The following is a 55,784-nucleotide window of genomic DNA, read 5'->3' on the forward strand; positions in this document are numbered from 1 at the left end:
TCCGGAGGTGGACGTTACGGATCGAAGTGCGTGGTCACGGCTCCGTCGCTGACCCGGCCGATGACTCCCGCTGCAAGGTCCCGCAGCTTCTGGTTCCGGTGGCTGGACGCCTTGGTGAGCAGCGCCATGGCTTCATCCTGGCTGCACCGGTTCTGGGCCATGATCACCCCGCACGCCAGGTCGATCGTGGTGCGGTTGGCCATTGCGGCCCTCAGGTCGTCCGCCAGGTTCTGGGCGTCGGCGATCCGCAGTGCCAGCCTCAATGCGCGGCCCGCGAGGTCAGCAAACCCCTCAGCCCTGCGAACGACTTCGTCAGCGAACACGTCCGGTTCCGAAGCGAAAAAATTCAACGCGGCGGACTGGTGCCCGTCCAGGGCAAGCGGGACGCCCAGGACGCTGCGGCAGCCGTTCTCGGCCAGCAGCTTCTGGTACTTGGGCCAGCGGGTATCGGTCTCCACATTGGAAAGGATGACGGGCTTCATGGCCTCCAGCGCCGCAATGCACGGACCCTCACCCAGGACCTGCTCCAGCTTGTCCAGGACAACGGCGCGTTCACTGCTGCCCGCAATGGTGGCACTGCGTTTGCGGCGCTGGAGGGTCACGCCGCACTCGACGAACACGCCCGCGTCCTCGCTGACGGCGGAGGCTGCAACAGAGGACAGCTCAGTCAGGAAATCAGCAACATTGCCGCTGCCCATGATGATGTCATGCAACTGGACGAACTGGTCGTCACTATTGGAGGAGCCCATCCCTCAATATAGGCGCTATGGAGTGCCGCGTGCGCGCCACAAAACGTCATTTGCGGGGCGCCGGTTACTCCGTACGACGAAAAGAGAAGGACTAAGGCGGGAATCTGTGGCGGCCTGCCGAATCTGTGTAGCCTCGTGACGATCCAAGGCACGGCAACTGAATGGAGGAGGCCGCAGATGAGCCTGAGCGAACTGCGGGTGTTCGGACGGTCGGGAACCCCCATCAGTCCCCTCACCCTGGGCACCATGAACTTCGGCGAGGGGAACGGCAGCTCCCAGGGCGCCCCCACCGGCGCGGACGAGAGCATCCGGATCATCCATGAAGCCCTGGACGCCGGCATCACCGCAATCGACACCGCTGACGTCTACTCCCAGGGTGAGTCCGAACAGGTGGTGGGCCGGGCCCTCCGCGGCCGCCGGGACGATGTCTTCCTGGCCACCAAGTTCCACGGCCAGATGAGCCCCAACCCGGCGCACTCCGGGAACTCGCGGCGCTGGATCACCCAGGCCGTGGAGGGCAGCCTCCGGCGCCTGCAGACGGACCGCATCGACCTGTACCAGGCGCACCGGCCGGACTACAACACCGACGTCCTGGAGACCATCACCACCCTCAACGACCTGATCCGCCAGGGCAAGATCCTGTATTACGGGACCTCGGTGTTCACGCCGGCCCAGCTGGTGGAGGCCCAGTGGCTGGCCACCACAAACCATCTGATCCCGCCGCTGGGCAACCAGGTTCCGTACTCCATGCTGGTCCGCGGCAACGAGCGGGACGTCCTGCCCATCGCCCAGCAGTATGGCCTGGGCGTGCTTGCCTACGGCCCACTCGCGGGCGGTTGGCTGTCCGGCAGCTTCGTCCTCGAATCGGGCAAGCCGCCCACCCGGGTCCACACACTGCCCGGCCGGTACGACATCTCCGGGCCATCCAGCGAGCGGAAGCTGCTGGCCGCGGACTCGCTGGCCCGGCTGGCGGACAAGCTGGAAATGTCCCTGGTGGACCTGGCCGTGGGGTTTGCCCTGACCCATCCCGCCATCAGCAGCGTGATCATCGGGCCGCGCAGCGAGGAACACCTCCGGGCGTACCTGCGCGCGGCGGATGTCCAGCTGGGCGAGACCGTACTGGATGCCATCGACGACCTGGTGCCGCCGGGAATCAACTTTGTGGAGCGGGACGCGGGCGCAATCGTGCCGTCCATCGAGTTCGCGGAATTACGACGCCGGTAGGCGGCTTCCAGCCCGGACCCCGGACTATTGACTAACCGGTAGAAGGCTCCTACGGTCGATACCGATACCGCCGCCCAAGGAAGCCGGGGCCTGCCATGCCAATGTCCGATGAGGAGCGACGCCTGCTCAAGGAGCTGGAACTGGGGCTGATCGCGGACGATCCCCACCTGGCCATGGAACTGCTGTCCGGCTATCCGGCACGCCGTCTCCCCGCAGGCCTGTTCCCGGGCATGGCGGCGGCACTGATTGGTGTGGTGCTCATTATCGCGGGGGCCGGGCTGCCGGCTCCCGGTGCGGTGGTGCTAGGGATTCTGTTGCTGGGGCTGGGCGCCTGCCTGCTGCTCGGTCCCACGGTGCTGGCCCGGAGCGGCGGCCGGCAGACCACCGGCTGATGGCCGTGGTGGTGCACCTGCGCGGCCCCCGGGTGCCGCAGCAGTTTGCCGCCGCGGCGCCAGGATGAACATGCTTGCCAGGACGACGGCGGCGCCAAGCCAGGCAAGTGCTGGGAGCCGTTCTCCCACCACGAGCACGGCCAGGACGGCGGCCACCACGGTTTCGAGCAGCGAGATGCCGGTGGCCGTGCTCGCCCCTACCCGGGCCAGGCCCCACCCGAACAGCAGGTACCCGGCAAACATGGGGACCGCCGCCATGTAGGCGCCGACGCTGACGCTGGTCCAGGACTCCAGCAGCGGGCGTCCCGTTGCGGCAAGGACAGGCACCAGGAGGAGCCCGCCGAGTCCGAACACGGCGCCCATGGCCGCCCGTGAAGAGACCCCGTCACCGGTCAGCCGGTGTGCCGCCCAGGAGTACAGAGCATAAGTAGTTCCGGCCAGCAGCCCCAGCAGGATTCCCGCCGTCGGCGCCAAGGAAGTCAAAGTCAAGGAAGTCGAGTTCCAGGAATCAGCCCCGGCGCCAGCAGCCCCGTGTGCGGGTGCTGCCGGCGAGTGCCCGGCAAGGGACAGCAGGGCTGCCCCGCCAATTCCCAGCAGCGCCCCGAGAATCCAGCGTCGGCTCAGCGGCTTCCCGTCCGCGAAACGTTCGATCAGGGCGGCCGCTACCGGCGCTGAACCGATGGAAACCACCGTACCCACGGCCACTCCGGAGAGGCGCATGGAACTGTAGAAGGCCAGGGGGTAGACAGCAACCGCCACGGCACCGAGAGATACCAGGCGCCATCGCGCAAGCAGGCTGCCCGACTGAACGGCAATGTGCCGTGCGGCGTACAGTGCCTGCATCAGTCCGCCCAGCCCCATTGCCACCGCGCCGATGGCCAGTGGGCTCACGGCGGGCGCGAAGGTGGCCGCTGTTCCGGTGGTTCCCCAGAGGATGGATGCCGCCACTATGGAGAGCGCTCCCCAGGGCTGGGCCTGCTGATGGTTTGGCTTGTTGTTCACAGGTCGTCCAGCAGTTGCCCGGCGATGGCCCGGGCTTGCCGCAGCGGCACGTCGCCGCCCTCCAGGCCTGCCCTGGCCATGGCACCTTCGAGGAGGAAGGCCAAGTGGGCGGCAACGGCAGGCGCCTGCCCCTCCCTCCCGGGCAACAGTGCCGTGACGTGCCGGGCCAGGAGTTCCTGCACTTCCTCCTTGTGGAGCCGCACTGCAGTCCGCCCGGGGTCCCCTGCGGGCAGTTCAGCCGCCGCGTTGAGCAGCCCGCAGCCGCGGAATCCGTGCTGGTAGGCGGCATTTGCGTGGTCGAGGTAGGCGTCGAAGACCGCCAGTGCCTGCTCCGACGGGGTCCCGGCCTTTTCCAGCCGCGTCCGGTAAAGGCCGAGCCACTCCTCATGCCGTGCTTCCAGGTAGGCGGCCACGAGGTCCGCTTTGGACGTGAAGTTGTTGTAGAGGCTTTTTTTGGCAACGCCCGCCTCGGCAGTGATGGTGTCGATTCCCGTGGCGGCCACCCCCTGGGCATAGAAAAGGCGCGCTGCCGCTTCAAGCAGCAGCACCCGGGCGGGGCGGCGGCTGGTCGCCGAAGCGCGTGACACAGGCATGGGGCTCCTTGCGGTGGTAGTAGGTAGGCCAGTCTACCTACTACCACCACAAGGGCGGAACACCCGTTTGTGAATCAGGCGGTGCGGACCGCCTTAGCGGACACGGCCTGGAGCTCCGTGGCCAGTCGTTCCACCAGGAGTTCCGGGGGCTCGGTGATATCGGCCAGGAGGTGGGCCTCGTCCTCGTCCAGTTCCTCCAAGGCTGCGAACTGGGATTCCAGCAGGGTCCGCGGCATGAACTCGTGGGCGCGGGCTTCCATCCGCGCGCCAATGGTGCCCGCGCTTCCGGTCAGGTGGATGAAGACAACATCCGGCGCTGCGCTGCGCAGCAGGTCCCGGTAGCGGCGCTTCAACGCTGAGCAGGCGACGATAGGCGGGACTGTTGTGACGCCGTCGGCCTTTCCTGCGAGCAGCTCCCCCAGCGTGCCAAGCCAGGGCTCCCTGTCAACGTCCGTGAGCGGTTTGCCGGCGCCCATTTTCTGCTTGTTGGCGGCCGGATGGAAATCGTCGCCATCGAAGAATGGCATGTCCAGGCGCAGGCCCAGCAGGGAGCCCATGGTGGATTTCCCCGAGCCGGACACGCCCATCACCACCAGGGGCGGCAACGGGGCGTTCACCGTTCCTCCCCGTTCCCGTCGAAGCTGAGGAGGACTTTGCCGGAACTGGTGGAGTCCTTGGCCACCTCGAAGGCGTGCAGGGCGTCCTCCACGGGGTATTGGTGGGTGATGACGGGGTCGATGTGCAGTGACCCGTCGGCAAGCGCCGCGATGACCTCGTCGATTTCGTCGTTGAAGCGGAAGGAGCCCTTGAGGTCCAGTTCGCGGGTGATGGCCAGCGAGATGGGTAGCGGCTGCATGCCGGTGGGCAGCAGCCCCACCATCACCACGGTCCCGCCCCGCACCGCGCCGCGGATGGCGGAGGCCAGTCCGTGGTGGTTGCCGGAGGATTCGATCACCACGTCCGCCTCCACGGCGGCGATCGCTTCCGTGTCTGCGGCGTTGATGACCTGGTCCGCGCCGACGGCCTTGGCGATCTCCAGCGGCTTGGGATGGAGGTCCACAGCGGTGATGTGCGCTGCACCGGCGCGTTTGAGGACCGCGACAGCGAGGGCACCGATGGGGCCGGACCCGATCACCAGCGCGGTCTTCCCGGCCACGTCCCCGGCGCGGGAGACCGCGTGCCAGGCCACGGACGCGGGTTCGACCAGGGCGGCCGTGCGCAGGTCGATGCCCTCGGGCAGGGCCCGCAGCATCCGGACGGGCAGGTTCACGTACCGGCTGAAGGCGCCGTCGGTGTGCGGGTAGCGGGCGGCGCTGCCCAGGTAGGTGCAGCCGGGTGAGAGGTTGGGCCGGTCCGCGGGGTACCTGGCCGCGCCAGGTCCCGGGGTGGCGGGGTGGACGGCGACGGCGGTTCCGGGCTGCGGTCCCTGGCCGTTGGCGGCGGCGCGGACCACCACGCCGGAGATTTCGTGGCCCAGGACCAGGGGTGCCTTCAGGATGGATTCCCCGGCCGCGCCGTGCAGCCAGTAATGCAGGTCCGAGCCGCAGATGCCGCCGTACAAGACCTCGACGACGGCCTGGTCATCCGCCGGCAGGGCCAGCGGGACCTCATCGATCCGGAGGTCCCCGGCGGCGTGGGCCACCACGGCCGGCCCGGAGGCGGGCAGCGTGTTGGGGCCTGGCTGGACGGGTGTGTTCGCGGGCATCAGACCACCACCGTCATTCCGCCGTCGATGAAAATGGTCTGGCCGTTCACGAAGTCCGACCCGTCCGAGGCCAGCCAGACCACGGGCCCGGCCAGGTCCTTCGGCGTGCCCCAGCGGTGGGCCGGGGTGCGGCCCAGGATCCAGGTATTGAACTGTTCGTCGTCCACCAGGTTCTGCGTCATCTCGGTGTGGATATACCCCGGCGCGATCCCGTTGACCTGCAGGCCGGAAGCGGCCCACTCGGCCGTCATGGCCCGGGTGAGGTTCCGCAGCCCGCCCTTGGCGGCAACATACGGGGCGATAGTGGGGCGGGCCAGGTCCGTCTGCACCGAGCAGATGTTGATGATCTTGCCCCGGCCGCGCGGAATCATGTGCCGGGCCGCCTCCCGCCCCACGAGGAACGCACTGGTCAGGTCCGTGGAAATGACCCGCTCCCAATCCGCCACCTCAAGGTCCAGCATCGGCACCCGGTGCTGGATCCCGGCGTTGTTCACCAGAATCTCCAACGGACCCACGTGCTCTTCGATCCACGCGATGCTGCGGGCTGCCGCCTCGCCGTCGGTGACGTCAAACGCGATGCTGGCGATGCGGCCGGCCGGGAAGTCGGCGGCGAGCGCGGCTTCGGCTTCCTTGAGCCGCTCCGGGTTGATGCCATTCAGCACAACCGTGGCACCGGCGTCGGCCAGTGCCCGGGCGAGTGACGAGCCGATGCCGCGGCTGGAGCCGGTGACCAATGCGACGCGGCCGGTGAGGTCAAACAGTGAGCTCATGCGAACGGTCCCTGCTGCACCAGGTTGACCGGGGTTTCGCTGGCGGCGAGGGCCTCAAGCTGCCGTTTCAGGAGTTTCAGGATCCGTGGTTCGAACGCTGAGGCGTTGCCGCCAACGTGGGGGGTGATGAGGGCGTTCTCCGACGACCAGAGCGGGTGGCCGGCGGGCAGCGGTTCGGGGTCGACGACGTCGATGGCGCAGTGCAGGCGGCCGGACACCACTTCAGCCGTTAGGGCGTCGGTGTCGATCACGGCGCCGCGGCCGACGTTGACCACCAGGGCGCCGTCCGGCAGGGCGGCCAGGACCTTGGCTCCCACCAGGTGGTGGGTCGCCTCGGTGAGGGGAAGGACGGAGACCAGGATGTCGTGGCCGGCGGCGAGCGCCACGAGTTCATCCGGACCGTGGACCTGGCCGTCCGCATCGGTCCGTGCGGCGCTTCCCACCCGGGTCAGTGTGACTTCGAAGGGCTCCAGGCGGCGGGCCAGCTCCTTCCCGATTCCGCCGATGCCCAGCAGCAGGACCTTCCGGTCGGCCAGCGACTGGCGGCGTTGCGGGTTCCAGCGTTCGGCCTGTTGATCGCGGGCGGCCTGGTCGATGCCGCGGAGCTTGGCGAGGATGAGGCCAACGGCCAGCTCCGCGGTGGCAGCTGCATGGACGCCCGAGGCGTTTGCCACGGCGGCGGCCGGACCCGCTGCCTCGCGGACGCCGTCGAACCCTGTTGACTGAGTTTGCACGAACTTCAGGTCCGGGACCTTGCCAAGGTTCGCCAGGACCGCACCGGCATTGAGGTACGGCAGGATGACCCCGTCGATGCTTCCGTGGGCCTCGTCAGGGGCCCCCTGCATGTCCCACACCACTCCCGTCAGTCCCTCCGGGAGCGGGGACAAATCGGCCAGGAGCTGGGGTTCGGGGAAACTGACGGTTTGCACGTGCTGCATCGTTGAAGGCCTATCGGTTGGTGGGAAGGTGCTGCGGGCGGATCGTTATGCGTCGCGGCGGTCGAAGGTCAGTCCGCCGGGGACCTGGAAGGTGGGCATGAGCTCGAGCATGCCCACATTCACGTGGCGCGGGGTTTCAATGGCGTAATCAAGGGCATTGACGATGTCGTCCGTGGTGAGCGACTCGTAGCCCTCGTAGTAGGTCTGCCAGGCTTCTTCCATGGCCTCGGGGCTGCCGCCCAGGTTGCGGCCGAAGATTTCGGTCTCCACCCGGCCGGGGCAGATTTCGGTGACGCGGATGCGCTTGCCGACCGTGTCGTTGCGCAACTGCCGGGAGATCTGGTGCACGGCGGCCTTGGTGGCGTGGTACGCGGTGTGGCCGTAGAAGTTGTAGAGCCCGGCGATCGAACTGATGTTGACCACGTGGCCCAGGTCCCGCTCCACCATGCCGGGCAGCACCAGCCGGGTGAGCTGCAGCAGGCCGCGGAGGTTGACGTCGATGAGTTCGTCGATGTCCTGCTCGGAGGAGTCCAGGATGTTGCCGGTCCGGGAGACCCCGGCGCAGTTCACCAGGACGTCCACCTTGAGGTCGCGGACGACGCCGGCCAGGCCGGCGGTGTCGGTCAGGTCCACCACATGCGGGACTGCTCCCGTGCGGTCGGCCAGTTCGGCGAGGCGTTCCTCGTTGCGGGCCACCGCGTGCACGGTCAATCCGCGCTTGGCGAGACGTTCGGCGATGGCCGCGCCCATGCCGGTGGACGCTCCGGTGACGAGGGCTGTGGTGTAGTCGGAAAAAGGCACAGGGACTCCAATAAGTGGTAAATGGCGGGGCTCTTAGGTCCGGCAATGGGCTGGGCGTAGTGGTTGGCAGGGGGTTAGGGATCGCGTAGCGGTTTGTGGGTGCGGTCCCGGGCGGTGGGACGGGCATTCATGATGTTCAGGCTCCTGACGCCGGGCTGAGTTCGTGCCAGCGCTGGCCGGCGCCGACCCCCAGGAGTCCAAAGACTGTGTTCACGGTGTTCCGGAGTCTGTCCAGCTCCAGGCAGGCTGTGCGGTGCATGGCTGTTGCTTCAGCCACGGTTGTCTTTCTGAAGGTGACGGTGTGTCCGGGCCTGGACTGTGCCAGGACATCCAGGGAGCGGCTTGTGACGACCCCCAGGACCGGATAGCCCGCCGTAACGCCGCGTCCCCGGTGCAGGACCAGCAGTTCGTCCCGGGACGGAACCTCGATGGCCCCCACCGGGACACCGCGGGAGAGGACCTCGGAGGTGAGTTGGCGTTCGGGAAGTGCGCCGCCGAGCCGGAGTCCGATGTGGTTGCTTCGGGGGCTCACGGTGTACTGCGTGGTGAAAAGCAGGTCTGCGGTGTCGCCGAATTCGGCTAAGTCCGGCCCGTCGGTGACGTCGATGACCGGGTGGGTGGTGAATTCCGGCTTTGCCAGCCCCAGCCGGAACAGGGGCAAGCCGAAGTATGGCTGAGTGAGGGGCGCGGTGGTCTTTTGCGTTGCAAGCCGGGTGCCCTCAACAAGTTTCAGTCCGAAGCCCACCACCGTGTCCGGTGCGCAACTGCCCAGCAGCGTGGGGACAGCGAAGGATCCGCGGACGGCGATGTAGGCCCGGAGACCGGTGCGGATTCCGCGGACCGCCACTGTTTCGCCGGCCCGGACGGAGACGGGCTCCCACTGGGGGCAATCGCGGCCGCCCACCAAGAGGTCAAGCGGCGCGCCGGTCACGGCGATCAGCAGGTCCGTGGTGGCGCGCATCCTGAAGTCCAGGGCGGTTAGTTCCAGCAGCGGATCGTTGTCCCCGTTGCCGGCCAGGATGTTCGCGGCCTTGGCCGAAAACTGGTCCAGGGCGCCGTTGACGGGAAGTCCGAATGCAGGACCCTTCGTCCGGCCAAGGTCGGTGACGACGGAGTGTCCGGGCTGAAGGACGACAAGTGACCCGGTCATGGCCGGGCCTCCAGGAACTGCCCCTCATACTTTCCGAAGTCCTCCGCGGGAATGCGGTAGAAGCGCAGTTCATCGCCGGGGACGTAGGGCACCAGGGGTTCGCGTGCTGCGTCCAGGACCGTCAGGGGGGTCTGGCCGATGACGCACCATCCTCCTGGTGCGACGGCGGGCGCGATCACGGCTTGGCGCCCGGCCACGGATACTGCACCGGCGGGTACGGACAGCCGCGGGTCTTTGAGCCTGGGGACGGGGACCGGGAAGTCTGGTCCGTCCATCATGGGCGAGCCTGCCGGCGCTCCGAGGCAGCGGATGACGTAGGTCTTGGCCATGTGCCGGGCGATAACGTCCTGGACATCCAGGCCCTGGTGCTCTGCCACGCTTTCCAGGTCCGGCCCGTAGCTGCCCCCGTACACGACCGGCACCTCGAAGCGGCGCGGCTCGCGCAGGGTGGTGCCAACAAAGTCCAGCTGGCGCATCCCCAGGAGGATGAACGCCCTGACCTGGCGGGCGGAGGTGAGGTAGGGGTCGAATTCGACCAGGACGGAGTCGTAGGTGGGAACGGCCCCATGGATGCCTTCGACGCCGGCGGTCGCCAGCCAGCCGGCCAGGGAGTGGACCGTGGCCCAGTTGGCTTCTGCGTCACCGGCCTGTGCCACCACACGCAGGGCGGCGTCGCCTGACTCGTAGATGTCCAGCATTGTCCGGCTGGTTGTCGTTGGGGCGGCCATGGTCAGGAAACCTTTTGCTTTGCGGCGAGCACTTGTGCCAACGGGGCAATGGTGACGCCTGCGGCGATCAGTTCGCTGCGAACCAGGCGGGCAAGTTCGACGGCGCCCGGATTGTCGCCGTGGAGCAGCACCGTGTCGGCATGGATGGCGATGTCGCTGCCGGAGACTGTTTCGATGAGTCCTTCGGTCACCATCCGCACAGTGCGCCGGACAATGACGGAGGGGTCGTGGATCACGGCGCCGGGCCGGCTGCGCGGCACCAGAGTACCGTCATCCTGGTAGGCGCGGTCCGCGATGCCAACGATGGCCACCCGCAGGCCGCGCTCCGCCGCCGCAGTGGCGAGTTCACCGTCCTGCGCCAGGATGATCAGCTTCGGGTCCACCCGGGCGGCGGCATCTGCTACGGCTCGGGCGTAGTCCGCGCGGGTGGCCACCAGGTTGCCCAGGCGGCCGTGGGGAGCCAGGTGGGAGACGGTACCGCCGTGGTAGGCGGCAAACGCCGACAGGGCACCCAGCTGGTAGATCACATCGTTGCGGACTTCGTCAGCCGTGAGGTCCATGGCCCGGCGGCCGAAGCCGCGAAGATCCGGGAAGCTCGGGTGGGCGCCGATGCCGACTCCCGTCCTGACACATTCAGCCACGGTGGCGTCCATGATGTCAGGGTCCCCTGCGTGGAAGCCGCAGGCGATGTTGGCGCTGGAGACGATTTCCAGGAGGGCGTTGTCGTCGCCGATCGAGTAGGCGCCAAAACCTTCACCAAGATCCGCTACGAGATCAACTGTGGGCATTGCGGGCCTTCCTCTGCTGGTGCTGCGGGTGTAAATCAGTGTGGCATCGGGATTGGAGCCACACAAAGACGAATGCGGTATCACGCTATAGGGAATAGTTATGACCTTTAGGGGCGCTATTGGCGACCCCGAAAAATTCAAGCGGCCCTTATTTCGTAACAACAAGACTGGCTATTCCAACAAATTTTTTCCTGCTTATGCACAAAACATATGCCGGCATCAAAACCGGCGATGGCTTGGGCCGGGATAGAATGATCTGGTCATTGGAAAAGTCATCTGCAATTAACCTATGCCCGAGACTCGGATCACACAAAGACGTATTGCCTGTCCCGCCATAACGCCAACGTATGACCCCGCAGGCTGTGCCGTCCCCGGCTGGAAAAGAGGAGCGCTATGGACACCCGGAAGCTGGCGTACTTCGTGAAGATCGTCGACTCAGGAAGCATCACCAAGGCGGCCGCCGCCCTCCACGTCGCCCAGCCGGCGCTGAGCCAGCAGGTGTCGGCCCTGGAAACGGAGCTGAAGCAGCGGCTCCTGATCCGGAGCAAGCAGGGCGTGGAGCCCACGGCGGCCGGCCATACCCTCTACCGGCACGCCCAAACCATCCTGCGCCAAGTGGAGCAGGCAAGGATCGATGTGGCAGCTTCAGGAGCGGCACCTTCCGGGCGCGTCTCCATAGCAATCGCTCCCTACAGCATGGCCTCAAGCCTTACCCCGCGGATTATCCGCGAAGTAGGGCGGCGCTACCCCGACATCGTGCTGCACCTGACCGAGATATACGGCGGCGTACTCAGCGAGGCCATCAAGAACGGGCGGCTGGACATGGCCCTCATCTATGAACCGGGGCCCATCCGGGGTGTGCAATTCACCACCCTCATCGTCGAGGACCTGTACCTGGTGGTCAACGCCGCGCGGGAGCTTCCGGTGGATCCCGGGGCCGGCACCATCGCCCTGGAAGCGGCGGCCACGCTGGGCCTGTTCCTGCCCGAACGGATCCACACCCTCCGCCAGGTGGTGGAGGCGGGCTTCGACAGCAAGGGCCTCACGCTGCACCTGGTGGGGGAAGTGGAATCGGTGCCGTCCCTGACCAGGCTGCTGCGCAGCGACCTGGGTGCGACCATCCTGCCAAAGTCGGCCGCGGATGCCCTGTTCCATGAGGAGGACTTCCGGGTCCTGCGGATCACCGGGCCTGCACTCCAGTGCAAGATCGCGCTGTGCACTCCGGACCACGAACCGCTCTCTGAGGCCGGTTCCGCCGTTCTGCTGGTGCTGAAGGAAATGCTCCAGGAAATGCTGCGCAGCAAATACCAGCCGCTTTCCAGCGGAACACCCTCAGCTGGCGCGGGCGCATCATAAGCGGCCCTTATCAGGTCACGCTCCATAAGTCTTATCCATGGAATTTGCTGCGTCCTAGGATAAAAGCCATAAAGGTTCGCCAACGGCGTTTACCCGGCACAAATGATTCCCTTGGAGCCCAGCATGAAAAAGATCACCAGCCTGCAATACCGGAAATCCTCGGAACGAAGGATCCAGCTTAAGGCCAGCACCGGTTCGCATTGCCCCACCAATGGTTTCTGGCGGGCCGAGGACGGCGCTGCCTCGGATCCGGTGTTTGTCTTCGAGGGCAGCATGATGCCGCCGGGCAAGCGGGGATCCACCATGTGGTACCTGGACGACTCCCAGGTGGGGCCGCCTGCGTACCTTCTTCCCGGGATCAACTGAGGTGGCTTGAACCACCGCCCCGCCGGCGGCCAACAGAAGGCCCGGAGTTCCAGAAGGAACTCCGGGCCTCTGTGGTTTAACCCCATCGGTGTGAGCTACAGCGCGGGCTCCAATTCGGCGTCTTCCACCAGCAGCCCCTTTGCCTTCAGGACCTCGGTCAGCTTGCACAACTCGATGGTGGTGCCACCCTCCTTGTAGCGGCGGATGAGGTCGTCCTCAGCGTCCACGCGTGCCTGCGACAGCCTGATGACTTCCTCGATCTCATCCTTGCGGACCACCACCACACCGTCGGCATCACCCAGCAGGACATCGCCCGGGTAGACAATTTCGCCGCCGAACACCAGGGGATGGTTGATCGGGCCAATGGTTTCCTTGACGGTCCCCTTGATGCAGACACTGCCGGAGAACACCGGCAATCCGAGTTCAATCAGGTCCTTGGTGTCGCGGACGCCTGAATCCGTAACCATACCCGCCAGGCCTTTCGCCTTCATGGCGTTGCCCAGCACATCGCCGAATGTCCCGGCTTCCTCGTACTCACCGGCTGCCACCAGGACAACGTCGCCCTGCTTGGCGTAGTGAATGGCCACCTGAAGCATCAGGTTGTCCCGCGGTGCACAGACCACGGTAACGGCCGGGCCGCAGAAGGACATGCTGCGGTCAATCGGCTTGATCTTCGAACTCAGCGCACCTTTGCGGCCCTGGGCTTCATGCACTGTGGCAGAGGAGAACTTGGAGAGCCGCTGAACGGCATCTTCGGAAGGGCGGTCGAATTTTGTTTTGACATGGATCATGAGGTGCTCCTGTTTTGTAGAAAGCGTGGGCAAAGCAGTGATTGGGTCAGGCCAGCGCCCTGACGGCCTTTTCGATGGCAGCGATGGAATCCTCGATCACCGGCAGGCCGGTGGCATAGGAAATCCGGAAGTAGGGGCTTAGTCCGTACGCCGAACCCTGGATGACGGCAACGGACGCCGCTTCCAGGAGATACAACGTGAAGTCCTCGTCGTTGCTGATCCGCCTGCCGTCGGGTGTCGTCTTGCCGATGACCCCGGCGCAGTTGACGTACGCGTAAAAGGCGCCTTCCGGCGTCGCGCACTGCAGGCCATTGACCGCGTTAAGCCCGGCGACTGCCGCATCACGCCGTTCGCGGTACACCTCCACGCTTTCGCGGACGAACGCATGGTCTCCCGTGAGTGCCGCGGCGGCAGCCGCCTGGCTGATCGAGGACGGGCAGGAGGACATTTGGGACTGCAGCTTGTTAATGGCAGCCACCAGGGGCGCCGGGCCGCCGGCGTAACCCAGCCGCCATCCGGTCATCGCGTAGGCCTTGGAGACCCCGTTGGTGACCAGCACGCGGTCCTTAAGCTCAGGGGCAACGGCCACGAGACCCGTTATGGGCTCTTCGCCGAAGTGGATCTCGTCGTAGATCTCATCGGTGAGGACATAGACGTCAGGGTGGTCCTTGAGGACGGCGGCCAGGCCTGCCAGTTCTTGGCGGGAGTAGACCGCTCCGGTGGGGTTGGAGGGCGTGTTGAGGATGACCCACTTGGTGTGCTCCGTCAGTGCGCCTGCCAGTGCCTCGGGGGTTAGTTTGAAACCGGTGTCCTCACCACAGGAAACGATGACGGGGGTGCCTTCGTTGGCGAGCACCATGTCCGGGTAGGAGACCCAGTACGGCGCTGGAATGACAACTTCGTCGCCCGGATCGAGGGTGGCCATGAACGCGGTGAAGATGACCTGCTTGCCGCCTCCCCCGATGGTGATTTCGCCGGCGGTGTACTGCTGCCCTGTTTTGCGGTGCAGCGTCTGCAGGATGGCCTTTTGCAGTTCCGGCGTCCCGGTGACCGATGTGTACTTGGTTTCACCACGGTCGATGGCCGCGACGGCAGCGTCCTTGATGTGCTGGGGCGTGTCGAAGTCCGGCTCGCCGACCGTCAGGTCCAGGATCCGGCGGCCCTCGGCCTTGAGCTCCCGGACACGGGCCGCCGCGGCAACGCTGGGTGAGGATTTGATACGGGTTACGCGTGATGCGGGCACGAATTCAGGCATGGTGTCTTCCAGGCTTCCGGTACGGATGGGGGTGGTTCATTTGAGCCTAGGGAAGGAGCCGCCCCCTTGGATAAGACCTAAAGTGCGTGGACAGATAAGCAGCCCTTATGACGGAGCACCTAGAACTTTCGCCTATTGCTCCAAGTACTTTCGGTATTGCCCTGCCGGTTTGACCGGGGCGTAACCTGCAGGGTGGATAACGGGCCCAATGAAGGCACACCGCCGGCCCCCGCGACGCCTCCACGTCCGACGGGCGGGAAGCCGCGCGGGCAGGCGAACACCAACGGAGACAAGGAGCAGAGGTGCCCGGCAGAAAAATTCACGATCGGATACCTCCGCGTTCAGCCAGGACCGGCACGGGCGCGGCCGGCGCGGCAGCGTACCGGTACCGCGGCGTCCCGAAGCCGGACCCCGCCACGGCCCGAGCCCAACAAGTCCTGGCCATGCTGGCCCAGCTGAGGACGACCCTCGCACTTCGGTCCAGCAGGGTACGTGCCCTCACCGCCGAGTTTGGTGATTGCCTTGCCCAGGCCGTGTGCGATGGCGTGAAGGTTGCCGCCGTCGCGAAGGCCGCCGGACAGCCTGCAGCAAGTATCCGGTCTGCCGCGCTGGCACGCGGCGAGCTGTACCCGTCCGGCCAAACCCGGAGCGGGCATCTTCACCTCATTGCGGGATTGGCTTCAGAGCTGGCGGCAGCAGAAGGCGCCCGGAACGACGCGGAAGAACAACGAACGCAGGTTCTGGCCCTGGCCAGGAAATCCCGGCTCCTTGACGACTACCAACTTGCCGGGGCAAGCGGGCTTAAGTCCGACGAAATCCGCAAAATGACCAGGGGCGTCGGCTTGCGTGTGGCCCAGCCGCAGTAATCGTCCCGCCTGATCCCCGGCCGGCGGGCCGGCGGGCCTTCCGCCCTCCCATCCCCGTTCCACGGCGAGCTTCCGTGTTGTCCAAGGTCTCCGGTCCTTCGACTCCAAGCCATAACAAATCGCTATGTAGGTACATAAAAGCCGACTTTGTGTGACCCATACCGCAAACGTTAACTTGATGTTTGAGGCCGGTCCGCAAAGCCGTAAACACGATTTGCGAGAGAGCTCACAGCAGGACCAACAGGACATTCCACTCAAGATCTCTTTCCGAGAGCCCAGGTTTAGCGGCAACCGGTGTTCACCCATCACCCACGGAGACGAAATGACAGAAACCACACTTCCCAGGAAGACCCCGGTCAAGGCCGCAATCGCGGCCTGGATCGGTACGACGTTGGAGTACTACGACTTCGCGGTGTACGGCACCTCGTCGGCGCTGGTTCTGAACGTGCTCTTCTTTTCACCCGAGCTGCCCCAGGGCCTCAGCGTACTGCTCGCCATGATCACCTTCGCGGTCGGCTACGCGGTGCGCCCCCTCGGCTCCCTCATCCTGGGGCCGCTGGGCGATCGTCGCGGCCGCAAGTTCGTCATGATGATCACGCTGTTCGGCATCGGCGGCTGCACCTTCCTGATCGGGTGCCTCCCCACATACGCCCAAATCGGGCCTCTTGCTCCAGTCCTGCTCGTGCTGATCCGCGTCATCCAGGGACTGTGCCTTTCCGGCGAGCAGCCCAGTGCCATCACCATGAGCCTGGAGCATGCTTCCGAAGGCCGGCGCGGGTTCCTCGCGAGCTTCACCACCTTGGGTTCCTCCTCCGGCACGCTGCTTACCCTGCTGGTCTTCATCCCGATCGCCGCCATGCCCTCGGAGCAGTTGCTGAGCTGGGGTTGGCGGCTGCCGTTCTGGGCCTCCGCCCTCGTAGTCGTCGCTGCCTACCTGATCCGCCGCCACATCGAGGAGCCGCCGGAGTTCGTAAAGGCCCAGGCCGCCAAGGTGAACGTTGCTCCCCTCCGGCATCTTCTGCGCTTCCACTGGCGTGCGGTGCTGCGGATCGTGTTCTGTGCCCTCATCGCGGGCACGAGCTACATGATGCAGACCTTCTCGGTGGCATTCGGTACCGCCGGCTACAAGCTGGATAAGCCGACCATGCTCCTGACGACTACCGTCTCGGCCGTGATCGCCCTCGGCATCACGCCCCTCGCAGGATTCCTTGTGGACAAGATCGGCCGCAAGACGATGTTCCTCATCGCAACGGGCGGCGTGGGCGTCACGATGGTCCCCTACCTGTGGTCAATCACGACCGGGAACTGGTCGCTGATCTTCCTGTTCGGCATCATCAACTACTCCCTCTTCTACTCAATGGTGAACGCGTCCTGGCCGTCATTCTTCGCGGAGATGTTCCCCGGCCGCCTGCGCGTCTCCGGACTCGCCCTTGGGACTCAGGTCGGCTTCGCCATCTCGGGCGTCATCGGCCCCGTTCTCTCGACAGCCCTCGCTGGCCCCGACCTGAAAGATTGGGTCGGACCGTCCATGGTCGCGCTCGGGTTCATGGTCCTGGCCGGAGCCTCAGCCCTGACCGCCAAGGAGACCAGAAAGTACACCCTCAAGGAGCTCGACGAGGTGCAGCAGAGCGAACGGGAAACGTCCGTCCTCACGGCCGCGGCCATGTCCCCAAGCTCAGCTGCCCGCGGCCTCGCTGGTTAGACCCAAAAGCTGGATGACGGGATATCTCCCTTGAGATGATCACGGACTCGCTGAACGTCCCACAACGTTGATTCAGTTGTGAACAAGTGAAGACCTCTTAGTGACGGCACCAACAGCCAACCACTAAGAGGTCTTCCTGTCGCCAGGGCCGCTCCGGCTGGCTGCAGCACGCCAACCAAAACTTCAACGGCCGCGGCTACCGGCCCGAAGCACGACGGGATCCGCAAGCTGACCAGGGGCATCGCTGCACCGTAGCGGCCCGGGCACCTGAGTCCGGTCCGGAAGACCCTGGCCCGCCGCCCCAATAAGTGCTGGGATAGTCCCGGAACACGGACTCGCTGGAGGCGACGGGCATGGCACGGTTGAACGGGCGTATTGCGTTGGTGACCGGTGCCACCGGTGGGATCGGGCGGGCAGTGGCTGCCGGCCTTGCCCGCGAAGGCGCAACTGTCGTGGTGGTGGGCCGGACCGTGGCGCGTGCCCAGGCGGCGATGGCCGATATCCGGACCCGCGTTCCGGGCGCGGAGCTTGAGCCGCTGGCCTGCGACCTGTCACTGCAGTCTTCGATCCGCTCTGCCGTGGACGGGTTCCGCTCCCGTCACGGCAGGCTGGATGTGCTGGTGAACGCGGCCGGCGTGTTCCGCAAGGAACGCCTTGAAACTGCCGAAGGGCTGGAGCTCACCTTCGCCACCAACGTGATGTCCTACTACCTGGTCACCGGGCTCCTGCTGGACGATCTCAGGAAGGGTGCGTCCGCCGCCCTGCCGTCGCGCGTCATCAACATCGCGTCCAAGTACGGCAATGTCCGGATCCCGTTCGATGACCTGCAGACGGCGAAGGGGAAATACAGCTTCCTCCGTTCCACGCCGCCCACCATGCTGGGCCGGGTCCTCCTGACCCAGGAATTCGCCGCCAGGCTGCGTGGAACAGGGGTGGTGGTCAACGCCGTCCATCCCGGACTGGTGAAGAACACGGGGCTGTTGCAGGACGTGGGCGGCCCGTTCCGGTGGATCACGAACACCCTGGGAAAGTCGGCAGAGAAGGCTGCCGACACGCCGCTCTGGCTGGCAACCTCACCCGAGACGGCGGTGCTGACCGGCAAGCTGTGGGCAGGCCGGAAAGAGCTTCCCACCCCCGGCATGGGTTCTGACCCGGAGGCGCGGCGGCGGCTGTGGGACGCCTGTGCCGGCCTGGCGGGGACTGACTTCCGGTGAGCGCCACCGTTCATGCCCGCCGCACGGGCCGCATGCCGGGGCGGTGCCGGATGCCGGGGCACGGGAATTTGTTGCCCGCGTCCGGCGTTGTCGATCTGTCCAGAACAATCTGGACATCAGCAGCTGGACAGGAGAACACACCACATGTCAGTTGACTACGACGCTCCACGGGTCACGCCCGAGGAAGAGCCGAACGTCGCCCTGGAGGAGCTGAAGTCCGATAAGTCCGGCCGCCGGGAGGCAGCTCCCGACATGGACGAAACGGACCTGGCGGACAGCTTCGAGCTGCCCGGCGCGGACCTCTCCAACGAGGAACTCCTCATTCAGGTGGTCCCGGTGCAGGCAGACGAATTCACCTGTATGTCCTGCTTCCTGGTCCACCACCGCAGCCAGTTGGCGCGCGAGAAGGATGGCAAGAAGTACTGCAAGGAATGTGAGGTCTAGCAGGGGCACGACGGCCAACTGCGTTCGGTTTCCAACCATTGGAATCTGCACTCGTGGCCGGAGCGATGGACAGCCATGATGTAGGTCACGCTCCGGCAAAGGCCGGCCGACTGGAAAGAAGGAAACCATGTCCCTCAGCGTTGAGGAAATGAACAAGCAGCTCCCGGCGGCCAACGTGCTGCCCGGAGAGGCAGTCCCGTATTACATGGCGTCGGGCGAGGGCGCGCGCTACGAAATCAACGGCCAGTTAGTAACTGTCATCGCCCGCGCCGCCGATACGGGCGGCATCTTCAGCGCGGCCTACATCTCCGGCGGAATGGGGGCCGAATCCCCCTTTGTCAGCCACAGCATCGAACACAAGACCCTCTACGTCTTCGACGGAATCCTGCACGTCTGGCTGCCCGGCGAGAGCAGGATCCTCACCCCCGGAGACTCGGTGGTCATCCCGCCGAACACCCCGCACGCCTACCGGATGGCAAGCCACTACACCCGGTTCCTGAACTGGATGACGCCCGGCGGCGGCGAAAAGTACTACGAGCGGGTGGGAACGCCCATTGATTCGCACGTCCCGCCGGTGCGCGCCGGACACAAGGCCAGCCTGCAGGAGCAGGCCGAGGTGGGCGCCGAGTTCGGCATCACCTTCCCCGACGTCCAGCGCGTGGCGCCGTCGTTCAAGAACGACGCCGGCCTCCCGCCTGCGCAGAGCCCCTACTTCCTGAGTGCCGGGGAGGGTGAGCGGCTGGTCAGCTACCAGACCATGTTCACCTACCTGTCCCGGCCGGAGAACACGGGTTCGAACTACTTCGCCGTGCACACCAAGGGCGCCAAGTCCCCCTACATCCCGTTGCACTTCCACTCACAGCACACGGAAAACTTCCTCTGCACGGAGGGCCGGATGTGGCTGTACGCCAACGGCCGGGAAATGCTGCTGACCAAGGGCGACTTTGTGCACGCCCCCGCCGGGACCATCCACTCGTTCGCGTTTGACGCCCACAACACCCAGATGGTGGGGTTCCTGACGCCGTCCGTCTTCAACGGGTTCTTCGAGTACTTCAACCAGCCCACGGAGGACTACATGTACACCGAGGGTGGCGAGCCCTATATGGACATGGAAGGTTTCGGCCGTGCCCAGGCCGAAATGGACCTGACAGTGGTGGGCCCGCCGCCCCAGCGCCGCGCGGCCCTGGACATCCCCTAAACCACATCCAACACAGAAGGCCCGGACTTCCGAGAGGAAATCCGGGCCTTCTCTGTTGGTAGAGACCCATCGATTGCTGAGTAACTGCCGTTATGACGCCCCAAAACGGCAGTTACTCAGCAATCGATGGTGGGTGGGTCAGGACGTGGTCTGCCTGACCAATTCGCGGCCGTAGTCGTTGCCGTTGGGGGTGCGGACCACGGTATGCATGTGGAAGGGGGCCGGTTCGTCGTTGCTGAGGAACACGCCGGTGTGGTGGTCCAGTTCCAGCACCACCACAGGGCTTTGCAGGCGGAAGTAGAACGCCTCCTCCCCCTCCCAGCCGCCGATCCAGCTGAAGAACGATTCACCGTAGTGCTGCTGGATCTCCCGGCGCCGCGCGGCGCGGGGCCCGTCCGGCAGGTAGGCGATGAAGTCATCCACCACCGCGTCCAGCAGTTCCCGGGCCTCCGGGGGCATATCCTGCACGGGGATGCCCTCACAGGGGATCACCCGGTTGTCCTGGAAGCACCCGCCAAGGTGCCGCTCGTCGCCCGGGTGGAGGCGGCCTTCGGGCATGGCCGGGTCCACCATCGACGCGTAGACGGTGGCGCCAGCCCGGAGCTGGGCGGGCAGCGCGCCCATCAGCTGCCGGGCCAGGGCGATGCGCTCCTTGAACACCTTCACGCCCCGGTGCGGGCCGGCGTCGATCATGTCCGGTTCGGCGCCCATGAACACCGGCGACACCACCAGCTGCGTCCCCGCCACCAGGCAGTTCAGCGCCGCGTGGTGGCCGAAGAGCTGCCACCCCCACGGTTCGGTCTCGGACGGTTCGCCGTAGAGGGCAAAGTTGTAGCTGAACTCGTTCATGAGCAGCGGCAGCTCCACCAGGTCGCCCAGGAACCCGTTGATGCGCATCAGGTTCCGCACCAGCTCAAACCCCTGCGGGCTCAGGCTTGCTTCCACCACGCCCAGGGCAGCGTCGCGGACCGGTGGTTCCAGCTCATCCAGGCGCAGCCCGGTATCGTGCTGCATGAATTCGGGGTTGGCCCAGCTTTGCCACTCGGGCGCATCCACGGCGTAGCTGAGCTTCCGCGCCTGGTCCGCAGTGACGGTGCCCAGCAGCTTGCGGGCCGCGGCCACCATCTCCGCGGCAGGCGCTTCCTCCCCGGGCCGGGCCGGTGCCAGCGGGTACAGGCCTTCCCGGCGCACGCCGTCGCTGGTGATGCCGGTGAAGGGCTGCGGGTACAGCTTCTGCCAGCCTTCGATCATGGGCCCGGCGAACGGGTCGGTCTTGGCAGCTTCTGCGTACTCGCGGGCGTTCAGGCCCCGGATGTCCGCCACGCGCGGGTGGTCCGGGGGAAACAGGTAATCACGGAATGACGGCGTCGACACGGTTACTCCTGGTGTTCTCAAGGGAAGTGGGCGACCATCCGGCCGCCACGGATAGGGCTGCGCCCGCGGCGGGGGCGGAATTTCCGCGCCAGGCCACGTGCTGGTCCGGGCGGACCAGCACGGCGTTGGCGCCCCACACGTGGGAAAGGGGCCTGCCGTCGTCGGAAGGTCCGACGACTGCGACGGTCACCGGAACGCCCGTCCGGGCGGCGGCCGCCAACACCGGCTGGGCGACTTCAGCCGCGGTCGCGCCTGCCGCGCCGGCGTCCACCAGCAAGGTGAATCCGGCGCCCAGATGGCTGTACAGGGAGGTGCCGTCCGCCAGCCATGCGTGCGGCAGCAGGGCGCCCGGGCTGGCGGACGGTACGTAGCGGATGGGGTCTTCGGCCGGGACTGGCAGGCCGTCGGGAACCACGAGGGCCGACTCCGCGTACGAGTAGCCCAGGACCAGGCCCAGGGAGTCGAACTCGCTCTGCTTCACGGCGAGCGCGTCGTGGGCAGCCCGGCGCGCAGCGTCACCACGGGTCCCGGCAAGCGCCAGGTGCGGGTCCGCAAAATGGTACGCCAGGGCCTTGCCGTTCTCCGCGGCGTCGCGGATGGTGCGGGCTGCCACGGGCCGGCGTTCTTCCCCGTAGCTGGGCAGGAGGCCGGGGCCTGCCCAGCCGTTGACGGCGGCGGCGAGCTTCCAGGCCAGGTTGGCGGCGTCGCCGATGCAGGTGTTGAAGCCGTGGCCGCCCCATGGCGGGTTGAGGTGGGCGGCGTCGCCCACCAGGAAGATGTTGCCGCGGCTGTACTCCGGGGCCAGCAGCATGCGGGCAGTCCAGGGATCCGTGGCCACCACCTCGACGTCCACCTCAGTGCCTACCAGCGCCCGGACCATCGCGGCAGCATCGGCGGCGGTGACGGTCACGGCCGGATCCACGCCCTGGACAATCGCCCACCAGGTGTCGGTGAGGTCCATGGGCCCCACCATTCCCGAGGTATCCGATCCCACCGCCCAATACTGCACGGCAGGATCCAGCGAGACGGCGGAGGCCAGTGACCGTGAACGGAACAGGATGCTGATGTTGGACAGGGCTGCGGAGCCGCCCTCCAGGCGCATGCCCAGGCTGCGGCGCACCGCGGAGGATCCGCCGTCGGCGCCAATAACGTAGTTCGCGCGGATGGTGCGGCAGGTACCGGAAACATCGGCGATGACGACGGCGTACGGCGCCGTGGCTGCCACGCCTTCCGGATCAGCGGCATCTTCGGGAGCGGCGGCTTGGGAAAGTCCGGCGTGATGGCTGCCGGCTTCGTCTCCGCGGGCGCCCGGCCCCTGAACCTCCTGGACCTCCTGGACCTCCTGGACGGACCACCCGGTCACAAACGTGACCAGCGGGTTGTCCGCGACAGCCGCGCGGAGCACCTCTTCGAGGACCGGCTGCGGCACCTGCTGGCCGCACTCCGGCTGGGGCCCGTAGGTGCCGGGAACCAGCTGGAAGGCGTGCCGGAACCGGCGGAGTTCATGTGCGGAAGGCCCGGTGAGCGCGGTACAGAAGATGACGTCCTGGGCGTAGTCCACCGGCAGCGGCGAAGCCTTCCGGAGCGCGTCGGCAAGGCCCAGCCGGCGCAGGTGCGTCATGGTGCGGGCATTGGTGGTCTTGGCCCGGGGCCGGGTGGGGTCCACGGCGGTCCGGGGATCGATGACGGTGCTGGGGATCCCGCGGGATGCCAGGTCCAGGGCCAGGAACAGCCCGCTGGGGCCGCCGCCGGAAACCAGGACCCGCGCCTCCTCCGGGATGTCCGCGGGGCCGGCGTTCTGGAACGTGCTCATCAGGCACGGCTCCGGAGGGAGAGATCGCCCACGGGCGTGGTCAGGGTGCCGAGCTTCTCGATCTCCACCTCGACGGTGTCACCGGGCTGCAGCAGCCACTGCGGGGTGCGGGCGTACCCCACGCCTTCCGGTGTTCCGGTGGCAATGACGTCGCCCGGGTGCAGGGTGAACGTTTGGCTGATGAGCGCGATGATGGCCGGGACGGAGAAGATCATGTCGCGGGTGTTGCCGTTTTGGGCTTCGATTCCATTCACGCGTGTGCGCACCTGCAGCCCGTCCCGCAAGTCGCCCACCTCGTCGCGGCTGACCAGTGGACCAAGGGGTCCGCTGAAGTCGCCGTTCTTGCCCAGGGTCCACTGCGACGTCAGTTTCTGGGCCCTGCGGGAGGTGATGTCGTTGAAGGTGGAGTAGCCAAAGACGGCGCCGGCAGCTGTTACCTCATCCGCGGACTCGACGCGCCGGCCGATGTAGGCGGCCACTTCGCCCTCCCAGTCCAGTCCCGCCTCGCCGGCCGGGACGGGAACCGGGACGTTGCCCACGGACAGGGACGCCGTCCAGCGGGCAAACAGGGTGGGGTACGGCGGCAGTTCGTGGTCCTTGAAGCTGCCTTCCGCCACGTGCGCCTTGTAGTTCAGGCCCACGCAGATGACTCGTGCGGACGCCGGGACGAGCGGCACTTCGGTGACGGTGCCGCGCTCCAGCCAGGCGCCGGCGTCGGACGCGTCATGCTCTGCCGCGCCGGCAACCTGTGTTGCCGCTTTGTCCTGCCAGCCTTCCGCGTCGGTCCAGAAGCCGGCGACGGGTGCCAGCGGGAGGAGGCGGGAACCGGCGAGCGCTGCTGCCCAGGGTTCGCCGTGGTGCGTGATGCCAATGAACTGCATGGAGGTGCCTTTCGGGTGTGTTCCGGGCGCATGGCGCACCGAAGGAAGTGGGGAAATCAGTGCTGCTTTGCCTGCCGGCAAAGGAAATCAATGGTGGCGGCGGTTGCCTGCCCGGCCGCCGAGCTGCCGCCGTCCGGCAGCTGCCACATGTGGTCCGCGTCTTCCAGCAGGAGAAGTTCGACGGCGGCACCGGCACCTTCCAGCGCTGCGGCGAGGCTGGTGGACTGCTCCACGGGGACGAACCGGTCCGCCGTCCCGTGGATCAGGAGGAAGGGAGGCACGCCTGGATGCACATAGGTGAGGGGGCTGGCCGCCCTGGCCTTGTCCGGGGCGTCGGCCGGCTGCGCTCCGATCAACAGCGCTTCACGGGAGCCGGGGTCATCGGCGCGGGCTATGGCATCCGTCCTGGCCTGTTCGCCCATGCGTTCCAGGTCCGTGGGCGGGTACCAGGCCACGACGGCGGCAACCTGGTCATCGCCGTCGTGGTCCAGAGTGCCGGCCGGTTGGGAGGATCCGCCAGTCAGGCCCACGAGCGCGGCCAGGTGGCCGCCTGCCGAATCGCCCCAGGCGTAGATCCGGCGCGGATCCACGCCATAGTGGGCAGCGTGGGCGCGGAGCCAGCGGACCGCCGCCCTGGCGTCCAGCAGCTGGGCAGGGAAGGTGGCAACGTCCGTCAGGCGGTAGTCGGCGGAGGCCACCACGAACCCGGCGTCCACCAGCTGTTCGATGGGGCTGAGGCCGAAACCGTCCACCCCGGGCCCCAGCGAGGAACGCTCACCCATCCGCCAGCCGCCCCCGTGGAAGTGGATCACGGCAGGGCGTCCGCCCTGGTCCGGGCCCTCCCCGGGAGTACCGGGAAGGTAGAGGTCCAGCAGCAGCGGGACTGCGTTTTGGGGCCGGGCGAACTCGATCCCCCGTTGGATCCGCAGTACCGTCATCGTTGACTCCATGTATGCCGCGCCGTTTCTGTCCTGTGTGCCTTTGAGCGGGCCAATCCCGGGCTCCGCGTTCATGGACTCAACTCTGGGCCATGGACGGCTCCGGACGCGCCGCCGGTTTCACTGAATGAAACCCCTTCGGCTGCACCTTCCTTCTGTTCGAGCAGCGCCTTCTGTTCAAGGAGCGCCGTCTGTTCAAGGAGCGCCGTCCCAGGACTTGAACCTGACGCGGCGTTAGGTCCTACCGTTGGCGGTATGGAACATCTGGATGAACCGCGCTGGAGCATTGGCGAACTGGCCGCGGCCACGGGGGTCACTGTCAGGGCGCTGCACCACTACGACAGCATCGGGCTGCTCCAGGCAAGCGCCCGGACCGCGGCAGGCCACCGCCGCTACACAGGCCAGGACCTCAGGCGCCTCTACAGCATCCGGGCCCTGCGGAGCCTGGGGGTGCCGCTGGGCGGGATCGCCGCCGTGCTGGACCGGTCGGGTGGCAGTCCGGAGTCCATGCGGGATCTCCTGCAGCGCCAACTGGACGCACTGGACGGGCAGGCTCTCCAGCTCGGGCAGCTCCAGCGGACCATCAGGGACCTGCTGGGCCGCATCAACCAGGGGGACGCCGCCCCTGCTTATTTCATGACCGTTTTGGAAAGGATGACGATGTTCGAGAACTACTTCACCGAGGACCAGCGCCGGGAGCTCGAGGAACAGCGCAAACGGCTGGGCCCGGAAGCCACTGAGGAATCCCGGACCGAATGGGCCGGGATGGTCAAGGAGGGCCTGCGCCAGGTGGACGCCGGTGTCCCTGCCAACAGCCCGGAGGCGAGGGAGCTGGTGCGCCGCTGGGATGAGCTGGGCTCCCGGTTCCACAGCAGCGAGGGCACCAAGGCGGCCGCCCGCGCCATGTGGAGCGACAACAGCGCCGAACTCAGCAAGGACCTGCCGTGGACGGTGCAGCAGATGCAGGCACTGGTGGCTCACCTGCAGGAAGCCCGTGAGGCGGGATAACCCGCTGACCAGGCCCCTCAGCTGACCGGGACCTCAGCTAACCCAGCCCCTCAGCTGACCCAGCCCCTCAGCTGACCAGGACCTGGGTGGCGGATTCCTTCAGCTTGCCGTTGGCCCACTTCATCTGGCGGATCGTTTGGGGATGGCACTTTTCGGCCAGGGCCAGCAGGTCCTTGTCCTTCATTCCCTGGGCAGCCTGGTCCAGCAGCTCCCAGTCGGCCGAGACCCCACACGCCATCAGGTACAGCTCCCGGAGGTCCCGCAGCAGCAGCATCCCGGTTTCCGGACGCCGGCCCACCATCTCACTGCCCTTCTCGCGGAGGGTCTCCATCAGCCCCGCTTCGCCGCGCGGCTCCGGGTCCAGGTCCTGGCCGTAGTTCCTGCCGATCTCCGCGATGTCCCGCACGTGCTGATGGGACCAGCGCGCCAGGTCACGGGCCAGATGGTAGATCTCGTGGTCCACTTTGTGGCGCTCCGAGATGACCAGCAGGTGGTGTGCCAGGTCGTTCTCGGAGCGGTGCATTTCCTGAAGTACAAGCCCGAATTTCATCGTGCCCCTCCTGCCGTGCCGGTTTCTTCGTCAGCCAGGGCGGCGGCGGTCCCTTTGGTCCTGGCCTCTTCCGGGAAGTCGCCGACGGGAGCCGACGCCGTGGTGGTGGGCGCCAGGGACGGCCCGTCACCGCCGGAAACCCGGGTAATGCGCGCCGCCGCTGTCTTGAAGATGGGCTGCTTGGAGGCGGCGTCCCAGTCCGTGATGGTCAGCTCATTGGCCGCCCGGCCCGGGCCGTCCGGCCGGTGGCCGCCGTTGGTGTCCCAGTAGCCGTAGTGGAACGGCAGGAACAGCACCCCGTTCCGGATCCCGCTGATCCGCACCCTGGCACGGACTGAACCGCGGGGTGTCTCCACCTCTGCAAGGTCGCCCTCGGCAATCCCGTACGCGACGGCGTCGTCGGCTGACAGCTCCACCCAGACGTCCGGTGCGGCCGCCTGCAGCTCCGGCGCCCGGCCTGTCTTGGTGCGGGTGTGGAACTGGTAGAGCGTGCGGCCGGTGATGAGCTGGAGCGGGAAGTCCCGGCTGGGCAGCTCGTGCGGCGGCATGTATTCGGCGGCCTTGATGATGGCCTTGCCCTCCGGGTTGAGGGCCTTGTATTCGGACGGCTCCACGGGCGCCCCGGTGATGAGGTCGCGGCCGTACGTTTCGCAGTATTCCGGGTGGGCCCAGAACTTCCCGTCGGCGTAGATGCGTTCCGTGCCGTCCGGGTTTTCCTCGTTGCACGGCCACTGGATGCCGGAGCCGCCGCGCAGCTTGTCATAGGTGATGCCGGTGTAGTCGCAGGGGCGGCCGCGGGTGCATTCCTTCCACGCTTCGAAGGCGGACTCTGGATCGTGCCACTTGATCAGCGGCTGCCCGTCCTTGTCCTGCAGGCCCATCCGGTGGGCGTAGTCGATGAAGATTTCCAGGTCGGGCCGGGCCTCACCGGGTGGGTCCACGGCCTTCTCCGACAGGTGGACGGTACGGTCCACGTTGGTGAAGGTGCCCGTCTTTTCGCCCCAGGTCGCAGCTGGAAGCACGACATCGGCCAGCTGGGCGGTCTCGGACAGGAAGATGTCCTGCACCACCAGGAACAGGCGGTCCTGTTCCAGGATGCTGCGGATCCGCTTCAGTTCGGGCAGCGAAACGGCGGGGTTGGTGCCGCTGACCCACAGCATCCGGATGGAGCCGTCCTCCGCGTACCGCATCATCTGCATGACGTGCGTTGGCGGTGAGTAGTGCGGGATGGACATGGGGTCGATGTTCCACACCCTGGCGAGGTCCTGGATGTGGGCGTCGTTGGACCAGTTGCGGAAGGCGGCCAGGTCGCCGTCGGCCCCGCATTCGCGGGTGTTCTCCGCGGTGGGCTGGCCGTTCATCTGCAGGATGCCGCAGCCTGGCTTGCCCAGCATGCCGCGGATGATGTTGATGTTGTTGACCTGGACAGCGGCGGCGGTGGCCTGGTTGGACTGGTAGAAACCCTGAAGCACCGTGGACAGCAGCCGCTCGGCGTGGCCGATGATACGGGCGGCTTCGGAGATCTGCTCCGCCGGGACGCCGCAGATCTCCGCCACCAGTGCGGGCGGGTAGTTCCTGACCTCTTTTTCGAGCTCCGGGAACCCCACCGTGTGGGCCTTGATGTACTCGTGGTCCACCCAGCCGTTGGCGATGATGTCGTGCAGGATCCCATTCATCAGGGCCACGTTGGTGCCCGGCCGTGGCGCCAGATGCAGGGTGGCCGCCTTGGCCACGGGGGTGAGGCGGGGATCCACGCAGATGATCTTGGGCGGGTTGGGTCCGGCCAGGCGGTCCAGCATCCTGGTCCAGAGGACGGTCTGGGTTTCCGCCACGTTGTGCCCGTAGAGGGCGATCACGTCCGCGTGGTCCACGTCCGTGTAGGAGCCGGGCTGGCCGTCGCAGCCGAATGATTCCTTCAGCGCCTCTCCGGCAGTGGCAGTGCACAGGCGGGTGTTTCCGTCCACGTGGTTGGTGCCGATACCGCCGTGCGCCAGGGTCCCCAAGGTGTAGTACTCCTCGGAAAAGAGCTGGCCCGTGGTGTAAAAGCCAATGGCGCTGGGGCCCTGTTCGGCCAGCAGCGCCTTGGAACGGTCCACCACGCGCTGCATGGCCGTGTCCCAGTCGGTTTCCACCAGCTTTCCGCCCTCGCGGATCAGGGGCGTGGTTAGCCGGTCGGCTGACGCGTTCGCCTGCCAGCCGTACAGGTCCTTCGGTCCCAGCCGGCCGTGGTTGACGCGGTCCACAGCCCGGCCGCGCACCCCGACAATGCGGTTGTCCTTGACCGCGATGTCCATGGCGTCGCCGTTGGAGTGCAGGAGGGACGCCGTCTGGACCCACCTGTCCACGTCCTCCGGGGCCACCCCTTCGGCCAGGTGGGTGTCCACCCTGACCGGCCACTCACCGCCACTGCCGTACGGTGTCCTTGTCCCCCATGGTTCAGCTATTCGGTCAATCCGAGCCATCTGTCCATCTCCTGTCCGGAACCGGCAGGCAACATCGGGAACGACGTTGTCCCTACCCGGTCCTGTACCCACGAAGTACGGATGGAAACAGGCCGGCTTCCGGGCCGTGGAGCGTGACGGCGCTGGTCAGGCCTGCTTTTCCTGCAGCGGGCGCCGGGCGAGCCAGGCAGCCACGATGGCGCCGGAAATGTTGTGCCACAGGGAGAAGACGGCGGACGGGAGCGCCGCCAGCGGGCTGAAGTGGGCGGTGGCCAGGGTCGCCGCCAGGCCGGAGTTCTGCATGCCCACCTCGAAGGCGAGGGCTCGGCGCGCCTTGTCGTCCAGGCGTCCGATTTTGCCGGCGAGGTAGCCCAGGCCCAGGCCAAAGCCGTTGTGCAGCACCACGGCAAGGAACACAATGGCGCCGGCCCCGATGATCTTGCCGGCGCTGCCGGCCACCACGATGGCCACGATCAGGGAGATCACGACGGCGGACGCCCACGGCAGTGCGGGCAGCACCTTTGCGACGAGCTTCTTGAGGAAGAGCCGGGCGAGCAGGCCTGCCACCACCGGCAGCAGCACGGTCTTGACGATGTCCAGGACCATGCCGGCGGCGTCGATCTGAAGGTAGGAACCGGCCAGGAACAGGACCAGCAGCGGGGTGACGATCGGGGCGATCAGGGTGGAGACGGATGCCACCGCCACCGAGAGGGCAACATCGCCCTTGGCCAGGAACGCCATCACGTTGGAGGCCGTACCGGAGGGTGCGCATCCCACCAGGATGACGCCGACGGCCAGCTCGGGCTCGAGGTTGAGGGCGCCGGCGATCAGCCAGCCGGCCCCGGGCATGATGATGTAGTGGGCAACGATGCCCAGTGCCACCGCCCACGGACGCTTGGCCACCGCGGCGAAGTCCGGCGGAGTCAGGGTCAGGCCCATGCAGAACATGATGATGCCCAGCAGGTAGGGCACGCTGGGCGCCATGGGTTTGAAGACCCCGGGGAGCAGGAAGCCGATGACACCTGCGGCCACCACCAGGATGGGGAACACCGTCACCGCGATGCGGGCGATCTTGCTCTCCGCTTGCAGCGCAGGGTTGACGGGTGTCCCGTCCGGGGAATTATGGGATTTAGTTGCCTCAAGCATCCAACCATGCTGTCACCGGCTGGTATGGTTCCGCCAATTGATGACCGTGAACGGTAACAACGGCGGAACCATACGGGCCAGCGGGCACCTGCCCCGTTTTGGTGCTCAGAGCTGCTTGCGGAGCTCCATCTTGCGGATCTTGCCGCTGGCCGTGCGGGGCATGTCCGCCACCACCACCAGCGACTTGGGAATCTTGTACCGGGCCAGCCGGCCGTCCAGGAAGCTGCGCAGCTGCTCCTCCGTCAGCGATTCGCCCTCCCGCAGGGTCACGATCGCCTGGGGAACCTCGCCCCATTTGTCATCGCTAACCCCGATGACCGCCACGCTGCTGACAGCCCTGTGCTCCGCGATCACGGCTTCCACCTCGGCCGGGTAGATGTTTTCCCCGCCGGAGATGATCATGTCCTTGAGCCGGTCCGAGACGAACAGGAAGCCTTCCTGGTCCCGGTAGCCCATGTCCCCGGAGCGGAACCAGGCCCCGTCCGCGTAGCTGGCGGCGGTGGCCTCCGGCCGGTTCCAGTACTCCTTGATCACATTGGGGCCGGAGATCTGGATCTCCCCCACCCCGCCCGGGTCCACTGCACCGCCCATCGGGTCGGCGATCCGGACGTCCGTGAAGAAGTGCGGCAGGCCTGCCGAGCCCGCTTTGTCCCGGGACCTGTCGACTGGAAGCATGGTGGCGCCCGGCGCTGTTTCGGTCATGCCGTAGCAGCTGGTGAAGCCGATTCCGCGGTCCTCGTACGCATCCAGGACGCGGCGGGGGATGGCGGAGCCGCCGCAGGTGAGCTTGTCCAGGGAGCTGACGTCCGCCGCGGCCCATCCCGGATGCTCGCAGAGGAGCTGGAACGTGGTGGGCACGCCGTTAAGGGTGGTCACCTTGTGCTCCTGGATGAGTTCCAGGACCCTGGCGGGATCGAACTTCGCCTCAAGCACCACGGTGGCACCCTTCAGCAGCATCGGCAGCAGGCCCATGTCCAGCGACGCCACATGGAACAGCGGCGAGATCATCAGCGCCACATCGTTTCGGTTCAGGTCCATGTCCACGATGGTGTTGATGCAGTTCCACGTGATGTTCCCGTGGGTCAGCAGGGCACCCTTGGGCTTGCCCGTGGTGCCGGAGGTGTAGAGGATCATCGCCGCGTCATCGTGCCCCACCGGCACGTCGGCGGGATCCGGTGCCGCAGCCTGCAGCGCCTCCTCGTAGGGTGCCACCTCACAGGGAACGACGGCGGCGGGTGAGGTGCCGGCGGAAGGTTCAGTCCCGCCGTCGGCCGCTACAACCAGCCGGTGGGTGACGCCCGTACCTTCCAGGGCAGCAGCGGCAGACGCCCCCAGGGCGCCGGCGTTGACCAGGAGCCGGGCCCCGGAATCCTGCAGCTGGAACTGCAGTTCCGGCGGAGCCAGCCGGGTGTTGAGCGGCACGAAGATGGCACCGAGCAGACCGCAGGCAAAGAACGTTTCCACGAAGGAAGGGTGGTTCTCGCCCAGGTAGGCCACCCGGTCGCCCTTTGCCACTCCCCTGTCCCGGAGCGCGCTGGCCAGGCGGTCGGTCCTGTCGGCCAACTCTTCATAGCTCAGCGTGCGGGCTCCGGACAGGATGGCTGCCTTGGCGCCTGACTTCCGGCGGCGGCGGTGCAGCCAGGATCCAACTCCGTTGTTGTCCATGGTTCTCCTAACGGACCGTGGTGAGGTCGTTGTTCTTAGACTCGCGCGTCAGGGCGATGAAGACAATCGAGACGAGGGCCATGACGGACAGGAACACCACCACGGGAACGATGCTCTGGCCGGAGTCCTTGTAGAGCCCGGCCAGGATGCCGGGGGTGAAACCCGCCCCGATCAGGGTGGCCAGCTGGTAGCCGACCGCAGCGCCGGTGTAGCGGGACGTGGTGCCGAACTGTTCGGAGACGAAGGCTGCCAGCGGCCCGTACAGGGATGAGTGCAGGACCAGTGCCACGGTAAAGGCCACGAAGACAAGCCCGACGTTGCCGGAGCCCAGCATGCCGAACATGGGGAAAAGGTAGGCGATGAACAGGGCCAGTCCGGCAATCATCACGGGCCTGCGGCCGAAACGGTCGGACAGGCGGCCGCCCAGGAGGACGAAGATGATGGAGATGGCCGAGGCTCCGGCGAAGGCGTAGAGCACGCCCTGCTGCGGCGCCCCCTTGGACACGGCATACGTCACTGAGAACGTGGGCAGTACCACCTGCAGGCCGAACCCGGCGGCGCCGGCAAACATGATCATGATCAGGGCCTTGGGGCGGCGCAGCACCTCAAGCAGCGGGATCTTGCGCTTGGTGGTTGCCTGGGCCTCTTCCTTGGCCACGGCCTCGGCGAAGATCGGGCTCTCCGAGACCCGCAGGCGGACGAACATGCCCACGATCAGCAGCAGGAAGGACAGCAGGAACGGCACCCGCCACCCCCAGGCCAGGAACGCGTCCTGCGGCAATGCCGAGAAGATGCCCATCACCACGGTGCCCAGCACGGCGCCGGTGGGGGCGCCGGCGTTGACGAAGGAGGCGGCGAAACCGCGCCGCCTGGGGTCGGCGTGCTCCAGGGCCATGAGCGCGGCACCGCCCCATTCACCGCCGACGGCGATGCCCTGGCAGACGCGCAGGAGCACCAGGATCACGGCGCCCCACGGCCCGATGACGCCGGCGCCGGGAATCAGGCCGATGAGGGTGGAGGCGATGCCCATCATGGCCATGGAGATGATCAGCATTCCCTTGCGGCCCACCTTGTCACCGAAGTGGCCGAAGATCACCCCGCCCAACGGCCTGGCCACGTACCCGGCGGCGAAGGTGGCGTAGGCCGCCACCACGCCCACCCATTCGTCCGTGCCGGCGAAGAAGACCTTGGGGAAAGCTACTGCTGCGGCCGTGGCGTACAGCAGGAAGTCGTAGAACTCGATCGTGCTGCCCAGATAGCTGGACAGGATGACCGTGCGCGCTTCCTTGCGCTTGGCGGCCGTGCCCGCGGGTGCGAGCGTGGTGTGTCCGGACATGGCTGTTCCTAGGGTTTGGGGAATGGGGTACGGAGGGAAGGGGATTTTGGGGTTGCCTGAAGAGGCGGCGCCGCGTGGTGCCGCCGTCGTGGTGAAGGGGTTACTGCCGGTAGTGCGGCCTACTTGTAGAAGCGGGCGAGGAATTCGGCGACGACGGCGGGGCGTTCCTGGCCTTCGATTTCGATGGTGGCGTTGACCTTGATCTGGGCGCCGCCCTTGACCTCGGTGACCTCGGCGATGGTGGCCTGCATGCGGACCTTGGAGCCGACCGTCACCGGGGAGGTGAAGCGGACTTTGTCCAGGCCGTAGTTGACCTTGGTGGTGACGCCGTCCACGTCGAACAGCTCGCCCCAGAACGGGATGATCAGCGACAGGGTGAGGAAGCCATGGGCGATCGGGGCGCCGAACGGGCCGTCCTTGGCGCGTTCGGGATCGGTGTGGATCCACTGCTGGTCGTCGGTGGCGTCGGCGAAGAGGTTGATTTGTTCCTGGGTGATCTGGCGGTAGTCGGTGGTGCCGAGGTCCTTGCCGGACAGGGTGAGCAGGGTGTCGAAATCGACGACGAGATTGGGCATCGTTGCCTCCTGGCAGTTGTTTCTTCGAGTGTGGAAGTTGGGTTCAGCGGGTGGGTGGTTCAGCGGGTAAAGGCGCTTTCGCCCGTGAGGGCGCGGCCGATGATGAGGGCGTTGATCTCGTGGGTGCCCTCGTAGGAGTAGACGGCTTCGGCGTCGGCGTGGAAGCGGGCCACATCCGTGGCCAGCGTGATGCCGTTGCCGCCCACCACCTCGCGGGCAAGGGCTACGGTGTCACGCATGAAAAGGGACGTCTGCATCTTTGCCAAAGCAGAGTCCTGGTCACGGTAGATGCCTTTGGCCTGCTGCTCGGTAAGCCGGACCACCAGGGACAGGGCGGCGTTGACGTTCCCCAGCATGCGGGCCAGTTTTTCCTGGACCAGCTGGAAGGAACCCAGGGTGCGTCCGAACTGCCGGCGGTCAGTGACGTAGGCCAGGGCGGCTTCGAACGCGCCGGCGGCGATGCCGGTGGCGATCCAGGCCACGTCCGAACGCATGGCCCGGAGCATCGCTGCGACGTCCCTGAAGGAGTTCACGTTCTGCAGGCGCATCGACTCGGGAACGCGGACACCGGTGAGGGTGATGTGGGCGTTCTGCATCATCCTGAGCGACGTCTTTCCGTGGATCTTTTCCAGCCTTATTCCGTCCGCGGCGCGGTCCACGAGGAAGGCCTTGACCTGCCCGTCCGCGGCGTCCCGGGCGAACACGGCCAGGACGTCCGCGGTGGCTGCGCCCCCGATCCAGCGCTTGGCGCCGTCAAGGACCCAGCTGCCGTCAGCCTGCCGCCGGGCGGTGGTGGACAGTCCGCCGGCGATGTCCGAACCGGACCCGGGTTCGGTCAGCGAGAAGACGCCCTTGAGCGAGAAGTCGATGACCTTGGGCATCCATTCGGCCTGCTGTTCCGCCGAGGCACCCACGCGGATGGCCGTCCGGAACAGGCCGGCCTGGGCGGTGTACCAGGTGGCCAGGGACGCGTCGGTGCGGGCAAGTTCAAAGATCCGGAAGCCCTGGTAGATGCCCCGTGCGGGTCCGTCCGCCGTGAGCCCGGCCGGTTCCATCAGGTCCAGGTCGATCAGCGGCCGCGCCAGCTGTTCGGGAAACTCGCCGCGTTCCCAGTACTCGGCCAGGAGCGGCCTGGCTTCCGCGTCCAGGAATGACCGCAGCCGGGACAGGACCTGGCGCTCCTCGAGCGTGAGCAGGGACTCGGCGTCGTACCAATCCGCTGCTTCGTAAAGCCGGGCACCCAGGGCGGCATCCGCCGTCGTCAGCGTGCCCATGTCAGCCGCCCAGCCCGAGCAGGCGGACCGCGTTGTCCTTGAGGATCTTGGGCCGGACCTCGTCCTTCAGCGGGAGGTCGGCGAACGCTCCCAGCCATTTCTGCGGGGTGATCAGCGGGAAGTCGGTGCCAAACAGCACCTTGTCCTGAAGGTAGGAGTTGGAGGCCTTGACCAGCGACTCCGGGAAGTACTTGGGCGACCAGCCGGAGAGGTCGATGAAGACGTTGGCCTTGTGCGTGGCGATGGAGTTTGCCTCGTCCTGCCACGGCACCGACGGGTGGGCCATGATGATCTGCAGGCCCGGGAAATCGGCGGCCACGGCGTCCAGCAGCAACGGGTTGGAGTAAGCGAGCTTGATGCCATACCCGCCGGGCAGGCCCGCTCCCATGCCGTTTTGGCCGGTATGGAAGATGGCGGGCAGGCCCAGTTCCTGGAGCGTCCCCCACAGGGGGTAGAAGCGCTCGTTCGAGGGGTCGAAGCCCTGGAGGGACGGGTGGAACTTGAAGCCGCGGGCACCGAGCTCCACCGCCTGGTGCTTGGCCCCGGCGATGGCGTCCTCACCCGTGCGCGGGTCGACACTGCCGAACGGAATCAGTACGTCGTTGTTCCGGGCGGCGCCGGCGATGAGTTCGGGGATGCTGTTGGGCTCATGCTTGAGCTGGGTGCGGGCGTCCACGGTGAAGACGACGGCGGCCATGTTCAGTCCGCGGTAGACCTCGGCGATACGGTCCAGGGACGGGGTGCGGTCTTCAGCCTTGAAGTACTTGGCCGATGCTTCGGTCAATGCCTCAGGCAGCGACCCGTGCCCGCAGCTGTCCACCTCGAGGTGTACGTGCATGTCGATCGCCTCGAGTTTGGCGGGGTCGACGCCCAGTTCGTAACGGTCTGCCATGATCAGCGCGCCTGGACCGGTTCGGGCTGCAGTTCTGCAGGCAGCGGCAGGAATTCCTCGCCGTAGCCCTGCAGCGTGTCCCGGTTGAACAGCTGGCCGGCGTTGTCCAGCAGGGCCTCATAGGTCCAGCCGCCGTCGCGGTATTCCGTGGTGGCCGCTTCCGGGTGGGTCCAGACCTGCAGACGGTCACCGCCGGCGCCGATGGCCTGGCCGGTGATGTTGGCTGCCTCGTCGGAGGCGAGGAAGGCAACCAGTCCGGAGACGTCGTCGGCCGTTCCAAAGCCGAGGTCATGGCGGAAGAATGACGGCATGGCCTCGCCACGCTCGTCCGCCTCCACTGCCTTCTGGAAGTACGGCACGGTCTTGGTCATGGCGGTGGCGGCCACCGGAATGACGCTGTTGACCGTCACGCCCGCCTTCTTCATTTCCAGCGCCCAGGTGCGGACCATGCCCACGATCCCGGCCTTCGCCGCAGCATAGTTGGTCTGGCCGAAGTTGCCGCGCTGGCCCGTGGGGGAACCGATGGTGATGATGCGGCCCTGCACGTTGTTTTCCTTGAAGTAGCCAAACGCCTCCCGGACGCAGGTGAAGGTGCCCTTGAGGTGCACGTTGATGACCAGGTCGAAGTCCTCGTCAGTCATCTTCAGCAGGGACTTGTCCCGCAGGATCCCGGCGTTGGCGACCAGGATGTCCAGCCGTCCGAACGCGTCGACGGCGCCGGCCACCAGGGCTTTGGCCGCGTCCGTGGTTCCCACCGGAACCACCACAGCGGTGGCCCGGCCTCCGTCGGCCTCGATCCGGGCCACGGCCTGCGCGGCGGTTTCAGCGTTCACGTCATTGATAACGACGGCGGCACCCTGGCGGGCCAGTTCGCTTGCGTAGGCGAGGCCGAGGCCCTGCCCGCTCCCGGTGACGATTGCAACCTTGCCGTTCAAACTCATGCCTGCTCCTTCGCATGCGCCGGCCGAAGCCGTTGGGGTGGTCCCACTGCGGTGTGAGATCCTTGTTGGATTCAATGAAATTACGGATCATTGAAAAAGTCAACGATTGTTTTTTACCAGTACCGGAGTTGTGATGGCCACCTTGGGCACAGACGTTCAGACCCCGCGCCTTGCGGCAGCCAGGATCGGCAGTGACGTGGGACTGCTGCTGGCGAAGCTGCATGCCGCAGGCTCGGTCCTGAACAACAAGGCACTGGCGGACTTCGGCCTGCGGGAGCGCTCCTTCTCAGTCCTGACACTGGCGTGCAGCGGGCTGGAGCCGACGCAGCGGGAGCTTGCCGACTTCCTCAGCCTGGACCCGAGCCAGGTGGTCACGCTGGTGGACGACCTGGAACGCCGCGGACTGGTGGAGCGGGCGCAGGGGAAGCAGGACCGGCGCGCCAAGATCATCGTCTCCACGGCTGAGGGACGCAAAATGCATGCGAAGGCCCGGGCAGCCATGGACGAGGCCGAGCTGAACCAGCTGGCCGGGCTTTCCGACGGGGAGTCGCAGGAGTTGAAGCGGCTGCTCCGCAAGGCGCTGTGGGGCGCGGCGGAGTAGGCAGCTGCCTGGATTTCTGTAATTCTCATCGTCCCGCTGTGGCTACCACGACCCCGACGTTTCTTCGACGAGGTTTCGGACGACTCAGAATCCCCTGACGCCTCCCGTCAAACGCCGGGTCCCCACGGCAGAGCCGCCTAGTCACCGCCTATGCAGTACACGTCATCCGAGCGTCCGCTGAAGGATCCCTAAGTGCACCACAACCGCAAGGTCGTCAGGCCTTGAAGGCCTGACGGGGGCTGAACAGGTTGGATGATGGAATGAACGGTGAGCCTGCACAAGATCGGGGCCCTAGGAGGAAACCCCTGCGGCGCGACATCTTCAACTCATACGCCTCTATTTGCAGTGGTAGCCTACGAGTGCCGCAGCCCCCAGACCGTGGATCGTACTGAATCCGGTCCTATGCCAGACACGCGTGCGCGAAATAGGTGGGGGCCTTTACTGGGGGATAAAAATGAACACGCGCCGTCCTGACAGGGGTTTCCCCATCCCGGAGGTGGATTGCCCTGACCGTCGTCTAATGGTGTTTCGGCAATGAAGAATGTGTCCTCGACGCGCAATTCCTTGATTCCGCAGTGGGTATAGAGCCGGGTTGGCATGCCAGAAGCAGCGGGGATCGGTGTTTCCGGGGAGGCTTTGGTCACGGGTGTGGCAGGACCTGCGCACGCACACAGGACAGCCGATAACGTAAGCGCCAATGATGAGATTCTGACTTTTTCGGCCATTCGACCGCACCCCAATTCCCGATCAGGCTCAACGAGTATGCCGCGGGAAAGAGCGCCACAATGCTAAAGCTGATCACGTTTTCCTCGCGGCGTCCGGTAGAGGATCCTTCACCGGGCGCGAGGAAAGGGCCTTCCTCGCAGGTAGGCTTCGGGGAGCCAGAATGATCATGAAAAATTGGGGGAATAGATGGTTGGCCAGCGCGGGAACGAATGGCAGTGCGAGACGTGCGGACACCAACATCAAGGGCTCGCTACGGTTTTCGGAGCGCAAGCTCCGGATGTTTGGCTGCAGGCCACCTCAAGCGAACGGGAAGCCGGCGAACTGACGGGCGACATGTGCGTGCTTGAAGTCGGAGGGGAACGACACTACTTCCTCAGGGGACACGTTGAGATCCCTCTCATTGATGCCCCCGGTGAGGTCTTTAGCTGGTCTGCTTGGGTCTCACTCAGCCAAGAAAGTATCCAAAAGATTGCTGACCACTGGGATGATCCTGCCCGAGCCTCCATGCCCCCAGTGTTCGGTTGGCTATGTAACGAGTTGCCCTACGACCAGCCCACGACCTCAATCGCGACGCACGTGCACAATAGGGAGCCAGGGGTGGTCCCCTACATCGAGCTGGACCCGTCCACGGACCACCCTTTGGTTAGAGAACAAGCCTCCGGAATCTCGCTTCATCGGCTGGCCGAAATCAATAAAGCGGTTATGGGCTAGATCTCAACTCTGGTCTGGTTCGGGCGGGTGTTCGGTAAAGGATCCCTCACCGGACCTCAGTGTCCCGCTAGACCACCCGGCAAACGGGCTGGCTGCGGGCTTGTGTAGGGGAGACGTTCAGGGCCGCGGCCTGATTGCCGACTATTCTTCCTTCAACGCGAAAGAACTTCTTGGGGGATATATGAAAAACATGGCACCTGTTCTGCTTGTCACCAACCAAGCGGAATGGGAGAAGCAATATGGCCAGTACAAGCGCAAAGCTAAGCGCCTAAGGGCGATCTACGGACTTCTCGTACTTCCGTGGATGGGTGCCGCGCTCTACTTGGCCGGAGTGCTTTACCCCCTGCTCAGGGGAGACATTGCATTTGGTCACCCCAGTTACTACGAGTATCGGGCAGCAGCCGACACAGCTATCCTCATCTTCTTAGGGTCCTTTGTGTCGTACTGCGTGGCCGGCTTCTTCTACATGCGTTGGACCCGAAAAGCCCACCTTGCCCTCGGCCTTCAGGCTGACGGTTACTTTGCCGAGGTTCGCGAGGTCTCCACCGAAGACAGCCTCAATGCATAAGCCATCCTCTACCGAACGATGAGCGCCGAGGGATGGTTAGATGAAACTCATGGGGAGCATTTCGGTGGTTGAGGAACTGCGTGAGCACTACGTTTCAGTGGTCGGCTCCGAGCCGGAGTACCACGCTATGCGCACCCGCTCAGGGGAATCTGTCGGCGTCTTCGAGTGGCCAAAAGGCACGAGCCGGATGGGCGTCCACCTATATGCTGCGGTTGGTGCCACCCGCCATGGCCCGGGAGCCGGGAAGCACGCCGTTGAGCTATTCGTGGGGGTGGAGCCTGGATCCGAAGCGGTAAAAGAGGCATTCGCCAACATGGTCTTGAGCGTCCTCAAAAGCAACACAGTGCCTCAACACGGCGTCTTTGTCGCAGGTAATTGGAAAGTCATAAAGGGACGGAAATTCACGGGATGGGTGCTAACCGAACGACCCGATGACCTGATCCCAGAACTCCAACTGGCGAACGGCCGACACGTAGTGTTCCTCGACGCCTTGCCGGTCTTTCCCGAGGAAGCCGACTACAGGCACGGTAACCGATCCGAGAAGCTCTTCGGAATCTGGGAAGAGGCCTGCGTTAAATCTTGGGACCTGGACAGAGACTTGCCAACGGGGATAGAAAGACGCTCATTCCTTCGCTGGCCCTCGAGGGCACAGCGCAATGAAAGCTCCTCATAACTAAGCTGCGACCCGACTCCCCTAGGGGCTAGAGGGTAGAGGTGCCGTCCGGTAAAGGATCCTTTATCGGACGCCGGCGCGCTGGAGTCTAAGGGGTGCTTGCTGCTTTCCTTGCCAAAGCGTGAGCCGCTGTCTGATGGCTCAAAACCCCCGATTCAGTGTGCTGAGTCGGGAAACCAATCAAGCGTTTCGATGTCAGGGTGTTCCCTTACTTGTTGAATAAGCGCCCGGCTTCCGAAAATTTTGCTTCCCATCAGGTCGTAGTCGCTCCAGACAAGCCAAGCCCGGTTTTCGGGCCACCATAGTTCAGGAGTGACCCGGTCGTTCGGATCGGAAACAGTCAGTAAATTGCTGACCATGCCGGGGAGTTCAAAGCTGAGCGCGTAGCGAATACCCTCTGGGTCCCCAGGAACAGCTAGGTAGCCTGAGGAGTCCATATAGGAAAGCACTCCGTGCATGCGCGTAGTTGTCGTCTGCGCCGCAAGTATCGGTATCAATTTTTCCAGCTCGAGTTGGCTCATTGACCCCTCAGCAGGAACAACGAAGGCATCTTCGGTTGCGGCCTCGAACAGCGGGCCATCTATGACTGCCTCCCAACCATCACAAGGAGGAGCTTCGCCCCGCTCGGACAAAGGCCCCCGTAAAGCAACCCCCTTTGCCTCAGCGACGTCCTTCCAAAGTACCCGCCGCCATCCGTGCGGAGGTCGAGGAGAAAATCCTTGGCCTGGCCAGAACTCACCCAAATCGTCAGCGTTCACGCCGATCGGACACACGTACTGAGCGTGCAAAATCCAGGTGCTGTCCTCACTCCCATGAGGCAGAACGTGCCCTGCCGCAAAGGGATACATCAGGAAAACGTCAGGATCCAGCCAGTCGATGAACGGCTCAGCCGGCCCTATCCATTGCCAGCCCGATGGCAGCTTCCTTAATTCCGAGGTCCCCATCCACAGAATCTAACACCCGATATGCCGGGCATCTGATGCAGTCAGAGGAGCATTAAGGATCTTTGGGGAGTGGCTTTCGAGATGGTATTCCTGCCCGGAAGGGGATCCTTCACCGCGCATTGACTCCCATGTTCATGAGGGGACGTAGGAGGACTTTGGCTTTTCTTTAGCTCCAGGCGTCCACGCCTGGTGGAGGCGCAAACGAGTTGGTCACTTCAGTTAATTGGTAGATGCGCTCTATTTCACTTTTCCTGTATTTGCTCACACGAATTGGCTCCAGAGACTGACAGTTCTCCAGGACGTTTAGTTTGCCGTCCTCGGGAAGCACCCCAAAGAGCTCGAGGTGAGCGAGATGCGGCAGCCCAGTTAGAGGGGCCAGCGAATGCACAATCGTCTTCTTCCCAGATGAGTTCCAGCTCGGGAGTGTGCTGAGCCTGATTGTCTTCAGTCTCTGCAACTGACCGAGGGGGCCTAGATCGGAGACCTTCGGCATGTGCATGACTCTTAGATACTCGAGCTGGCTCAGACTGTGCAGGGGCGTCAGGTCAGCGTCTGGATACGTCGCAATGACAAGCGTTTTTAGATTGGTGAAAGTTGAGAGGCTTTCCAGCGACTTGTATTTGCAATGCCACGCGCGCAGGGCGGTCACGTCAGACGGAGTCGGGTGCACCGGCATGGACCGAGCCTCGTCTCTCATGAAATCAGCGATCATCATGTAACCGTAGTGGAAATCGAGCACCTTCAGGGACGACGCTAGGGCGGCCTTCAAAGTCCTTGCGGCCAAGCACTGGGTTGGCCGCATGCGCACCTCCCCAGCCGCCTGATGATGAACAATCGCAACGTCCGCCTTGCCAAGAAGGTGCTGAAGGCCATCAAAAATCTAGAAAACGGAACCAGCACGCTTGCTGAAACCCAGTCGGTCCTAGAGAACGTTGCCCCTCTCTTTGAGAACGACGGTTCAGGCCTAGAGCATGCCATGCGTCTCGCTGCAGCTGACCTTGAAGAGATCCAGTTCACCACCCTGCGCGACGAGCAAGTGCCGGCAGGGATTTTCCGCCTCGACAATCTGCGTACAGCAGTCCAGATCGCAGACATCGATCCTGCCTGAAGCGTCCCGACGAACGATCCCTGGCTGGGATCGGGGGTGTTGCTTGCGGCGATGAGAAGTCAGACTGCCGGGGGCCGTCCTACATCGTATGGGTCCCAGCCGAGCTGCCAGAAGGCCTCTAGCCCGTGATTATGAATGAAGAGGCGCTCGGCTTCGTGAATCGGGTAGAGGCCGCAAATGTTGATTGGCCTGGTCTCTCCAACGTTGATGTCGGCGAAGTCGACACGGTCCAGAACGGCTGGTGCAAAGATGACGAACGCTGTCATTTCAGAGTCGGGGGCGATCCTCTCGCCTAGGTTTATCGTGTCTCCGTAATGGAACGGGTTGTCTCCGCGTTGAGTTTCTCCGATGTGTCCAAGCACCAGCGGCCACCGAAGGTCATCGGACCTTACACTGATACAAAGCTCAGGTTTGCCGAGTCGCCAGTGGGGATGATCGGCCAAGCTGACGCCGTAAGTGATTCCGGTCAGCATCCCAGGTCCAGGAACGTCGTCGTAGACGACCACCGTCACGCGGGGTAAGACTCGGCTCCCCTCGAACGGAAAGAAGCGGGGCTCAATTCCGCCGCTTATATTGTCCAGGTGGGAGAAGAACTGCTCTACGCGAGTGGGCACCACGCCACACTAACAATCAAACACCTCGCATCAGGAAGCGAAGCAACTGTCGCTTGAATGGTGGTCCAGCCGGCTCTGCAATACGTAATCCCGGGACGGTGAGGCGTCCGTAAGGCGGTCCTCCACCGACCGCCATTCAAGGCCCAATAGCCCGCGTCAAAATTCCCGGCGTTCAAGGGTTCCCAGATTCCCGTAAGACCCGCCCGCAAAACTGCCCGGTGGAGGTGCGGCGGATTCAAGTGGTCGACGCAACAACGGGCTACTTTCGGGCTCTGTCGCCCTGTGGTTGAAGTCTACGAGAGTACGAAGGGGAGCTATAGAACGGCCCCCTGGATAGGCTGCGCAAAGAGGTTATCCCTCATTAGAAAGATCGCCTGTAGATTCGGTACCGGGACGTCCAAAGAACACGTCCTTCCGCAATGAAGGGGGCGTTGTCGTGGGCCTTGATGGTTACAAGGGAAAACCAATCGTGGAGATAACTGAGCACTGGCGATCGCCCTTAGGTGCCAGCGCCGCCATCGAAGCCATTGCGGGATCGTTCGCTAAGTCACGCGCGAAGGTTGAAATCGACGGCGGAGCGGTACGTATCCGTGCTGGCTCTAATTGGTTTTATAGGATCCTCGGAAACCTCCTTTCAGGCGAGAAAGTTCTTCCAGTTGCCCTGGAGGTTACGGCGACAGCAATCGATGACGGGTGCAAGCTTCAGGCACGCGCTTTTGACACTTTCGGGTGGCGTTTGACGGACCGAACTTTTTTCGGCGCAGAACAGTCTTTTAGGAATCGCCTTGAAGATCTACTGAAGAGTGCTGCCACTGCAGGCCACGTTGTGAACCGGAGGATAGGGGCAGACTGACGGGACGCGAGAGAGGCGTCGCCAGTCGGCAGCTGGAGGCTCTTGGCGCGGGAGCCTATCCGTCCGTCGAGAATTGAAAGATTGCTGCCGGAGTGAGGTAGCCGAGGCTTTTGCGTGGCCTGCTGTTCAGCTCGACGCAGACCTGTTTGACGTGGACCTCTGAATGGACGGAGAGATCCGTACCCTTTGGGAAGTATTGGCGCGCGAGGCCATTAAAGTTCTCATTCGCGCCGCGTTGCCAGGGGCTGGACCGCTCCGCGAAGTAGATCCGCAGTCCGGTAGCGGCCGCTAATTCCTGATGACGGGCCATTTCCACGCCTTGGTCCCAAGTCAGTGTCTGCTTCAGGTGAGCCGGCAAGCCTGAGAAGGCAGCGATGATCGCTTGGTTGGTCTGCGCTGCGGTGTGTCCGTGCGGAAGGTTGATGATGATTCCGTAGTGGGTCTTTCGTTCCCGTAAGGTGACCATAGCGGATGCGGAACCAACCCCCACGATGAGGTCACCTTCCCAGTGGCCGGCCTCTTCTTTGGCATCAACCTCTGGCGGTCTTTCGTGAATCATCGTCATGTTCTTCACGACGGAACCATGACCTGATCCTGTCCGCCAGCGGTGCTTACGAATCTTTCGCCCTGTGCGCAGGCGTGGCTTGCCAGCCGTTCTTAGCCCGCCATGATCGCCGAACAATAGTGCTTGGTAGATTGTCTCCGGACAGAGCCGCAGCGCTGGTTCAGCGGGAAATTCCAGCGCCAACCACCCGCAGATCTGCTCCGGCGACCAGTGACTGGTTAGCTTTGTTTGCACCAGTGCGTGCAGGCGTGGATTAGCGTGCAATTTCCGATCCCTCGGCCGACGTCGCTGGCTGCGCGCTTCGTGATCGGCGATATGGGGCAAGTAGCGCCCCCGGGGATCACGGTGCCGGTCAAGCTCCCGTTTGATGGTCGAGGCATGCCTCCCCAGCTCCCTGCCAATTTGCCGCAGAGAACATCCCAAGCGGAGCAGGTCCGCCATTTGAAGCCTCTCGCGCAGGCACAAGTACCTGCCCGATGGTGGTTTGAGGCTGGCCCGTGGCTGTTGCGCCCTCTGGTTCCGAAGCCTTGTCCCGATAACCCTGCTCACGCCCAACATCCTGCAGGCGGCAGCATTGGAAGCACCGGAGCCCACCAACTCCCAATATCGTGTCTCCCGTAACGCGCGTCGCTTTTGTGCTGGAGACAAAGGAGCTGCAACCCTCTCGGCAACGATCCTCGCGGTCCGAATCGCTTCCCGCTCGGCTTTCAGCAGACGTGCTTTTTCGGCTTCCAGTTCTTTTCTCCGTTGGGCTTCCCATCTAACGGTTGTCCCCGGGGACAGTCGTAACGCATCGACAACCTCTGCCAGCGGAAGTCCACTTCGCAGAGCGATGAAACGCCGGTAGACCCACCGGTACCCTGTCGTGTGCTTTACGCCTGCTGATGTTGCAGCAGCCAATACGCTCATGCCGGTGGAGTATGAGGACCAGAACGCTTCCTCAACAGCTGGGTCGACTTGGAAGTGATGGCGCCCGGAGCTTCTCAGGAAGCGTTCGTTCCATTTCTCGGCATTGCGTGACGTGAATCCCAGTTCGACCTGGGCAGCTACGTGGTCGAGGCCTTTGCTGCGGAATCGGAGGTACTCATCACGCAGCCACCGGTAACCCGTCTCCTTACCGACTCCGGTCACCCGTACTGATTCTCTGAAACTCTTGCCCTCCTTTATGAGAGCAAGAAACCTGACACCGGTGGGCGAATCGAACTGTTGATACATCGAAGGAACTCCCTGGATTGGGTGTTGCTTCGATCAACAGAATCAGGGGTGCCCTATACGCTACACACAAAGTTGCCTCGAAACCCTAGGGTTTCGAGGGACCGCACAAAGGCTGGAGCCCCGCACCACACGGCTACGAGTAAAGGCTGAAGGCCGCCGGAACCTATGAGACCCGGGCGCCAGAGCCCCGCACGCAAGTCACGGCCGCGAGCACACGAACATGACCGTCCGGATGCGCCGCTCGGCGAGGTTGGCCACCTGGTTGGCTGCCATCTGTGCGAAGCTGTCGCCAAGGAAGGTCGCGAAGGTCACCGGTGCTGGCCCTTCCCGCTGGATTTTGGCACGCATGTGCTGGAACCAGGAAAGGCTTTCGTCCGAGGAGTCGACCTCCGAGATGACGTCGAAACCTGCCGAAGGGAGGAGACGGCGCATGTCCTCCAGGGTCGCGGGAAAGCTCGTTGAGGGGTCAGCGGCCCACGGCACCGGGTAATGCACCTCCCCGCCTTCACCCTGCAGCACGTCGTAAACCACCAACCTGCCGCCCGGCCGCAGGACCCGGAAGGCCTCGGCATACAGCGCGTGCTTGTCCGGGATGTTCATCGCCACATGCACTGTCATCGCAGCATCCACAGACTCGTCCGGAAGGCCGGTGGCTGTGGCGTCCCCAACGTGGAAGCGGGTGCGGCCGGACAAGCCTGTCCACTCCGAAAGCGCCGTCGCTACCTGGCAGAACTCCGGTGTCAGGTCCACCCCTGTCACCGTGCACCCCGTCATCTCGGCGAGCGTCCGGGCGGGGCCGCCCAATCCGCTTCCGAGATCGAGCACTTGGGAATCTGCAGTAAGGCCGAGCGCTTCGATGATTTCCAGCGTCGCCCTGCGTCCACGGATATGGAATTCGTCGACAGCACCGAGGTCGGCCGGCCGCAGCGCCGAACGGTCCACGCCGGCCGCATCCAGGGCAGAACTGATGGCCGCCAAAAGCTGACCGGGGCCGGTATAAAAGGCCGAAACCTCATTCATGGCGCCATCCTCACACCGGGTGACGGCGGGGTCAACGGGAAGCCCTTGCCAGGTGGCGTGTTTAGTCCACACGCATCTGCCTGCCATCCCCGCCGGGGTGCATTCGGGAAACCGCTGTGGGGCGCGGAGCAGGAATGGAGCCCGGGGACGACAACCCTTCCGTAACGGCGTCAGCGGACGATGAAGACGGCGATCCTCACTGCGTCCTGGTACCGCTCGCCGGTACCGACGGCAACCACGTGGTTGAGCCACGACCATTCCCTGGACGCCGTGGAGAACCGGAGTGAACACCGGAAGTAGATGGCGGCCGGATCCACTGGTTCACCGCGGTTCAGCCGTGCGATATCGGCCGCTGAGCCGTGCCGGACGGCGCTGTTGTGCACGTGGATCAATGCCCCGTCCTCCGCCTCGACAACGTAGCGGGCATCAAGCTCGGTGAGTTCCGGGCTGTGCAGGGTCTGGAAATCCGCGCCGCCGGGCAGCACCGTGCCGCGGAGGGCGAGCCCCGTCATCGTTCCGCCGGTGATCGGTATGATCCTGCGGTGGCCGGTGGGGGCGGGCCCAACATCAATGGGTGTTTCCACCGTTACGTTCAGCTCCGTCAGGAACTCCAGGCGCGGCCGTAAAGGTGCGCTCACAGCAGGCCCACTGTCAGGCGGCTGGGGTGGGAGGCGCCAACGTGGATACGCTGGTTGGCGGTCACGGCAACTCCCGATTCGTAGGCCAGTTTGCCGGTGTTGAGGTTGCGGTCCCAGCGCGGGTGGCAGCTCGACGTGACCTGGACGCGCAGGCGCTCCCCGGGGGCGAGCGTCAGAGCCGTCTCCCAAAGGCTGATGGTGTACTCGTAGACCTGGCCTGGCTCGATGGGAGACGGCGGATGCCCTTCCTCGAACAGCCCGGTTTCCGCATAGGCATCGCGCCAGGACGCCCGGACGATCCCGTCGGCAATCCCCAGGGAAACCCCGTCCGCTGACACCCTGCAAAGCCGGACCACCCAGTCCGTGTCCACGGCACTGGAAGATGCAAACAAGGTGGCGGTGACGGCACCGAAGATGGTGGTGGTTTCGGTGAAGGGCTCCGTGGTGAAGACGGCGACGTCGGTGCGCGCCTCGACGGCGTCCTGCCGCGCCGGACCCGCGGGAAAGGCGCCGGCGAGCATGGTGGCCCCGCCCGTAGTGGGCACGGGATCCAGGGGGTCGTAGGCGTACTCAACGTTTCCGTCCACACCCGCCTGGTCCAGCAGGTCCCCCTCGGCGGAAAGGAACCACGACCTCTGCCCGGCGGGAACCGGCAGTTCATCAAAGCCGCGCCAGCGGTTCTCGCCCAGGAAATACAGCAGCACCTTAGGGACCGCGGCGATGGCCGCTCCGTCCTCCTTGAGGACGGCGTCGAACCAGGCCGTGTGGAGGGACGACAGATCTCCCCGGCCATCGACGATGCCGGAGGACGCGGCTGCGCCGAAGTGGATGTCCGGGTACCCGCCCGTGAGGTTGGTGTGTGTCCAGGGGCCAAGGATGAGGCGGGGTTCAATGCCGGGGAAGGTCTTGCTGAGGACCGCCTGGCGGCGGTACTGGTCCAGCGTGTTCGGGGCGAAGATATCGAACCAGCCGCCGATGTGCAGCGTTGGCAGCGGCACCGCCGCATCGGAAGCGGCATCCCACAACCGGCAGAAATCACTCCCCGGCCCCTCCCCCGCGGACGGGGTGACCTCGTTGCGAAGGAAGGTGCCCAGCCTGGGTTCCAGGTCCCGCAGCGGGAGGACTCCGTAGCAGGAACCATCGGCAAATCCAGTGTCCAGGGCAAGCCATTCCTGGAGCTCCTTCGCGCGCCGCTCGGGATCGTCAGCATGTTCCCGCATCAGTTCATTCAGGGAAATCGAGGCGTGCCCCCAGGCCAGGCGGCTGCCCAGCTCATGGGCACCGCCCCTGTACAGCGCACCGTTGTTGGCGTTGCCGCCCGCCGAGACCCCCGGCGCCAGGGCCTTGAGCGCTGCCGGGGACTGCCGGGCGGCACGCCACTGGGTTTCCGCGAAGTAGGACCGGCCCCACATGCCCACCCTGCCGTTGGACCACGGAAGGCGCGCGGCCCACTCCACTGTTGTGGCGCCGTCGGACGCTTCATTGACCGAAGGCTCAAACCTGCCGTCCGAGCCGAACCTGCCGCGGCAGTCCTGCATCACCACCACGTACCCGGCCGCCGCAACGGTCAGCGGATTGAAGTACGCCGAGTTGACCGCCAGGTCCCGCCCGTAGGGCGTGCGCGTGAGCAGCACCGGGAAGGTTTCATCCGGCGCGTCCGGCCGGTAGACGGTGGACCGGAGGATGGTTCCGTCGGTCATGGTTGCTTCAACATCGCCGTCGACGACGACAAGGTAGCGCACGTGGGTGCCTTTCGTTTGGGTGGGGGTGCTAGGCCGCGGAGGCGGGTTGCTTGCCGATGTCTTCGGTCCGGGTCCGGTAGGTCTCCTTGACCCACACGGCGGTCACGACGGCGGAGACGAGGCAGCAGGCGGCCGTGAAAAAGGCAACGGGCAGCCACCCGTCAGGGCCGGGCTGGACGATGGCGGCGGCAATGGCGGGAGCAAAGCCGGTGACGACGAGCCCCAGCTGGGAGGCAGTGGCAGCTCCGGTGTAGCGGATCCTGGTTTCGAACATTTCCGCGGTCATGGATGGGCCAAGCGGGTTGACCATGCCGTAGCCGACGGTCATGAAGAGGATGGCCGTGGCAAAGATCAGCGGGATGGAGCCGGCGCTGATCGACCAGAAGAACGCGAACACCGACGCCGCGCAGACGATGTTGCCGGTGATGAACACCGGTTTACGTCCGATCCGGTCGGCCAGGATGCCTGCGTACGGCTGGACGACGATGCCCAGGGCCGCGGTGACGATAGTGACGGTGAGCATGACGGCCGCGGGGACTCCGAGCTTGCCGGCGTAGGCAAGACCGAAGGCCGCGAACACCGAGGAAACGACGCTCCAGAGACCGAACAGGATCACCTTGAGGATGGTGGCCCAATGGTCGCGCAGGACCACCTTGATGGGCAGTTCCTGGGCGCCCGCAGATTCCTTGGCGGCCTCGAACACTTCCGATTCCGGGAGGCGGAGCCTGATGTACAGGCCCACCACGACAACCAGGATGCTGGCAAGGAACGGCAGGCGCCATCCCCATGCGAGCAAATCGTCCTGCGGCAGCAGCGATACCGCAAGGAACGCGAGCGACGCCAGCATGATGCCGGCCACCGCTCCCGTGTTGACCCAGCTGGCGTAGAAGGCCCTCCTGTGGGTAGGGGCGTGTTCCATGGTCATGGTCACGGCACCCACGGACTCGCCGGCGGCCGAAGCCCCCTGCAGTGCGCGCAGGAGTACCAGCAGGATCGGGGCGGCGGCGCCGATCACCGACACGGGCGGAAGGCAGCCGATCAGGAACGTGGCGACTCCCATGAGGACCAGGGTCAGGACCAGCATCTGGCGGCGGCCTATGCGGTCACCAAAGTGGCCAATCACGCCGGCGGCCAGGGGCCGCACCACGTAGCCGATGCCGATCGTGGCCATGGAAAGGACCATGCCCAGGGATGGGTCGATGCCGGGAAAGAAGATTTTGTTGAATATCAACGCCGAAGCAGAGCCGTAGATGAAGAAGTCGTAGTACTCGAGGGTGCTGCCAATGAAGCTTGCGGCAGCGGCACGGCGGGCGTTGGCGTTGCCCTTGGAAGCTGTGGCGGGGACGGAAACGGTGTCCGGTGACAACGGCGTCAGCGGACCGGGACCTGCGGTCATTGCGGATCTCCTGGAAAGTTTTGAAGCAGGGCCTGACTCGCTCCTGCGGCGGGAAAAGCTACCGGCGCGGGGTGTGGGCCGGATCACTTGGATAGATATTATGCGCTTATCGCAACGGCCGTCAAGAAAACTGCAAGGTTCAATTTGCCGTTCCCTCTCCTCCTGAGAAGATGGACCGTGACCAGCAACCTCCACGTCCACTCCGGCGACTCCGCCGCACACCGCGTTGCCGCCGAGCAGGTCAATTTCCCGCGGCCGTTGAAGGGATCCGCTTCCCAGCACCTGGTGGTGACGATGATGGCGGACTATTGGCGGGAGTACACCGGATGGCTGCCCTCACGACTGATCGTGGCCCTGGCGGGAGCACTGGGCGTCAGCGCGTCGGCCGCCTCTACGGCGCTGAGCCGCCTGGCCGGACGCGGGGTGCTGGAACAGTCGAGCGCGGGACGAACGTCCCGTTACCGCTTCACGCCGGAAGCCCAGGCCCGCCTCGACGTGGGTGTGGGCCAGGTCAGTGGTTTCGGTTCCGAGGACCGCCGGTGGGACAGAATGTGGACTGTCATGGCCTTCACCGTTCCCGAGAGTTCCAGGGAGGTGCGTGACCTGCTCCGCAGCCGGCTCAAGTGGCTTGGTTTCGCTCCGCTGTACGGCGCGGTCTGGGTTTCCGCGTGGGACACGGTGCAGGATCTGGAGGACTCCTGCCGGCATCTGGGCGTGGACAACTATGCCATCTTCCGCACGCCTGAGGAGGAACTACGCGGCCGGCCGTTGATCGAGGCCTGGGACCTGAACGAACTCCGCGGGCAGTACGCACCCTTTATCGATGCCTACCGTGGGAAGGCCCAGACACTTGACGCCCAGCGCCTGAGCGGGGAGGAGGCCTTCCGGCTGAGGACCGAGGTGATGGATGCGTGGCGCGCTTTCCCCTGGGAGGACCCGGGCTTGCCTCCGGACCTGTTGCCCCACGATTTTCCACTGTTCGAGGCGCGCCGAATTTTCGTCACCCTCTACAACTCACTGATGGAGAGGGCTGCCTCCTACGCGGAGGAGACGGTAGCCCGGCTCGCCCCCGAACTCGCCGGGGAGAGCCGGGCCTTCCGGCTCAAGGGTTAGGGCGCCCCCGCAAGCAGCGGCTTGCAGGTCGTGGCCAGCCTCACGCGTCGTGGCGGTCCTTGCCAGTCGTGGCGGTCTTACCAGTCGTGGACGGTGCCGTCGACGAGGCGGTTGTAGGGCAGGTAGGCCTGCTGGTAGGGGTAGGCCGCGGCGGCTTCTTCGTTGAATTCGACGCCGATGCCCGGCTTGTCGCCCGGGTGCAGGTACCCGTCCACGAACGTCATGGACTGCTCGAAGACCTCGTTGGTCTTGGCCGAGTGCTGCATGTACTCCTGGATCCCGTAGTTATGGATCGCCAACCCCACGTGCAGCTGCGCCGCGAACCCCACCGGGGAAATATCGGTCGGACCGTGGAAACCGGACTTGATCTGGTACTGCGCCGCGAAATCCATCACCTTCTTCAACGGACTGATCCCACCGAAGTGCGTGGACGCCGCCCGCACATAATCAATCAACTGCTCCTTGATCAGCGTCTGGAAGTCAAACACCGTATTGAAGATCTCCCCGATCGCCAACGGCGTGGTGGTGTGCTGCCGCACCAGGCGCAGCCCCTCCTGGTTCTCCGCCGGCGTGCAGTCCTCCAGCCAGAACAGGTCATACGGCTCCAGCGCCTTGCCCAGCTTCGCGGCCTGGATCGGCGTCATCCGGTGATGCCCGTCATGCAGCAACGGGATCTCCGGCCCAAACTCGTTCCGCACCGCCTCAAACACCGTGGGCAGGTGCCGCAGATACGCCCGGGTATCCCAGTCCTCCTCCTGCGGGAACGCACCCCGCCCGGCCGGCTCATAGTCATACCGCTCCCCCGACGCCTGCGCCTGCGCCGCCACCCCATACACGGCCTTGATCCCCGGGATCGCCGTCTGGATCCGGATCGACTTGTACCCCAACTCCAGATGCTCCCGCACCGAATCAAACAACGACTCAATATCCGCACCCGAAGCATGCCCATACGCCCGCAACCCGTTCCGCGACGCACCACCCAGCAACTGGTACACCGGCAACCCGGCCACCTTGCCCTTGATATCCCACAACGCCATATCCACCGCAGCGATCGCCGCCATCGTCACCGGACCCCGCCGCCAATACGCACTCCGGTACAGGAACTGCCACGTATCCTCAATCCGGTGCGCATCCTTGCCAATGAGCAACTGCGCCACATGTTCCTTGAGGTAGGCGGCGACGGCGAGCTCGCGGCCGTTCAGGGTGGCGTCGCCGATACCCGTCACGCCGTCGTCCGTGGTGATCCGGAGGGTCACGAAGTTTCGGGTGGGGCTGGTAACAAAGACGTCGGCGGCAATGATTTTCACAGCTGGCTTTCGGGTAGGGGCTTTGGGTAGATGGGAATTTCCCGTTGGGGTGGGCAGTTTCTCAGCGCTGGGTGCTGCCCCGGGCTGCGTCGAGCAGCGCAAGTTCATCGCGGCGCGGCAGGCCTTCCCAATCGCCGCGCGTGCTGACGGCGAAGGCGCCGGCGAGGATGCCGCGCTTGAGGCGGCCGGCGACGTCTTCGCCGTCGAGCAGGGCGGAAAGGTAACCGGCGGTGAACGCGTCCCCGGCCCCCACGGTGTCCACGCACGTCACCGGGATGGCCGGAGCTTCAAGAAGGCCGTCGGCTGTATGGACCGCGGCCCCTGCGGCGCCTCGCTTCACCACCACTTCGCTGACCCCCAAGTCCAACAGGTGCGCGGCCGCACGGGCCTCATCGGCCGGGGACGTTGCCTCCCCGCTCCCATCCGGCGGGACGGCAACCAGGTCGAGTTCGTCGTCGGACGCTATGACGATGATGGCGTGCCGGGCCAGGGGGCCGAGCACGGCTCCCGCCTGGTCCCGGGACCAAAGCTTGCTCCGGTAGTTCACATCCAGGGAGACCACCACGCCTTCAGCCGCTGCCCGTTCCGCGGCGTACTCCACCGCGTCCCGCGCTTCCGGGCTGAGTGCCGGAGTGATGCCGGTCAGGTGCAGGATCCGTGTTCCGCCATCCAGGGCCGCAGCAACCTGGCCGCGGGAGATGGTGGCTCCCGCAGATCCGGCGCGGTAGTAGAAGGCCCGGCTGAGGTCGGCGGTGCGCTGCTCCAGGAACATCACCCCGGTGCTCCGGTCCGCATGCACGGTGTGGTGCAGCTGGACGCCTTCGCCGCGCAGTTGCTTCAGGATGAACTCGCCGTGCGGGTCCGCGCCCACTGCCCCGGCCCAGGCAGCGCTGTGGCCAAGCCGTGCGACGCCGATGGCAACGTTCGATTCTGCCCCCGCCACCTGCATGTTCAGGGTGCCGCCGTTCGCCAGGGGGCCGCCGGCGCGGAGTGAGACCATGGACTCGCCGAAGGTCAGCAGGCAAACGCTCATGAAGGGGTCCCGGTTCCGGCACGGGCAGCAAATTCGGCCGCAAGGGCCAGGAAGCTGCGGGCACGTTCCCGCATTTCCGTGAGGTCGCCGCCGGAGGCTGCGCTGCCGAACAGCGGACCGCCCAGGCCGACGGCGATCGCCCCGGCTTCCCAGTACCCGGCCGCCTCGCCGAGGCCCACGCCGCCCACGGCGATGAAGGGGATGTCCGGGAAGGGATCGCGGACTGCCTTCAGGTAGCCGGGCCCGCCGATCGATGCCGGGAAAAGCTTGATGGCGGTGGCACCGCGTTCCATCGCCTCATAGGCCTCGCTGGGGGTCAGCGCGCCGGCCAGGACCGGGATGCCGGCACTGGCCGCCTCGCTGATGGAGGGGGCAAGGGAGGGGGTGACGATGAACTGGCCGCCGGCAGCGGTGACGTGTTCGACGTCGGCCTCGCTCAGGACGGTGCCGGCGCCCACCAGGCAGCCGGCCGGCGCAGCCGCGCGGACCTCGCGGATTGCCTCCAGCGCGTTGGGCGTGGTGAGGGCGATCTCCACGTACCGGAAGCCTACCTCCATGGCGGCCAGCGCCGCCTTGGCGGCAGCACCGCCGTCGTTCCCGCGGACAATGCCGACAAGCCGCGACTGCCGGATGCCGGCCAGCAGGCCGGCGGAGGTGACGGCTGGATTTTGGGATGTCATGGGATTCACCATTCTGCGAAGGATCCGTCGGGGTGGCGCCACACAGGTCCGCGCCAGGCATGGCCGCGCTTGTCCGCTGCCCGCACCACGGCCTCGTCGATTTCGACGCCCAGTCCGGGCCCGGTGAGACGCTCGATGTGGCCGTTTACGAACTTGAACGGCGTCTTGTCCACCACGTAGTCCAGGACTTCGGCGCCCTGGTTGTAGTGGATGCCGATGCTTTGTTCCTGGATGAGGAAGTTGGGCGTGGCGAAGCCCACCTGGAGGCAGGCGGCCAGCGCCAGCGGTCCCAGCGGGCAGTGCGGTGCCAGCTGGACTTCGTAGACCTCGGCCAGGGCCGCGATCTTCCGGACCTCGGTGATGCCGCCGGCATGGGAGAGGTCCGGCTGGGCCACCGCGATGCCCGCCTGCAGCGCCGGCAGGAACTCCTGCCGGCTGTACAGCCGCTCCCCAGTGGACACCGGGGTGGTGGTGGACGCGGTGAATTCCCGGAGCAGGTGGGTGTTTTCCGGCACCACGGGCTCTTCGAGGAAGAAGGGCCGGAAGGGTTCCAGCAAGGGGGCCACCCGCCTGGCGTTGGCCAGGCTGAACCGGCCGTGGAAGTCGACGGCGACGTCCCGGTGGTCGCCCAGGACCTGCCGGGCCGCGGCAACACGGCGGATGACGCCGTCGATCTCTGCCACCGACGCCACCGGGCTCATCCGTCCGCTGGCGTTCATTTTGACGGCAGTGAGGCCCACGTCCAGCTGGGCGCTGATCTGGTCCGCCACCTCGTTCGGCTCGTCGCCGCCCACCCAGCCGTACATCCGGATGCGGTCGCGGACGTGGCCGCCCAGCAGCTGGTGCACCGGAGTGTTGAAGTGCTTGCCCGCGATGTCCCACAGCGCCTGGTCCAGGCCGGAGACGGCACTGGCAAGGATGGGTCCGCCCCGGTAGAAGGACCCCTTGGTCATCACCTGCCAGTGGTCTTCGATCCGGAGGGCGTCCCGTCCGATGAGCAGCTCCGAGAGTTGCCCGACGGCGGCGCGCACCGTCTCGCTGCGTCCCTCGCAGGTGGCCTCGCCCCACCCCACGATGCCGCTTTCGGTCTCGACCCGGACAAAGAGCCAGCGGGGTGGAACAAGGAATGTTTCGATCCGGCTGATAACGGTCACGCCGCGGTCCTAACCCTTGGTGGCGCCGGCGGTCAGGCCGGAGACGATGTACTTCTGCGTGAAGAGCGCAATGATCATGATGGGGATGGTGACAACAGTCGCCGCGGCCATCAGCCCGCCCCAGTCGATGCTGGCGTAGGAGACGAAGTCGAAGATCGCCACCGGCAGGGTCTTGGTCTTGGAGCCGGAGAGCACCAGCGCGAACATGAAGTTGTTCCAGGAGAAGATAAAGGACAGGATGCCGGCTGTGGCGATCC

General features: G+C 65.4%; 56 protein-coding genes (1 of these 56 running past the window's edge). 17 read left to right on the forward strand and 39 right to left on the reverse strand.

The genetic code is table 11. The features are described from left to right. Positions 1-14: 14 nt before the first annotated feature. Positions 15-749 carry a GAF and ANTAR domain-containing protein gene (locus ACV095_RS18720; protein WP_134166011.1) on the reverse strand — a complete coding sequence of 245 codons (735 nt, stop codon included), beginning with the start codon at positions 747-749 and terminating at the stop codon, positions 15-17. 177 nt (positions 750-926) lie between these two features. On the opposite strand from ACV095_RS18720, the gene ACV095_RS18725 reads away from it, so the two are divergent. Continuing rightward, complete coding sequence (locus ACV095_RS18725; protein ID WP_478222465.1) at positions 927-1,973, forward strand: aldo/keto reductase; 1,047 nt, start codon at positions 927-929, stop codon at positions 1,971-1,973. A 95-nt stretch (positions 1,974-2,068) separates the two neighbouring features. Continuing rightward, positions 2,069-2,365, forward strand: a complete 297-nt coding sequence (locus ACV095_RS18730) for a DUF3040 domain-containing protein (protein ID WP_224084219.1) — start codon at positions 2,069-2,071, stop codon at positions 2,363-2,365. Here ACV095_RS18730 and ACV095_RS18735 read toward each other — a convergent pair. The 10 genes from ACV095_RS18735 to ACV095_RS18780 form a co-directional block, all read right to left on the reverse strand. Continuing rightward, entirely contained in the window at positions 2,276-3,367 is a 1,092-nt protein-coding gene (locus ACV095_RS18735) for a DMT family transporter (protein WP_018772087.1), read from the reverse strand. The two genes, ACV095_RS18730 and ACV095_RS18735, sit on opposite strands and share 90 nt — an antisense overlap. Then, positions 3,364-3,960, reverse strand: a complete 597-nt coding sequence (locus ACV095_RS18740) for a TetR/AcrR family transcriptional regulator (RefSeq protein ID WP_056388214.1) — start codon at positions 3,958-3,960, stop codon at positions 3,364-3,366. The genes ACV095_RS18735 and ACV095_RS18740 overlap by 4 nt, the downstream gene beginning before the upstream one ends. Before the next feature lie 74 nt (positions 3,961-4,034). Continuing rightward, positions 4,035-4,577: a gluconokinase gene (locus tag ACV095_RS18745; protein WP_018772089.1), complete on the reverse strand. Its 543-nt coding sequence runs from the start codon at positions 4,575-4,577 to the stop codon at positions 4,035-4,037. Continuing rightward, complete coding sequence (locus tag ACV095_RS18750; RefSeq protein ID WP_018772090.1) at positions 4,574-5,665, reverse strand: L-idonate 5-dehydrogenase; 1,092 nt, start codon at positions 5,663-5,665, stop codon at positions 4,574-4,576. The genes ACV095_RS18745 and ACV095_RS18750 overlap by 4 nt, the downstream gene beginning before the upstream one ends. Further along, a complete protein-coding gene (locus ACV095_RS18755; protein ID WP_018772091.1) occupies positions 5,665-6,435 on the reverse strand; it encodes an SDR family oxidoreductase in 771 nt (256 codons plus the stop codon). Before ACV095_RS18755 ends, ACV095_RS18750 begins: the two co-directional genes overlap by 1 nt. After that, positions 6,432-7,373 carry a 2-hydroxyacid dehydrogenase gene (locus ACV095_RS18760; RefSeq protein ID WP_478222466.1) on the reverse strand — a complete coding sequence of 314 codons (942 nt, stop codon included), beginning with the start codon at positions 7,371-7,373 and terminating at the stop codon, positions 6,432-6,434. The genes ACV095_RS18755 and ACV095_RS18760 overlap by 4 nt, the downstream gene beginning before the upstream one ends. A gap of 45 nt (positions 7,374-7,418) precedes the next feature. Further along, complete coding sequence (locus tag ACV095_RS18765; RefSeq protein ID WP_056388221.1) at positions 7,419-8,174, reverse strand: SDR family oxidoreductase; 756 nt, start codon at positions 8,172-8,174, stop codon at positions 7,419-7,421. A 136-nt stretch (positions 8,175-8,310) separates the two neighbouring features. Then, on the reverse strand, positions 8,311-9,324 hold the full coding sequence (locus ACV095_RS18770) for a 5-oxoprolinase subunit C family protein (protein ID WP_478222467.1): 1,014 nt from the start codon (positions 9,322-9,324) through the stop codon (positions 8,311-8,313). Beyond that, a complete protein-coding gene (locus ACV095_RS18775; RefSeq protein WP_478222468.1) occupies positions 9,321-10,052 on the reverse strand; it encodes a 5-oxoprolinase subunit B family protein in 732 nt (243 codons plus the stop codon). The genes ACV095_RS18770 and ACV095_RS18775 overlap by 4 nt, the downstream gene beginning before the upstream one ends. A gap of 2 nt (positions 10,053-10,054) precedes the next feature. Further along, the gene (locus ACV095_RS18780) at positions 10,055-10,840 is read right to left on the reverse strand and encodes a LamB/YcsF family protein (RefSeq protein WP_056388227.1); all 786 of its coding nucleotides are present in this window, start codon (positions 10,838-10,840) and stop codon (positions 10,055-10,057) included. Between the two features lie 393 nt (positions 10,841-11,233). Here ACV095_RS18780 and nac point away from each other — a divergent pair, with 393 nt between their 5' ends. Together nac and ACV095_RS18790 are read left to right on the forward strand one after the other, a co-directional pair. Then, positions 11,234-12,196, forward strand: coding sequence for a nitrogen assimilation transcriptional regulator NAC (gene nac, locus ACV095_RS18785; RefSeq protein WP_018772096.1), 963 nt, complete (start codon positions 11,234-11,236; stop codon positions 12,194-12,196). 123 nt (positions 12,197-12,319) lie between these two features. Then, entirely contained in the window at positions 12,320-12,562 is a 243-nt protein-coding gene (locus ACV095_RS18790) for a hypothetical protein (protein ID WP_026266203.1), read from the forward strand. Between the two features lie 95 nt (positions 12,563-12,657). Here the strand turns inward: ACV095_RS18790 and ACV095_RS18795 are convergent, their stop codons facing one another. Beyond that, positions 12,658-13,353 (reverse strand): 4-carboxy-4-hydroxy-2-oxoadipate aldolase/oxaloacetate decarboxylase, encoded by a 696-nt coding sequence (locus ACV095_RS18795; protein WP_018772098.1) that lies wholly within the window; start codon positions 13,351-13,353, stop codon positions 12,658-12,660. Positions 13,354-13,399: 46 nt separating this feature from the next. Beyond that, complete coding sequence (locus ACV095_RS18800) at positions 13,400-14,608, reverse strand: aspartate transaminase (RefSeq protein WP_018772099.1); 1,209 nt, start codon at positions 14,606-14,608, stop codon at positions 13,400-13,402. Positions 14,609-14,910: 302 nt separating this feature from the next. Here ACV095_RS18800 and ACV095_RS18805 point away from each other — a divergent pair, with 302 nt between their 5' ends. From ACV095_RS18805 to ACV095_RS18825, 5 genes are all read left to right on the forward strand, one after another. Continuing rightward, the gene (locus ACV095_RS18805) at positions 14,911-15,474 is read left to right on the forward strand and encodes a hypothetical protein (RefSeq protein WP_478222469.1); all 564 of its coding nucleotides are present in this window, start codon (positions 14,911-14,913) and stop codon (positions 15,472-15,474) included. A gap of 322 nt (positions 15,475-15,796) precedes the next feature. Next, positions 15,797-17,176, forward strand: coding sequence for an MFS transporter (locus tag ACV095_RS18810; protein ID WP_478222470.1), 1,380 nt, complete (start codon positions 15,797-15,799; stop codon positions 17,174-17,176). A gap of 353 nt (positions 17,177-17,529) precedes the next feature. Beyond that, a complete protein-coding gene (locus ACV095_RS18815) occupies positions 17,530-18,390 on the forward strand; it encodes an SDR family NAD(P)-dependent oxidoreductase (protein WP_235509714.1) in 861 nt (286 codons plus the stop codon). Positions 18,391-18,534: 144 nt separating this feature from the next. After that, complete coding sequence (locus ACV095_RS18820) at positions 18,535-18,834, forward strand: DUF4193 domain-containing protein (protein WP_478222471.1); 300 nt, start codon at positions 18,535-18,537, stop codon at positions 18,832-18,834. A gap of 127 nt (positions 18,835-18,961) precedes the next feature. After that, entirely contained in the window at positions 18,962-20,032 is a 1,071-nt protein-coding gene (locus tag ACV095_RS18825; protein WP_478222472.1) for a quercetin 2,3-dioxygenase, read from the forward strand. Between the two features lie 138 nt (positions 20,033-20,170). On the opposite strand, the gene ACV095_RS18830 is transcribed toward ACV095_RS18825, so the two are convergent. Genes ACV095_RS18830 through ACV095_RS18845 form a run of 4 tightly spaced genes read right to left on the reverse strand, consistent with a single transcriptional unit; the run spans position 20,171 to position 25,038 of the window. Beyond that, positions 20,171-21,406 carry a DUF3500 domain-containing protein gene (locus ACV095_RS18830; protein WP_478222473.1) on the reverse strand — a complete coding sequence of 412 codons (1,236 nt, stop codon included), beginning with the start codon at positions 21,404-21,406 and terminating at the stop codon, positions 20,171-20,173. Further along, positions 21,384-23,219 (reverse strand): FAD-dependent monooxygenase, encoded by a 1,836-nt coding sequence (locus ACV095_RS18835; RefSeq protein ID WP_478222474.1) that lies wholly within the window; start codon positions 23,217-23,219, stop codon positions 21,384-21,386. The genes ACV095_RS18830 and ACV095_RS18835 overlap by 23 nt, the downstream gene beginning before the upstream one ends. Further along, positions 23,219-24,100: a fumarylacetoacetate hydrolase family protein gene (locus tag ACV095_RS18840; RefSeq protein WP_478222475.1), complete on the reverse strand. Its 882-nt coding sequence runs from the start codon at positions 24,098-24,100 to the stop codon at positions 23,219-23,221. Before ACV095_RS18840 ends, ACV095_RS18835 begins: the two co-directional genes overlap by 1 nt. Before the next feature lie 56 nt (positions 24,101-24,156). Beyond that, positions 24,157-25,038, reverse strand: coding sequence for an alpha/beta hydrolase fold domain-containing protein (locus ACV095_RS18845; protein ID WP_478222476.1), 882 nt, complete (start codon positions 25,036-25,038; stop codon positions 24,157-24,159). Positions 25,039-25,293: 255 nt separating this feature from the next. Here ACV095_RS18845 and ACV095_RS18850 point away from each other — a divergent pair, with 255 nt between their 5' ends. Next, positions 25,294-26,046: a MerR family transcriptional regulator gene (locus tag ACV095_RS18850; RefSeq protein WP_018772154.1), complete on the forward strand. Its 753-nt coding sequence runs from the start codon at positions 25,294-25,296 to the stop codon at positions 26,044-26,046. 67 nt (positions 26,047-26,113) lie between these two features. Here the strand turns inward: ACV095_RS18850 and ACV095_RS18855 are convergent, their stop codons facing one another. The 9 genes from ACV095_RS18855 to ACV095_RS18895 all read right to left on the reverse strand — a co-directional run bounded on the left by ACV095_RS18855 (position 26,114) and on the right by ACV095_RS18895 (position 36,866). After that, positions 26,114-26,596: a hypothetical protein gene (locus ACV095_RS18855; RefSeq protein WP_478222477.1), complete on the reverse strand. Its 483-nt coding sequence runs from the start codon at positions 26,594-26,596 to the stop codon at positions 26,114-26,116. Then, on the reverse strand, positions 26,593-29,058 hold the full coding sequence (locus tag ACV095_RS18860; RefSeq protein WP_478222478.1) for a molybdopterin oxidoreductase family protein: 2,466 nt from the start codon (positions 29,056-29,058) through the stop codon (positions 26,593-26,595). The genes ACV095_RS18855 and ACV095_RS18860 overlap by 4 nt, the downstream gene beginning before the upstream one ends. Positions 29,059-29,184: 126 nt before the next feature. Continuing rightward, complete coding sequence (locus tag ACV095_RS18865; protein ID WP_478222479.1) at positions 29,185-30,183, reverse strand: bile acid:sodium symporter family protein; 999 nt, start codon at positions 30,181-30,183, stop codon at positions 29,185-29,187. 105 nt (positions 30,184-30,288) lie between these two features. Beyond that, positions 30,289-31,848, reverse strand: a complete 1,560-nt coding sequence (locus ACV095_RS18870) for an acyl-CoA synthetase (RefSeq protein ID WP_018772158.1) — start codon at positions 31,846-31,848, stop codon at positions 30,289-30,291. A 7-nt stretch (positions 31,849-31,855) separates the two neighbouring features. Next, complete coding sequence (locus tag ACV095_RS18875) at positions 31,856-33,184, reverse strand: MFS transporter (RefSeq protein ID WP_478222480.1); 1,329 nt, start codon at positions 33,182-33,184, stop codon at positions 31,856-31,858. Positions 33,185-33,303: 119 nt separating this feature from the next. Continuing rightward, positions 33,304-33,759, reverse strand: coding sequence for a MaoC family dehydratase (locus ACV095_RS18880; RefSeq protein WP_018772160.1), 456 nt, complete (start codon positions 33,757-33,759; stop codon positions 33,304-33,306). 59 nt (positions 33,760-33,818) lie between these two features. Continuing rightward, positions 33,819-35,033 carry an acyl-CoA dehydrogenase family protein gene (locus ACV095_RS18885; RefSeq protein WP_478222481.1) on the reverse strand — a complete coding sequence of 405 codons (1,215 nt, stop codon included), beginning with the start codon at positions 35,031-35,033 and terminating at the stop codon, positions 33,819-33,821. 1 nt (position 35,034) lies between these two features. Continuing rightward, on the reverse strand, positions 35,035-35,925 hold the full coding sequence (locus tag ACV095_RS18890) for a 4-hydroxyphenyl-beta-ketoacyl-CoA hydrolase (RefSeq protein ID WP_018772162.1): 891 nt from the start codon (positions 35,923-35,925) through the stop codon (positions 35,035-35,037). A 2-nt stretch (positions 35,926-35,927) separates the two neighbouring features. Continuing rightward, on the reverse strand, positions 35,928-36,866 hold the full coding sequence (locus ACV095_RS18895; RefSeq protein ID WP_478222482.1) for an SDR family NAD(P)-dependent oxidoreductase: 939 nt from the start codon (positions 36,864-36,866) through the stop codon (positions 35,928-35,930). 133 nt (positions 36,867-36,999) lie between these two features. On the opposite strand from ACV095_RS18895, the gene ACV095_RS18900 reads away from it, so the two are divergent. The 4 genes from ACV095_RS18900 to ACV095_RS18915 all read left to right on the forward strand — a co-directional run bounded on the left by ACV095_RS18900 (position 37,000) and on the right by ACV095_RS18915 (position 40,145). Beyond that, positions 37,000-37,467, forward strand: coding sequence for a MarR family winged helix-turn-helix transcriptional regulator (locus ACV095_RS18900; RefSeq protein WP_478223480.1), 468 nt, complete (start codon positions 37,000-37,002; stop codon positions 37,465-37,467). Between the two features lie 912 nt (positions 37,468-38,379). Further along, positions 38,380-38,904: a DUF2199 domain-containing protein gene (locus tag ACV095_RS18905; RefSeq protein WP_134165967.1), complete on the forward strand. Its 525-nt coding sequence runs from the start codon at positions 38,380-38,382 to the stop codon at positions 38,902-38,904. Positions 38,905-39,085: 181 nt separating this feature from the next. Further along, positions 39,086-39,472, forward strand: coding sequence for a hypothetical protein (locus ACV095_RS18910; protein ID WP_134165965.1), 387 nt, complete (start codon positions 39,086-39,088; stop codon positions 39,470-39,472). A gap of 40 nt (positions 39,473-39,512) precedes the next feature. After that, the gene (locus ACV095_RS18915) at positions 39,513-40,145 is read left to right on the forward strand and encodes a suppressor of fused domain protein (protein WP_134165963.1); all 633 of its coding nucleotides are present in this window, start codon (positions 39,513-39,515) and stop codon (positions 40,143-40,145) included. 155 nt (positions 40,146-40,300) lie between these two features. Here the strand turns inward: ACV095_RS18915 and ACV095_RS18920 are convergent, their stop codons facing one another. Both ACV095_RS18920 and ACV095_RS18925 read right to left on the reverse strand, forming a co-directional pair. After that, positions 40,301-41,089 carry a hypothetical protein gene (locus tag ACV095_RS18920; RefSeq protein ID WP_134165961.1) on the reverse strand — a complete coding sequence of 263 codons (789 nt, stop codon included), beginning with the start codon at positions 41,087-41,089 and terminating at the stop codon, positions 40,301-40,303. A 166-nt stretch (positions 41,090-41,255) separates the two neighbouring features. Continuing rightward, positions 41,256-41,891 carry a hypothetical protein gene (locus ACV095_RS18925; RefSeq protein WP_478222483.1) on the reverse strand — a complete coding sequence of 212 codons (636 nt, stop codon included), beginning with the start codon at positions 41,889-41,891 and terminating at the stop codon, positions 41,256-41,258. A 21-nt stretch (positions 41,892-41,912) separates the two neighbouring features. Here ACV095_RS18925 and ACV095_RS18930 point away from each other — a divergent pair, with 21 nt between their 5' ends. Further along, positions 41,913-42,197, forward strand: coding sequence for a hypothetical protein (locus ACV095_RS18930; protein WP_134165959.1), 285 nt, complete (start codon positions 41,913-41,915; stop codon positions 42,195-42,197). A gap of 59 nt (positions 42,198-42,256) precedes the next feature. On the opposite strand, the gene ACV095_RS18935 is transcribed toward ACV095_RS18930, so the two are convergent. Then, on the reverse strand, positions 42,257-42,811 hold the full coding sequence (locus tag ACV095_RS18935; RefSeq protein ID WP_478222484.1) for a suppressor of fused domain protein: 555 nt from the start codon (positions 42,809-42,811) through the stop codon (positions 42,257-42,259). Between the two features lie 436 nt (positions 42,812-43,247). Between ACV095_RS18935 and ACV095_RS18940 the strand changes: the two genes are divergently transcribed. After that, positions 43,248-43,664: a hypothetical protein gene (locus tag ACV095_RS18940; protein WP_134166166.1), complete on the forward strand. Its 417-nt coding sequence runs from the start codon at positions 43,248-43,250 to the stop codon at positions 43,662-43,664. A gap of 55 nt (positions 43,665-43,719) precedes the next feature. Here ACV095_RS18940 and ACV095_RS18945 read toward each other — a convergent pair whose 3' ends face one another. The 5 genes from ACV095_RS18945 to ACV095_RS18965 form a co-directional block, all read right to left on the reverse strand. Continuing rightward, a complete protein-coding gene (locus tag ACV095_RS18945; protein WP_134166168.1) occupies positions 43,720-45,444 on the reverse strand; it encodes an IS30 family transposase in 1,725 nt (574 codons plus the stop codon). 198 nt (positions 45,445-45,642) lie between these two features. Further along, positions 45,643-46,464, reverse strand: coding sequence for a class I SAM-dependent methyltransferase (locus ACV095_RS18950; protein WP_056388260.1), 822 nt, complete (start codon positions 46,462-46,464; stop codon positions 45,643-45,645). Between the two features lie 170 nt (positions 46,465-46,634). Beyond that, entirely contained in the window at positions 46,635-47,102 is a 468-nt protein-coding gene (locus tag ACV095_RS18955) for a DUF3237 domain-containing protein (RefSeq protein WP_056388262.1), read from the reverse strand. After that, positions 47,099-48,844 carry a CocE/NonD family hydrolase gene (locus ACV095_RS18960; RefSeq protein WP_478222485.1) on the reverse strand — a complete coding sequence of 582 codons (1,746 nt, stop codon included), beginning with the start codon at positions 48,842-48,844 and terminating at the stop codon, positions 47,099-47,101. The genes ACV095_RS18955 and ACV095_RS18960 overlap by 4 nt, the downstream gene beginning before the upstream one ends. Before the next feature lie 28 nt (positions 48,845-48,872). Next, the gene (locus tag ACV095_RS18965) at positions 48,873-50,240 is read right to left on the reverse strand and encodes an MFS transporter (RefSeq protein ID WP_478222486.1); all 1,368 of its coding nucleotides are present in this window, start codon (positions 50,238-50,240) and stop codon (positions 48,873-48,875) included. A gap of 177 nt (positions 50,241-50,417) precedes the next feature. On the opposite strand from ACV095_RS18965, the gene ACV095_RS18970 reads away from it, so the two are divergent. Continuing rightward, a complete protein-coding gene (locus tag ACV095_RS18970) occupies positions 50,418-51,353 on the forward strand; it encodes a PaaX family transcriptional regulator (protein WP_478222487.1) in 936 nt (311 codons plus the stop codon). A 77-nt stretch (positions 51,354-51,430) separates the two neighbouring features. On the opposite strand, the gene manD is transcribed toward ACV095_RS18970, so the two are convergent. The 5 genes from manD to ACV095_RS18995 all read right to left on the reverse strand — a co-directional run. Next, positions 51,431-52,660, reverse strand: a complete 1,230-nt coding sequence (gene manD / locus ACV095_RS18975; protein WP_478222488.1) for a D-mannonate dehydratase ManD — start codon at positions 52,658-52,660, stop codon at positions 51,431-51,433. Positions 52,661-52,721: 61 nt separating this feature from the next. After that, entirely contained in the window at positions 52,722-53,693 is a 972-nt protein-coding gene (locus ACV095_RS18980; protein WP_478222489.1) for a sugar kinase, read from the reverse strand. Next, the gene (locus ACV095_RS18985) at positions 53,690-54,373 is read right to left on the reverse strand and encodes a bifunctional 4-hydroxy-2-oxoglutarate aldolase/2-dehydro-3-deoxy-phosphogluconate aldolase (RefSeq protein WP_478222490.1); all 684 of its coding nucleotides are present in this window, start codon (positions 54,371-54,373) and stop codon (positions 53,690-53,692) included. The genes ACV095_RS18980 and ACV095_RS18985 overlap by 4 nt, the downstream gene beginning before the upstream one ends. A 5-nt stretch (positions 54,374-54,378) precedes the next feature. Further along, entirely contained in the window at positions 54,379-55,527 is a 1,149-nt protein-coding gene (gene dgoD, locus ACV095_RS18990; RefSeq protein ID WP_018770859.1) for a galactonate dehydratase, read from the reverse strand. A gap of 9 nt (positions 55,528-55,536) precedes the next feature. Then, positions 55,537-55,784 carry the final stretch of a carbohydrate ABC transporter permease gene (locus ACV095_RS18995; RefSeq protein ID WP_018770860.1) on the reverse strand. It continues 631 nt past the right edge of the window, so 248 of the gene's 879 nt are visible here — the last part of the coding sequence; its start codon lies beyond the right edge, outside the window; the stop codon is at positions 55,537-55,539.

The sequence above is a fragment of the Arthrobacter sp. JDC6 genome (genome assembly GCF_056484025.1).

Coding starts and splice junctions, on each gene's coding strand:
- ACV095_RS18720 (WP_134166011.1), bottom strand. CDS start 749: ATGGGCTCCTCCAATAGTGACGACCAGTTCGTCCAGTTGCATGACATC.
- ACV095_RS18725 (WP_478222465.1), top strand. CDS start 927: ATGAGCCTGAGCGAACTGCGGGTGTTCGGACGGTCGGGAACCCCCATC.
- ACV095_RS18730 (WP_224084219.1), top strand. CDS start 2,069: ATGCCAATGTCCGATGAGGAGCGACGCCTGCTCAAGGAGCTGGAACTG.
- ACV095_RS18740 (WP_056388214.1), bottom strand. CDS start 3,960: ATGCCTGTGTCACGCGCTTCGGCGACCAGCCGCCGCCCCGCCCGGGTG.
- ACV095_RS18750 (WP_018772090.1), bottom strand. CDS start 5,665: ATGCCCGCGAACACACCCGTCCAGCCAGGCCCCAACACGCTGCCCGCC.
- ACV095_RS18755 (WP_018772091.1), bottom strand. CDS start 6,435: ATGAGCTCACTGTTTGACCTCACCGGCCGCGTCGCATTGGTCACCGGC.
- ACV095_RS18760 (WP_478222466.1), bottom strand. CDS start 7,373: ATGCAGCACGTGCAAACCGTCAGTTTCCCCGAACCCCAGCTCCTGGCC.
- ACV095_RS18770 (WP_478222467.1), bottom strand. CDS start 9,324: ATGACCGGGTCACTTGTCGTCCTTCAGCCCGGACACTCCGTCGTCACC.
- ACV095_RS18775 (WP_478222468.1), bottom strand. CDS start 10,052: ATGGCCGCCCCAACGACAACCAGCCGGACAATGCTGGACATCTACGAG.
- ACV095_RS18780 (WP_056388227.1), bottom strand. CDS start 10,840: ATGCCCACAGTTGATCTCGTAGCGGATCTTGGTGAAGGTTTTGGCGCC.
- nac (WP_018772096.1), top strand. CDS start 11,234: ATGGACACCCGGAAGCTGGCGTACTTCGTGAAGATCGTCGACTCAGGA.
- ACV095_RS18790 (WP_026266203.1), top strand. CDS start 12,320: ATGAAAAAGATCACCAGCCTGCAATACCGGAAATCCTCGGAACGAAGG.
- ACV095_RS18795 (WP_018772098.1), bottom strand. CDS start 13,353: ATGATCCATGTCAAAACAAAATTCGACCGCCCTTCCGAAGATGCCGTT.
- ACV095_RS18800 (WP_018772099.1), bottom strand. CDS start 14,608: ATGCCTGAATTCGTGCCCGCATCACGCGTAACCCGTATCAAATCCTCA.
- ACV095_RS18810 (WP_478222470.1), top strand. CDS start 15,797: ATGACAGAAACCACACTTCCCAGGAAGACCCCGGTCAAGGCCGCAATC.
- ACV095_RS18815 (WP_235509714.1), top strand. CDS start 17,530: ATGGCACGGTTGAACGGGCGTATTGCGTTGGTGACCGGTGCCACCGGT.
- ACV095_RS18820 (WP_478222471.1), top strand. CDS start 18,535: ATGTCAGTTGACTACGACGCTCCACGGGTCACGCCCGAGGAAGAGCCG.
- ACV095_RS18825 (WP_478222472.1), top strand. CDS start 18,962: ATGTCCCTCAGCGTTGAGGAAATGAACAAGCAGCTCCCGGCGGCCAAC.
- ACV095_RS18835 (WP_478222474.1), bottom strand. CDS start 23,219: ATGAGCACGTTCCAGAACGCCGGCCCCGCGGACATCCCGGAGGAGGCG.
- ACV095_RS18840 (WP_478222475.1), bottom strand. CDS start 24,100: ATGCAGTTCATTGGCATCACGCACCACGGCGAACCCTGGGCAGCAGCG.
- ACV095_RS18845 (WP_478222476.1), bottom strand. CDS start 25,038: ATGACGGTACTGCGGATCCAACGGGGGATCGAGTTCGCCCGGCCCCAA.
- ACV095_RS18850 (WP_018772154.1), top strand. CDS start 25,294: ATGGAACATCTGGATGAACCGCGCTGGAGCATTGGCGAACTGGCCGCG.
- ACV095_RS18855 (WP_478222477.1), bottom strand. CDS start 26,596: ATGAAATTCGGGCTTGTACTTCAGGAAATGCACCGCTCCGAGAACGAC.
- ACV095_RS18860 (WP_478222478.1), bottom strand. CDS start 29,058: ATGGCTCGGATTGACCGAATAGCTGAACCATGGGGGACAAGGACACCG.
- ACV095_RS18865 (WP_478222479.1), bottom strand. CDS start 30,183: ATGCTTGAGGCAACTAAATCCCATAATTCCCCGGACGGGACACCCGTC.
- ACV095_RS18870 (WP_018772158.1), bottom strand. CDS start 31,848: ATGGACAACAACGGAGTTGGATCCTGGCTGCACCGCCGCCGCCGGAAG.
- ACV095_RS18875 (WP_478222480.1), bottom strand. CDS start 33,184: ATGTCCGGACACACCACGCTCGCACCCGCGGGCACGGCCGCCAAGCGC.
- ACV095_RS18880 (WP_018772160.1), bottom strand. CDS start 33,759: ATGCCCAATCTCGTCGTCGATTTCGACACCCTGCTCACCCTGTCCGGC.
- ACV095_RS18885 (WP_478222481.1), bottom strand. CDS start 35,033: ATGGGCACGCTGACGACGGCGGATGCCGCCCTGGGTGCCCGGCTTTAC.
- ACV095_RS18890 (WP_018772162.1), bottom strand. CDS start 35,925: ATGGCAGACCGTTACGAACTGGGCGTCGACCCCGCCAAACTCGAGGCG.
- ACV095_RS18895 (WP_478222482.1), bottom strand. CDS start 36,866: ATGAGTTTGAACGGCAAGGTTGCAATCGTCACCGGGAGCGGGCAGGGC.
- ACV095_RS18900 (WP_478223480.1), top strand. CDS start 37,000: ATGGCCACCTTGGGCACAGACGTTCAGACCCCGCGCCTTGCGGCAGCC.
- ACV095_RS18905 (WP_134165967.1), top strand. CDS start 38,380: ATGGTTGGCCAGCGCGGGAACGAATGGCAGTGCGAGACGTGCGGACAC.
- ACV095_RS18910 (WP_134165965.1), top strand. CDS start 39,086: ATGAAAAACATGGCACCTGTTCTGCTTGTCACCAACCAAGCGGAATGG.
- ACV095_RS18915 (WP_134165963.1), top strand. CDS start 39,513: ATGAAACTCATGGGGAGCATTTCGGTGGTTGAGGAACTGCGTGAGCAC.
- ACV095_RS18920 (WP_134165961.1), bottom strand. CDS start 41,089: ATGGGGACCTCGGAATTAAGGAAGCTGCCATCGGGCTGGCAATGGATA.
- ACV095_RS18925 (WP_478222483.1), bottom strand. CDS start 41,891: ATGCGGCCAACCCAGTGCTTGGCCGCAAGGACTTTGAAGGCCGCCCTA.
- ACV095_RS18930 (WP_134165959.1), top strand. CDS start 41,913: ATGATGAACAATCGCAACGTCCGCCTTGCCAAGAAGGTGCTGAAGGCC.
- ACV095_RS18945 (WP_134166168.1), bottom strand. CDS start 45,444: ATGTATCAACAGTTCGATTCGCCCACCGGTGTCAGGTTTCTTGCTCTC.
- ACV095_RS18950 (WP_056388260.1), bottom strand. CDS start 46,464: ATGAATGAGGTTTCGGCCTTTTATACCGGCCCCGGTCAGCTTTTGGCG.
- ACV095_RS18965 (WP_478222486.1), bottom strand. CDS start 50,240: ATGACCGCAGGTCCCGGTCCGCTGACGCCGTTGTCACCGGACACCGTT.
- ACV095_RS18980 (WP_478222489.1), bottom strand. CDS start 53,693: ATGAGCGTTTGCCTGCTGACCTTCGGCGAGTCCATGGTCTCACTCCGC.
- ACV095_RS18985 (WP_478222490.1), bottom strand. CDS start 54,373: ATGACATCCCAAAATCCAGCCGTCACCTCCGCCGGCCTGCTGGCCGGC.